The organism is Microcoleus sp. B7-D4, assembly GCF_036705125.1.
Classification (GTDB): domain Bacteria; phylum Cyanobacteriota; class Cyanobacteriia; order Cyanobacteriales; family Microcoleaceae; genus Microcoleus.
Genome location: NZ_JAUBTT010000064.1, coordinates 1 through 51,509, shown reverse-complemented (window position 1 = coordinate 51,509; position 51,509 = coordinate 1). Strand labels below are relative to the sequence as shown.

31 protein-coding genes and 1 pseudogene are annotated in these 51,509 nt (G+C 46.6%); 14 read left to right on the top strand and 18 right to left on the bottom strand.

Translation table 11 applies throughout. The features are described 5' to 3' along the window. Nucleotides 1-425: 425 nt before the first annotated feature. Together QUB12_RS24125 and QUB12_RS24120 are read right to left on the bottom strand one after the other, a co-directional pair. Nucleotides 426-956, bottom strand: coding sequence for a peptidoglycan-binding protein (locus QUB12_RS24125; protein ID WP_333308674.1), 531 nt, complete (start codon nt 954-956; stop codon nt 426-428). A gap of 406 nt (nt 957-1,362) precedes the next feature. After that, nucleotides 1,363-3,015: an NAD(P)H-hydrate dehydratase gene (locus QUB12_RS24120; RefSeq protein ID WP_333308672.1), complete on the bottom strand. Its 1,653-nt coding sequence runs from the start codon at nt 3,013-3,015 to the stop codon at nt 1,363-1,365. Nucleotides 3,016-3,130: 115 nt separating this feature from the next. Here QUB12_RS24120 and mnmA point away from each other — a divergent pair, with 115 nt between their 5' ends. Together mnmA and QUB12_RS24110 are read left to right on the top strand one after the other, a co-directional pair. Next, on the top strand, nt 3,131-4,222 hold the full coding sequence (gene mnmA / locus QUB12_RS24115) for a tRNA 2-thiouridine(34) synthase MnmA (protein WP_333308670.1): 1,092 nt from the start codon (nt 3,131-3,133) through the stop codon (nt 4,220-4,222). A gap of 72 nt (nt 4,223-4,294) precedes the next feature. Next, nucleotides 4,295-4,579: a hypothetical protein gene (locus QUB12_RS24110; protein WP_333308668.1), complete on the top strand. Its 285-nt coding sequence runs from the start codon at nt 4,295-4,297 to the stop codon at nt 4,577-4,579. Nucleotides 4,580-4,667: 88 nt separating this feature from the next. Here the strand turns inward: QUB12_RS24110 and QUB12_RS24105 are convergent, their stop codons facing one another. Next, nucleotides 4,668-5,252: a hypothetical protein gene (locus QUB12_RS24105; protein ID WP_333308666.1), complete on the bottom strand. Its 585-nt coding sequence runs from the start codon at nt 5,250-5,252 to the stop codon at nt 4,668-4,670. A 535-nt stretch (nt 5,253-5,787) separates the two neighbouring features. Here QUB12_RS24105 and QUB12_RS24100 point away from each other — a divergent pair. The 4 genes from QUB12_RS24100 (at nt 5,788) to QUB12_RS24085 (ending at nt 10,657) form a co-directional block, all read left to right on the top strand. Continuing rightward, nucleotides 5,788-7,761 (top strand): SpoIIE family protein phosphatase, encoded by a 1,974-nt coding sequence (locus QUB12_RS24100; RefSeq protein ID WP_333308664.1) that lies wholly within the window; start codon nt 5,788-5,790, stop codon nt 7,759-7,761. Nucleotides 7,762-7,838: 77 nt separating this feature from the next. Beyond that, on the top strand, nt 7,839-8,417 hold the full coding sequence (locus QUB12_RS24095) for a DUF6272 family protein (RefSeq protein ID WP_333143001.1): 579 nt from the start codon (nt 7,839-7,841) through the stop codon (nt 8,415-8,417). 349 nt (nt 8,418-8,766) lie between these two features. After that, nucleotides 8,767-9,111, top strand: coding sequence for a slr1659 superfamily regulator (locus QUB12_RS24090; protein WP_333308680.1), 345 nt, complete (start codon nt 8,767-8,769; stop codon nt 9,109-9,111). A 70-nt stretch (nt 9,112-9,181) separates the two neighbouring features. Beyond that, on the top strand, nt 9,182-10,657 hold the full coding sequence (locus QUB12_RS24085; protein WP_333308662.1) for an adenylate/guanylate cyclase domain-containing protein: 1,476 nt from the start codon (nt 9,182-9,184) through the stop codon (nt 10,655-10,657). Nucleotides 10,658-11,021: 364 nt separating this feature from the next. Here the strand turns inward: QUB12_RS24085 and QUB12_RS24080 are convergent, their stop codons facing one another. Then, nucleotides 11,022-11,192 carry a hypothetical protein gene (locus tag QUB12_RS24080; protein ID WP_333291488.1) on the bottom strand — a complete coding sequence of 57 codons (171 nt, stop codon included), beginning with the start codon at nt 11,190-11,192 and terminating at the stop codon, nt 11,022-11,024. Between the two features lie 61 nt (nt 11,193-11,253). Here QUB12_RS24080 and QUB12_RS24075 point away from each other — a divergent pair, with 61 nt between their 5' ends. The 4 genes from QUB12_RS24075 (at nt 11,254) to QUB12_RS24060 (ending at nt 20,315) form a co-directional block, all read left to right on the top strand. Continuing rightward, nucleotides 11,254-12,465 carry an RNA-guided endonuclease TnpB family protein gene (locus QUB12_RS24075; RefSeq protein WP_333308660.1) on the top strand — a complete coding sequence of 404 codons (1,212 nt, stop codon included), beginning with the start codon at nt 11,254-11,256 and terminating at the stop codon, nt 12,463-12,465. Nucleotides 12,466-12,703: 238 nt separating this feature from the next. Next, on the top strand, nt 12,704-17,536 hold the full coding sequence (locus QUB12_RS24070; protein ID WP_333308658.1) for a PAS domain S-box protein: 4,833 nt from the start codon (nt 12,704-12,706) through the stop codon (nt 17,534-17,536). Nucleotides 17,537-17,844: 308 nt separating this feature from the next. Beyond that, nucleotides 17,845-19,494: an ABC transporter substrate-binding protein gene (locus QUB12_RS24065; RefSeq protein WP_333142997.1), complete on the top strand. Its 1,650-nt coding sequence runs from the start codon at nt 17,845-17,847 to the stop codon at nt 19,492-19,494. Nucleotides 19,495-19,655: 161 nt separating this feature from the next. Further along, nucleotides 19,656-20,315, top strand: coding sequence for a pentapeptide repeat-containing protein (locus QUB12_RS24060; RefSeq protein ID WP_333142996.1), 660 nt, complete (start codon nt 19,656-19,658; stop codon nt 20,313-20,315). A gap of 413 nt (nt 20,316-20,728) precedes the next feature. Here QUB12_RS24060 and QUB12_RS24055 read toward each other — a convergent pair whose 3' ends face one another. From QUB12_RS24055 to acnB, 4 genes are all read right to left on the bottom strand, one after another. Then, the gene (locus QUB12_RS24055) at nt 20,729-21,109 is read right to left on the bottom strand and encodes a cupin domain-containing protein (protein ID WP_445251431.1); all 381 of its coding nucleotides are present in this window, start codon (nt 21,107-21,109) and stop codon (nt 20,729-20,731) included. A gap of 85 nt (nt 21,110-21,194) precedes the next feature. Then, a complete protein-coding gene (locus QUB12_RS24050; RefSeq protein WP_333142995.1) occupies nt 21,195-21,650 on the bottom strand; it encodes a nucleic acid-binding protein in 456 nt (151 codons plus the stop codon). Continuing rightward, nucleotides 21,647-22,060 (bottom strand): hypothetical protein, encoded by a 414-nt coding sequence (locus QUB12_RS24045; RefSeq protein WP_333142994.1) that lies wholly within the window; start codon nt 22,058-22,060, stop codon nt 21,647-21,649. The genes QUB12_RS24050 and QUB12_RS24045 overlap by 4 nt, the downstream gene beginning before the upstream one ends. A 70-nt stretch (nt 22,061-22,130) precedes the next feature. Then, nucleotides 22,131-24,746: a bifunctional aconitate hydratase 2/2-methylisocitrate dehydratase gene (gene acnB, locus QUB12_RS24040; protein ID WP_333142993.1), complete on the bottom strand. Its 2,616-nt coding sequence runs from the start codon at nt 24,744-24,746 to the stop codon at nt 22,131-22,133. Between the two features lie 464 nt (nt 24,747-25,210). Between acnB and QUB12_RS24035 the strand changes: the two genes are divergently transcribed. Next, complete coding sequence (locus QUB12_RS24035; RefSeq protein ID WP_333142992.1) at nt 25,211-29,323, top strand: EAL domain-containing protein; 4,113 nt, start codon at nt 25,211-25,213, stop codon at nt 29,321-29,323. Between the two features lie 50 nt (nt 29,324-29,373). Here the strand turns inward: QUB12_RS24035 and QUB12_RS24030 are convergent, their stop codons facing one another. The 10 genes from QUB12_RS24030 to QUB12_RS23985 form a co-directional block, all read right to left on the bottom strand. Next, the gene (locus tag QUB12_RS24030) at nt 29,374-29,721 is read right to left on the bottom strand and encodes a DUF5615 family PIN-like protein (protein ID WP_333142991.1); all 348 of its coding nucleotides are present in this window, start codon (nt 29,719-29,721) and stop codon (nt 29,374-29,376) included. Then, a complete protein-coding gene (locus QUB12_RS24025) occupies nt 29,718-29,999 on the bottom strand; it encodes a DUF433 domain-containing protein (protein WP_333133610.1) in 282 nt (93 codons plus the stop codon). Before QUB12_RS24025 ends, QUB12_RS24030 begins: the two co-directional genes overlap by 4 nt. A gap of 181 nt (nt 30,000-30,180) precedes the next feature. Further along, entirely contained in the window at nt 30,181-34,740 is a 4,560-nt protein-coding gene (locus QUB12_RS24020; RefSeq protein WP_333308656.1) for a PAS domain S-box protein, read from the bottom strand. A gap of 1,527 nt (nt 34,741-36,267) precedes the next feature. After that, entirely contained in the window at nt 36,268-37,221 is a 954-nt protein-coding gene (gene mdh, locus QUB12_RS24015) for a malate dehydrogenase (RefSeq protein WP_333142988.1), read from the bottom strand. Between the two features lie 123 nt (nt 37,222-37,344). Further along, a complete protein-coding gene (locus tag QUB12_RS24010; protein ID WP_015178120.1) occupies nt 37,345-37,560 on the bottom strand; it encodes an NAD(P)H-quinone oxidoreductase subunit O in 216 nt (71 codons plus the stop codon). A gap of 187 nt (nt 37,561-37,747) precedes the next feature. Further along, nucleotides 37,748-38,710, bottom strand: coding sequence for a DNA-formamidopyrimidine glycosylase (locus QUB12_RS24005; protein WP_333288534.1), 963 nt, complete (start codon nt 38,708-38,710; stop codon nt 37,748-37,750). A gap of 2 nt (nt 38,711-38,712) precedes the next feature. Then, nucleotides 38,713-39,096 (bottom strand): photosystem I reaction center subunit IV, encoded by a 384-nt coding sequence (locus tag QUB12_RS24000; protein WP_333308654.1) that lies wholly within the window; start codon nt 39,094-39,096, stop codon nt 38,713-38,715. Nucleotides 39,097-39,523: 427 nt separating this feature from the next. Then, a complete protein-coding gene (locus QUB12_RS23995) occupies nt 39,524-45,223 on the bottom strand; it encodes a DEAD/DEAH box helicase (RefSeq protein WP_333308652.1) in 5,700 nt (1,899 codons plus the stop codon). 11 nt (nt 45,224-45,234) lie between these two features. Continuing rightward, nucleotides 45,235-46,236, bottom strand: coding sequence for a hypothetical protein (locus QUB12_RS23990; RefSeq protein ID WP_333308650.1), 1,002 nt, complete (start codon nt 46,234-46,236; stop codon nt 45,235-45,237). After that, nucleotides 46,229-48,256, bottom strand: coding sequence for a hypothetical protein (locus tag QUB12_RS23985; protein WP_333308648.1), 2,028 nt, complete (start codon nt 48,254-48,256; stop codon nt 46,229-46,231). The genes QUB12_RS23990 and QUB12_RS23985 overlap by 8 nt, the downstream gene beginning before the upstream one ends. Nucleotides 48,257-48,474: 218 nt before the next feature. Here QUB12_RS23985 and QUB12_RS23980 point away from each other — a divergent pair. The 3 genes and pseudogenes from QUB12_RS23980 to QUB12_RS23970 form a co-directional block, all read left to right on the top strand. Beyond that, nucleotides 48,475-48,813 (top strand): annotated as a pseudogene (locus QUB12_RS23980) (RibD family protein); the annotation flags it as partial. Beyond that, on the top strand, nt 48,793-49,653 hold the full coding sequence (locus QUB12_RS23975) for a dihydrofolate reductase family protein (RefSeq protein WP_333308676.1): 861 nt from the start codon (nt 48,793-48,795) through the stop codon (nt 49,651-49,653). The pseudogene QUB12_RS23980 and the gene QUB12_RS23975, both read left to right, overlap by 21 nt. A gap of 279 nt (nt 49,654-49,932) precedes the next feature. Continuing rightward, on the top strand, nt 49,933-51,129 hold the full coding sequence (locus QUB12_RS23970) for a GNAT family N-acetyltransferase (RefSeq protein ID WP_333308646.1): 1,197 nt from the start codon (nt 49,933-49,935) through the stop codon (nt 51,127-51,129). Nucleotides 51,130-51,509: the final 380 nt, after the last annotated feature.

The following is a 51,509-nucleotide window of genomic DNA, read 5'->3' as shown; positions in this document are numbered from 1 at the left end:
CGTCCAAAAAGGACGGGCGGGACGCCCATCCCACAATAACAATTAAAATTGTAAGTTATTTAATTCGCGATCCTAAGATATAGTAACAAATAAACACGGAAAAGTTGAGAAGATTTTTCATCGCCGAGAACGGTAACAGAATTTGCGTGAAGCGAAGCTATCCCGCAGGGAATTGCCCTTCCCGCGCGCTGCCTTCCCCTTAACGATAATTAGGGACTTAGGCAAAGCCTAAATCCCTAATTGAGCTACCGATTTTTGGCGATGACTGAAAGTGGTATCGTTTCCGGTTGCATCCGAATAATAAAATCGAGTAAACAGTCAACACTCAACCATTCAGTTTTTCAACACCCAGTCAACAGTCAACAGTCAACAGTCAACAATCATTTCGCTCGTACAACCGGAATAAATATTAATCCAACCCGTCATTAGTGCGGTAACTTGCTGAGGGCGTGCCAAGTTCTGTAGCCGACAATTCCATCTTGCGGTAAAGCCTTGCTCAGTTGCAATTGTCGCACGGCTACATCTGTCATCGGCCCGAAGAATCCGTCAATGAAGCCGAAATAGTATCCATTGATTTTCAAGACATTCTGAACAATTTTAACAGCATTACCAGAACTGCCCTTCATGACGATCGGCATATTCACAGGTGCACCAGAGTATAGTGCTTCCCAAGTGATAGGGCCGACAATCCCATCTTCTTTTAAAAAGACGCGGTGTTGATAGCCTTTGACGGCGTTTTGAACTTGGACGCCGAAGATACCGTCAATGGCGCCAAAATAATATGCCCAATGATATAGAAGCTGTTGTAGTTCCTTGACAGCTTGACCTGTTGAACCCATTTGTAAAGTGGGTTTGTTTACTCCAGTGGTTGCAGCAAATGCAAGACTTGATTGAGCAGTAGTATCGGCGACGAGAGCCATAGTTTCATTGTTCAAGCTTCTTTCTTCGGTGTACATAATGTGGTTCCTCTCAACATTTAAGTTTTTGTCTTTGATATTTCAGGTATAACTGGTGGGATTTGTGGATGCACAGTCACTTTTTAGAGTGTCACTCATGTGAGTGTCACTCGTTTGAGTTACCCGTTGGTTTGTCGTAACTGAGATCTTGCAGCATTCTCAATTAGCCGTAGGGGCGGGTTCGCCAACAGCCTTAAAGCTTGCAAATAGGTTCTATAAACCCGCCCGACCCCACGAAAAATCCTCTTATTGATATTGCTCCAAGATGTCAGTCGTAAGGAATGCAAGTTGTAATATCTTTATGAGGACTTCCGTTGTCAATACAAACCAAGGGCTAAGGTGCGCGGTGCACACCTACCCAATACAAAGATGCGGGGTACGCACTCTACCAACTCATGTTGATTGTTTACTCAGCAAATTCTCGCAAAGCTGGAATTAAATACTGTGTCAAAGTAAAGGCATCTACTCCTAATTCCGTCCGATCTTTGGCAGCCATGATTCCGGCTTGAGCGTGCCACCAAGCTGCTGTTGCAGCAACTGATTTGGGGGGGGATTTGCGGGCGATCGCACTTGCTAATAGTCCCCCTAACAAGCCTGTGAGAACGTCGCCGCTGCCGCCTCTGGCGAGGGCAGGGGTGCTTTCGGGATTGAGGTAGGTGATGGTACGTGAAACGTAGCTATCCCGTAGGGAATCGCCCTCATCCTTCCAACTTATGCAAACTTTGGCTCCTTTGAGCAATATCGTTGCGCCGCAAAGCTGAGCCGCTGCTTGAGTTGCGGCAATTCGATCATCGCCGGTTTGCTCGCCTAATTCGGGAAATAAACGCTTGAATTCGCCCGGATGAGGCGTGATAATTGTCAGTGCACAGCGTTCGGACAAAATCGGGACTGTGCCGAGTTGAGCGAGGATATTTAAACCGTCAGCATCTAAAACCAGAGGTCGATCGCTCTCCAGTACAGATTCTACAGCTATTGCCGCTTCCAATGTCAGACCTGGCCCTGCGGCGATCGCATCATAGGTGTCCAAATCAATTGCTATTGGCAATTGGCTAATTGCACCGCTTTGGGTTTCGGGACATCCTATAACTAATGCCTCTGGTAACTGGCTGCTCAACATCGATTTAATCGACTCAGGAACAGCAATTGACAGCATTCCGATGCCGCTAGCTCTTGCTCCCAATGCTGCCAAAATTGCGGCTCCGCTGTAGCGGCGGGAACCTGCAATAATTAGTAAGTGACCATTGGTGTATTTGTGCGAAATTGGCGATCGGGGTAACGGCAAATTCTGAGTTGCCGATGCTTTTGTAATGCGTTGTATTGCTGGCGTTTCGCCCAATATTGCTGCAATATCTGGTGCGGGAATATCAAAATCAATTAATTCGGAACTTCCGATATATTCTAACGCTCTATCTTGCAGAAATGCCCTTTTCCACAAACCCAAACATAATGTATGTTTTGCCCTAATTGCCGTTCCCAAAACTTCTCCGGTATCAGTATGAATTCCCGATGGAATGTCTATACTTAAAAGGGGGATATTTAAATTATTTATTTCGTCAATAGCGGCGGCTGTGGAATTAGTAATTTCTCGTTCTAATCCAAATCCAAATAAACCATCTACGAGCAAGTCGCAGTTTGTCAGCAGTTCAATTTTATCAACAAATGGAATATTTAAAGAACGCGCATAATCAGCGTGACTTTTCGTGAGTTCTTTAAGTTTGGAAAACGGGCAGTAAATAACTACTTGGAACCCTTGAAAGTGCAATTCGCGGGCAACAACCAAAGCATCGCCGCCGTTGTGTCCGGGCCCAACCAATACGCCGATAACGGGCAATTGAGAATTAACAATATTTTTCCCTTCTTCCCTTTTCCTTCTATCCGTTAAATCCCGTACACTGCTAGTTGCCGAACTTCCTTCCGCTTTCAAAAGCTCCTGAATGCGTCTAGCAATCAGTCCCGCGACTTTTTCCATTAAAGCTGCGACTGGCATTCCCGCAGCAAAGATTCTCGTTTCTATTTGCCGCATTTGGTCGGCGGTGACAACAAATTTTTGAATGGTCATATTAATGCTAAAATTTCAGCTAACAGCAGCAGTGGCAAGTTGTAGTATACTTGTGGTATAATAAATTAGCTCGATCGAACTAACTCACAGTAAAATAGCAATTTCTCTCAGAATCATGAACAAGATTGTTGTAGGCCTCTCCGGCGGGGTCGATAGTTCCGCAGCAGCCGCAATTTTACACCATCAGGGATATGAAGTGGTGGGTTTAACGCTGTGGTTGATGAAGGGCAAAGGTCAGTGCTGCTCTGAGGGAATGGTCGATGCAGCTAAAATTTGCGAAGATTTGGGCGTTCCCCACCACATTGTTGACAGCCGCGAGGTCTTTCAGGCAAGTATTGTCGATTATTTGGTGGAGGGTTACAGTGCAGGAATTACGCCTCTGCCTTGTTCGCAGTGCAATAAAACTGTGAAGTTCGGGCCAATGCTTAAGTATGCTCGCGAAGAACTCGGAATTGAAAAAATCGCTACAGGGCACTACGCTCGGATTACTTACGATGCTGCTACGGGTCGCTATCAGTTGCTGCGGGCGATCGACCCTGCGAAAGATCAGTCTTATTTCCTGTACGATCTAACACAGGATTTGTTGGCGGGTACGGAATTTCCTTTGGGGGAAATTACCAAGACAGAAACTCGCAAAATTGCGGCGGAATTTGGCTTGACAACTGCTGATAAGCCGGAAAGTCAGGATTTGTGCTTGGTGGAAAGTAACGGTTCGATGCGGGCTTTTCTGGATAAGTACATTGCGCCACAAAAGGGTGACATCGTGGACAAGTCAGGGCGGGTACTCGGACAGCATGACGGCGTGCACCACTACACCATCGGCCAACGGAAGGGACTCGGAATTGCTGCGCCCGAACCGCTGTATGTGATTGAACTTGATGCTGCTGGTAATCGGGTAGTTGTGGGCGATCGCCAGTTGGCAGTAGAATCTGAATGTACAGTCCAGAAAGTGAATTGGGTTTCTGTGGCTGCGCCGACGGCTCCGATTCGGGCTCAGGTACAGATTCGATATCGATCGCAACCCGTCCCGGCTACAATTATTCCTGTAGAATCCTCCCAACCAGAGGAAAAAGTCGGCGGTACAAGAGTTAAGTTGATTTTTGACGAACCGCAGTTGAGTATTACCCCCGGACAAGCGGCTGTCTGGTATGACGGCGATGTGCTATTGGGCGGCGGCATCATAGAAAGAAACCAACTCCCAAATTAAAGCAAGGGGCGGGCTAGCAGCAACGGCCCACAAGAAACCACCCACAAAAAAACTCTTTGTGGAACAGGCATCTTGCCTGTTCCCAGAAGCCGACAAGAAGCCTCCCACAAGAAAATTCACTCTTTGTGGAACAGGCCGGAAAGCCTGTTCCCAGAAGCCGACAAGAAACCTCCCACAAAAAAACTCACTCTTTGTGGAACAGGCCGGAAAGCCTGTTCCCAGAAGCCGACAAGAAACCTCCCACAAGAAAATTCACTCTGTGTGGAACAGGCCGGAAAGCCTGTTCCCAGAAGCCCACCAGAAACCACCCACAAAAAAACTCACTCTTTGTGGAACAGGCATCTTGCCTGTTTGTGAGCCCCACCCACAAAAAAATTCACTCTTTGTGGAACAGGCATCTTGCCTGTTCCAAAAGGAAACTTATATTTCATTTCACAGGGTACATTTACCTAGCTAACTTTTTTTCCAAACGCAAGATATTTCCCCTAGCATTAGTACGGTACACCCAAGTTTGCCTACCATCAGAAACCACAACCCGCCAACCTTCAACAATCATTTGACCGCAAATTTCATCCGCTTTCGAGAGTCCTAAACAAGTATTCGGCCAACTTTGTTCGCTCGATTCAGTTACTTTCAACTTGTCAGCAGCAATGCCAGTGGAGTCCGACAACTCTCGGCGAACTGCTGCTGCTACGGTTGCGGGCAATTTGTTCGGGGGATTTGGGGGAGTCGTCTCCGCCAAATTTCCCGGTTCGGAAATTAGAGTATTGAGTGCCAATACCGAATAGCTGATTTTTTGGGGCACCGCTGCTGAGGAAAATTGCTGCGCGGTTTGCGGCGGTTGCCTTTCCAACTGAGCAAGGGAATCTTTGAGAGCGCCCGCGTTAGCTGCTGCGGTGTGTCTTAGCGCCGGATACATTTCCCATACCAGAATTCCTGTCAGCACCAAAGCCAAGATTACAGGATTGGGCTGCTTTTGGTCTCGGTTTTTATTTATTTGAAATTTATTTGTGGAGATTCTTTTCATCATACGCCCTCTGCCTCACTTTACACAATGCGCGATCGCTCCTGAACACTCAACTGCAGATACTGATTTAGACACTATTGCTGGTGCTATTGGTTCCTTTGTGCAGAACCGACTTGACTGCTGGTGCGTGCGGCGCAAGTATTTCCTACTCGCTGCCGGCTGTTGTGTTTCAGGAAACTTGCACTACCCAGTTATTACTTAATTTTTACTTTTTGTCTCCGGGTATTAAGAAAAATTTATGCTTAAGTAAATATTCTTAAAAGCCTCTCATCTTGCGCCCGCATCTCAGTACAAATTACTATTCTGCGTCCCAAAACTGCTAAACGTGTTTTAGACTGGGGGAAGCGAGCTGAGCCAAGGATATCACAGGGATGCCTCAAATTGGGTTGCAACAGGACGAAAACGCATTAGAAATTAAATCAGCTATCGCTGATTAATTATATTAGCGTTGTGGTTTTCTAGAGCGATCGTCCCCGAAACTACTAAAAAAGTAGCGATCGCTACTTTTTTAGTAGAATATTGTTGAAATCTATCGATTATGAACAGAAAATCTCTGGGAATCCATTTAATGAATCGGCTGAGCTATCCTCAAAAATTTACCTTAATCGGTTTTCTATTTGCAATACCGTTAACCTTGGTCATGTACCTGCTGATTTCCGAAATTAACAGCAGGGTTGATTTTTCCCAAAAAGAAATCTACGGTAATCAATACCTGCGCCCACTGCGCCAGTTGAGGGAATACCTACCTAAACTTCAACTCTTAAATTATCAGCCTTTAAATACAAACTTCAGCCTACCAGATACGAGAGCCGATTTAGAAGCTAAGATGGACGCAAACTTTCAATTCCTGGCTAATACAGATCGCCAGCTTGGAAACATATTAATGTCCAGTGAAAAATTTTATACTATTTATCAAGATTGGCAAAACTTCAAACTTCGCCGCAGCCAGTGGAGTTTAGAAACTTACGATTTGGTATATCAACGTTTAGCTGCCGACATTAATAGACTGAGCGCTCACGTCGGCGATACTTCTAATCTAATTTTAGACCCCGATCTAGATACCTATTATCTGATGGATGCTACCTTACTGAAGATTCCAGAAATCCAAAAAATCTTGTCAGAGATTAGGCTTATTTCTCAAAAAAACAGCTTGCGTTCCTATGCCACACCTAAAGAAAGAGCGAAACTGATTACTTGGGCAGGCAAGTTGAGAGAACTTAATCAGGATTTAGCAATCAATATGGAGGTAGGAGCTAGCAATAATCCTCACGGGAATCTGCGACAGAAATTAAGCGAGGATGTGACCAAATTCAACTCCGTAGTAGAGCAGCTAACTGGGCAAATAGATAAACTGATTTATCCCACAGCCTTAGTGGAATATTATGCCTATCTCGATGGCAGCGATAGAGTTATGAATTCGAGTTTTGAACTGTGGGACGAAACTATCAAGGAATTAGACTTTCTCCTGCAAAAACGCATTGATAGTTTTGTTGCTAAGAAACGCATAATTTCTATTGTTGTGTTAATAACCTTAGCCATAGTTATTTATTTATTTGTAAGTTTTTACAGAAGCGTTATGCAAACTGTATTTGTCCTTGACGAAGCTGCAAAAAAGATGGCAAACGGCAATCTTGACCACAAAATTATTTTGGATAACAGAGATGAACTCGGGCAAGTTGTGGGTGCGTTTAACAAGATTGCCGATGCCTTAGTTGGTGCAAATCAAAAAATTACTGTTCTCAACGATCGCCTAAAAGCTGAAAATATGCGAATGAGCGCCGAACTAGACGTTACTCGCAAGATTCAGCAGATGCTGCTGCCCAAAGACCGAGAGCTCAACGAAGTTATCGGCTTAGATATTGCGGGATTTATGGAAGCTGCTGAGGAAGTAGGCGGCGACTATTACGACGTACTCCAGCACAAAGGTAGAGTAAAAATCGGCATTGGGGATGTGACGGGACACGGATTGGAGAGCGGGGTTTTAATGATTATGGTTCAAACGGCAGTGCGAACCTTGCTCGCCTACAATGAACCAGACCCAGTAAGATTTTTAAGTGCTATTAACAGTGTAATTTACGATAATGTGCAGCGCATGAAATCCGATAAAAACGCCAGCCTTGCTTTGCTAGACTATGAGGAGGGGATGCTGAAATTGAGTGGCCAGCATGAAGAAATGATTGTTGTGCGGTGTAACGGTTCTGTCGAGCGGTTTGATACGATCGATTTGGGTTTCCCGATCGGGCTGGATGTAGATATTGCTGAATTTGTTGCTGAGAAAATTGTGCATTTGCGTTCAGGAGATGTGGTTGTGCTGTACACTGACGGGATTACGGAAGCTAAAAATATGGATAAAGTGCTTTATGGTTTAGATAGGCTAATTGAGGTAATAGAGATTAATTGGCAGCGTTCGGCTGCGGAAATCAGGCACGCTGTAATTAAGGACGTGCGATCGCACATCGGCGAACAAAAAGTTTTTGATGACATCACATTGCTGGTACTCAAACAAAAATAACTACTTGCATATCCCTTCTAAAGTTTAAAATATATTCAGTGATGCCCCTCATCTCAAACTTTAGCTCTCACCTCGGTATGACTCAGATTTTCGGCGATTTCATCGAGCAGCCCGCTAGCCAAGAATACTTAATAATTGGATTTTCTCCGAGTTCGGTTCCTCTGAAGCAGCGGTGGCGGAACAACGGTTTGTCGGCGGATTTTCTGGCTGACTACCTGACGACTTTTTTTCCGGGCAACCAAGATGAACCCTCGACAATTGAAAGACAAGCTGAAATAAAAAGCGCTGTTAGCTACATTGCCAACGAGTTATTGGAAAATGCCATGAAGTTTAATGATGAAACCTCAGAGTACCCGATCGATATTAAACTGCAATTAGAGAGCGACGGAGTGATTGTCTCAGTGGCTAACAGCATCTCTCCGCAAGCTGTGGACAAGTTTCAGGCTTATATTCAGGAGTTGCTGGCCTCGGAGCCAAGCGAACTTTACCTTCAGCGGTTGGAAAAAAATGCTGCTGACGACAACTGTACCAATTCTGGATTGGGTTTGTTGACCATGCTCACCGATTATACCGCCAAACTTGGCTGGAAATTCCAGACCGTGCACCAAGACCCGGAATTAATTGCGGTGACAACGATGGTGCAATTAACAGTTTGACATACCTCCTCGTCCTCAAGGAGCGAGGATTCCTTAACGCTTCACAGCAACGCGCTACCAAAGTAGTCTTACCGTCGCTCCACGTCCGTTTAGAGTCTCCCAATGCCCGCTAGGCGACTATGTTTCGTTTTACTCAAGCAAAAAGCTTGGTGTCTTCAGGGTTGCAGTTAAGCATTGCCCCTCCGAACTGTCTAGGTGCGCTCTCATCGTAGCTATTTCAACGCGTCTTGAGCCTGTAGACTTCTCTATTCTAGCTCAAAGCCCTCGTAGAACGACGGGGTTTTAGACCCATTTCTTTGATAAGCAACGCTAGCGATCGATAATATTTAAGGGACTTTTTTTTGTGGCTATGGAAATTAATACAGAAGATTACCAGATCTGTTACGATCCAGCAACGGCAACCGTGAGTTTGATTGGATCTCTAAGACTGAGCGGGCCTGCAGAGTACGCGCCGATAGCGCAGTTGCTGGCCCAGGTTGCCGACTTGGAACCGACGAAAATTATCCTCAATTTGCAGCAGTTAGAATTTTTGAACAGTTCTGGCATCAATATGCTATCGAAGTTTATTATCGAGATCCGCAAAACAGCCAGGGTGCAAATGGCGGTACAAGGCTCTCACAGCATAGCTTGGCACAGTAGATCTTTGAGGAATTTCCAGCGCCTGATGCCTGGTTTAGAGTTGGAATTTCTATAGAAACACGCTTACTTTTTGGGTGCGAGCTATTGAGCAATTTTTTGTTAGTCGAGGCGCAAATTCTAGAGTTATGCTGGAAGAACAACCATCTAGAGAACAGCTACTTTTAGAGATAGAAAGACTGCGCCAGCAAGTGGAAGACTTGAAGGAGGAAAAAGCGGATCTAGAAATCTTGCTGGAAACTACTGCTGAACATTCCGATACGGTTGAAACTGAGTTGCGCTCTCGCGCATTCGAGGCGGTGCGCGAAGGCGAAATCAAGCTGGCTCAATTTCTCGAAGCGATTCCGGTAGGCGTGGTAGTGCTCGATTCTCAAGGCAAACCTTACTACGTAAATCACGCGGGACACCAGTTGCTCGGTCAAGGAGTTTTGCCCTTAAATTCAGTTGAGGATTTGTCAGAAAGTTATCAAATTTATATGGCGGGAACTGAGACTATTTACCCTTTCGAGAATTTGCCTATCGTCCGAGCTTTGAGGGGCGAAAACGCGACGGCTGAGGATCTGGAAATTCATCGAGCCGACAAGAAAGTTCCCCTAGAGATTTGGGGAACGCCAATTTTCGACGAGGGTGGCAAAGTTGCTTTTGCGATCGCAGTTTTTCAAGATGTCACGGAACGCAAAGAAGCTGAAGCAGATCGCCAGTTATTTATTAAGAAACTATTTGACCTCAACCAAAATTTAGAAAAATCCCTGGATGCCGAATCAGACTTAACTGATGCCTACGGTAGATTTGTGCCGCACCAATTTCTAAATTTGTTGGGATATGAAAGTATTATAGATGTCCATTTAGGCGACCAAGTGCAGCAGGAAATGTCGGTGCTATTTTCGGATATTCGCGATTTCACGACGCTTTCCGAAACTATGACTCCCCAAGAAAATTTTAAATTTATCAATGCTTACCTTTCGCGGATGGAGCCTGCCATTACTAGCAATAACGGGTTTATTGACAAATACATCGGCGATGCAATTATGGCTTTGTTTAGTGACTTTGCAGATGATGCAGTGAAAGCGGGTATTGCAATGCTAAATACCCTCAAAAATTACAACGAATACCGTCTAGAGGTCGGCTACGTCCCGATCCGAATTGGCATTGGCATCAATTCGGGTTCTTTGATGCTGGGGACAGTCGGGGGGAAAAGCCGAATGGACAGCACTGTGATTAGCGATGCTGTTAATTTAGCATCTCGCATTGAAGGATTGACCAAAGATTACGGCGTACCTCTGTTAATTTCTCAGCAGACTTTAGAACGGTTGCGAAATCCGAACGATTATGCTATTAGGATTGTGGATAAAGTACAGGTTAAAGGAAAATCTCAATATGTCGTAGTCTATGAGGTATTTGATGCAGATATGCCGGAAATTATGTCGGCAAAGCTAGCAAATTTGCCTGTATATAATGAAGCTATGTTACTGTGCGATCGCAAGGAATTCCGAGAAGCGGGAAAATTATTTGAAGAGTGTTTGCGAACAAATCCCAGCGATCAGGTAGCTCGCATTTACCTGAAACGCTGTCGGGATTGGCGATCGCTCCTCAAAGGAATTTAAAGCAACTTAGTCTATTTTAGATTTAAGATTGACTTCATATAGACATCCTCGCATCATTTGTGAATTTCTTACTTTCTCAGAGCGGGTTCGGGGAAGGTTGGGGTGGGGTAAAAAATTTACGACTCCTGTAAGGATGGCTATATATCTTGAGAGAGATGACTGACCCCTAGCATCTGTCAAAGGTGTAAAATATAAATAGCTTTATACCTGTTACTTCTGAGGCTTCTCAAAATAGAACGGCTTAGGGCTCCAAAACCAGCGATCGGTAATTTGGTGCGAGAACGGCCGCAAGGGCTGAAGCTGTATCAGAAAAAGTTGGCGGATGAATTAGGGTTTAAAGCTGTAACGTGATTCTTGGACAAAGTTACCCATTGATGGAATTGTTGGGTAACTCTCTAGCAAGTCTCTCGATAACGTCACTAAGACTGCTTGCGGTAAGCTGAACTCGTTTTTCCTCTAGCCACTTAGTAGCAGTCTCGGTTAGGCTGAGGTTGACCTTACGCTTAGGCTCGCTGTAAATCTTTTTTCTAGGCATTTTCTTGTTCCGTATTAATTCCGCATACAATAAGAGTAAGGCAGAAATGAGGTAAAAGCAAATGTTACTTAGTTTCAAGACGGAATTAAAACCTAATAACAAACAGGTGACTAGATTTCGGCAGCATTGCGGAGTAGCAAGACACGCTTACAACTGGGCAAATTCAATCATCCTTGAAACATTGACACTCAGGAAGACGGATAAAACTATTAAGATCCCTTCTGCAATTGATCTACACAAGCGTTTAGTGGCAGAAGTCAAACATGAGCATCCCTGGTATTACGAATCTTCCAAAGCAAGCCCACAACAGGCTCTAACTGAATTGATAACAGCTTGGGATAGATGCTTCAAAAAGGTATCTAAACAACCTAGATTCAAAAAGAAAGGTGTATCGGGGGACTCCTTCTACCTAGAACAAGGAACCAAAGCAAAGCCAGGAATTAATAACGACGGCAAGCGTGTCAAGTTACCTAAGATTGGCTGGGTTAGGCTGCACGAACCATTACCAATTACGGCAGTTCACAACTGCGTAATCAGTCGAAAAGCTGACAGATGGTTCATTGCTTTTAAATACGAAATTGAGCAGCCCGCAACTCTACGTGACCGTCCTACTGTCGGAGTTGATATCGGCATCAAGCAGCTAGCTGTTTGTTCTAACGGCGAAGTCTTTGCCAACCCTAAAGCCTATCGTCGGATGAACCGTAAAATGAAACGTCTGCAACGGCGTGTCTGTGCGCGAGTCAAAGGGTCTAACAACCGCAAAAAGGCAATCGCTAAACAAGCCTTGCTGCACCTAAAAGTGTCAAACATCCGAAAAGATGCTATTCATAAGCTAACAACTTACCTCGCCAAAAACCACAGTGAGGTGAAGATTGAAGATTTGAATGTTAAGGCCTTTTTGAAGAACCACAAGTTAGCTGGTGCAATCGCCGACTGCGCCATGTACGAATTCAAGCGTCAACTTGAATATAAAACCGAAAAGTTTAACTCAAAATTGACGCTCATAGATCGATTCTTTCCTAGCAGTCAAATCTGTTCAAATTGCTGTAATCATCGGCATAAAATGCCATTAAGAGTCCGAGCCTTTGAATGTCCCAGTTGTGGAAATATTCAAGACCGTGACTTGAATGCGTCGAAAAATATAGAACGTTGGTTTGAAGGAATATTTATTCCAGAACGTTCAGAATTGGCGGTGAGTTCCACTCCCGTCAGCCTGCGGAGTAGACAAACCCGACAGCAGTCATGTTGTCGCTACTGTGAAACAGGAAGTTAACACCACAAGCACTCATGTCTAGCTATGTCAAGATTTGGGTAGCTATGGGTAAGTTTTTTAGAACGGATGACCTTTGCCACGATTAATCGTTGGGAAAATGGACAGGCTACGCCTTCTGGGTTGGCAGTCAAGCAAATTTAGATATTGCTGGATGAGTTGATAATTCGCCAGATGCAACGCTTCGCGAATGCAGTAAGGCGCTGCGAGCAAGATATTTTTCGGATAAGGAGTACAAACGGTGAGTTTAGAGGGAATCAACAGCATTTTCAGAGATATTCGACTACTTCCCTATGGTGTGGCGACCCTCTCCGTGGCTGTGGCACTGGCGCTAACCCGATCGCTTTTACCGTGGCTTTACCCAACCACGACGCCCCTGTTTTTCATCGCGGTGATAGTGAGTTCCTGGTATGGCAGTTTCGGGGCTGGGTTACTGGCAACAATTTTATCCACGCTGGCAATCAACTATTTTTTTATTGAGCCGTTCTATTCCTTACAGATAGTTAATGTAGAGACAATTGTTCGGCTGGGTATGTTTTCGATCGCGGCAGGATTCATCGCTGCACTCAATCTATCGTGGCGCACTGCTCTAAAAAACGCGAAAGCAGCCTTGCAAACTTTACAGGAGGCAATGGAACTAGAACAAAAGGCGCAGGGCGAAACCGCAGAAACTGCTGCGACTGCGGCAAAAGAACAGCTAGAAAGGGTACTTTCTACCATCAACGATGGGTTTTACATCCTCGATCGCGATTGGCGCTACACCTATGCCAACGATCGCTACTGTGAAATGGTTGGAATGTCGCGGTCAGCGATTCTGGGTGAGAACGTTTGGGAGTTATTTCCGGCAGCCGTTGACACCGAGGCTTACGTGCAGTTTCATCGGGCAATGCACGAACAAACGCCACTCCAGTTTGATTATCTCTACTCACCTTGGAACGGTTGGCATGACCATCGAATTTACCCTTCGCCCAGTGGACTGACCGTTTTGCTTGCCGACATTACCGATCGCAAGCAGGGGGAACTCCTCCTAATCGAGCAGAAACGACTGTTGGAGTCGATCGCATTCGGGCAGCCACTAGACGACTGTCTGGCAGCCGTGTGTGACTCAGTATCCAGGCTGAATCCGGGTACCCGCGCCTGCTTCCTGCTAGCCGATGCTCAGCGGCTGATGTTTAAGAGATCCATTACTCCAGACTTTTCACCGTCTTTTGGTGAAGGACTCAAGGATGCTCCGATTAACGATTTGTGCATTGGAACCTGCGGCGAAGCAGTGTATAGCGGTCAGCCCGTGACCTGCGCCGACATTGCCAACGACGATCGCTGGTCGCAAGCATGGCGAAATTTATGCGTGGCTCATGGCATTCTAGCCTGTCATTCTCAGCCCGTGTTCAGGCAGGACAATGTACCTATGGGGTCGCTGATGCTGTGCTTTAGCGAGGCGCGGATGCCCACTGATTGGCAACATAAACTCGCCGAGTTCGGCACCCAACTTGCCAGCATCGCCTTCGAGCGCGATCGATCGTTCCAGGCGTTGCGCGAGAGCGAAGAACAGCTCCGACTGGCTTCCGAAGGCGGCAATTTGGGTTTGTGGTATTGGGATATGGAAACTGACACGCTGAGTTTGACGGACATAGCCAAAGCGATGTTTGGTTTACCCGTCAATACCGCAATGTCCATGAAGGTGTTTTTAGAAGCGGTGCATCACGACGATCGCCCATTCGTTCACAGCGTCCTCACTGAGCTAAAAGCGAATCAACCGCATACTGAAATTGAGTATCGGACGCTGTGGGCAGATGGCACCGTTCGTTGGATTTTGGCAAAGGGCGATTGCGCCTACAACGCTGATGGCGTCAGAATTTCGATGCGCGGCGTATTAATCGACATCAGCGATCGCAAACAAGTCGAAGAAGCGTTGCGTCAAAGCGAAGAGCAGAGTCGCAACATTCTAGAAAGTATTGATGATGGATTCTTTTCCCTTGATGAGAATTGGCGTTTCACTTACGTGAATCGGTCAGCGGAAATTCTGCTAGACCGCACTCCGGGCGCTCTGATTGGGAAGAATTTGTGGGAAGAATTCCCAGGACTCAATGGCACCGAGTTTGAGCGGGTTCATCGGCGCGTGGCAAACGAGCGCGTGGCTTTTTCAGTCACGGCGTTTTATCCCGATCACGATCGGTGGTATGACGTTCGCACCTACCCTGCCGCGAACGGGATTACCATTTATTTCCGAAATGTTACCGATCGAAAACTGGCCGAGGAGGTATTGCAACAACGAGAAGCAGAACTTCGTTTAGTGACCAATGCCGTGCCTGCCTTGATTTCCTTTGTAGACTCAGACCAACGCTATCGCTTAAACAATCGAGCATATGAAGAATGGTTTGGACATCCGGCAGCGCAAATCTATGGCAAGCACCTTCAAGAGGTTTTAGGCGAAACTGCCTATGAAGGAATTCGTCCTTATGTTGAGCAAGTCTTGGCAGGAAAGGAAGTGACTTTTGAAACCCAAGTTACCTACAAAGATGGTGGAACCCGTTATATCAATGCGACCTATGTTCCCCGCTTCAATAGCCTGGGAAAAGTTGAAGGGTTTGTAACACTGGTCAACGATATCACCGATGGCAAACAAGCCGAAGCCACACTACGGGAGAGTGAGGCACGGTTCCGGCTGATGGCAGATGCCGCCCCGGTGCTGATTTGGATGTCGGGCACCGATAAACTCTGTTATTACTTCAACCTCCCGTGGCTAAACTTTACGGGACGGACGATCGAGCAAGAAAGGGGCAATGGTTGGACAGAAGGAGTCCACCCCGACGACTTCGATCGCTGTTTAGACACCTATGTGACTGCCTTTGATGCCCGTCAACCGTTCAAGATGGACTATCGCTTGAAACGCTGTGATGGCATATACCGTTGGATTATGGATGAAGCTGTTCCTCGCTACGGATTGGAAGGTGAGTTCTTGGGCTACATCGGCTCCTGTGTTGATATTGAAGACCACAAACAAGCTGAGGAAGCCCTACGCGAGAGTGAATCCCGCCTCCGTCTGATCATTGAAAGCGCCAAAGATTATGCCATCTTCACCCTCGACCTTAACGGCATCATTGCCAGTTGGAACTCAGGGGCAGAAAGGTTGTTGGGCTATACCGAGACAGAAGCAATTGGTTGCTCGAGTCGGATGATCTTCACACCCGAAGATAACGAACAAGGACAAGCCGAGTACCAGAGGCAAACGGCTCTACTGCAAGGACGGGCCGAAGACGAACGCTGGCACGTCCGCAAAGATGGGAATCGCTTTTGGGCCAGTGGATTGATGATGCCCCTGCTTAATGAAGCGGATTGTCTGCAGGGATTTGTCAAAATCATGCAGGACAAGACTGCACAACGGCAAGCAAGTGAGCGACTGCAATTGCTGTATGAAACTACCCGCGATCTGATGCAGACAGAACAGCCTCTGGCTTTGATGGACACGCTATTCCGCAAACTTGCAGTGCAACTCGATCTGCACTCTTACTACAACTTCATGGTGGAAGAAAAAGACAACCGCCGGATGCTGCATTTGACAAACTATGATGGCATCTCTGAAGAAAGGGCGCAGGCGATCGCATGGATCGATTTAGGGGAATATCTCTGTGGACTGGTTGCCCAAACGCAGCAGCAACTTGTCTTGAATCAAGCCGAACTCTCCACTCATCCGAATGGTAAAGCCGCCTATGAACTGGGCATCACGGCTTACGTGGGTCAACCGTTAATCGCTCAAGGACGGTTATTAGGAACGCTCTCCTTTGCCAGTCTGACTCGGACGGACTTCACGCCTGCTGAAATCGAGCTGCTGGGATCGACCTGTGACCAGATCGCGATCGCTCTGGAACGGGCAAATCTGAACGATTCACTGCAGCAGCAAGCGGAACAGCTAAAACAGGCAAATCGGATCAAGGATGAGTTTTTAGCGGTACTATCCCATGAGTTGCGATCGCCCCTCAATCCCATCCTGGGCTGGTCAAAGCTGCTGCAAACTGGCAAGCTGGATGCGGCCAAAACTGCACAGGCGTTAGCGACGATCGAACGCAATGCCAAGCTGCAAACTGAATTGATTGAAGATTTGCTTGATGTCTCGAAAATTCTCCAAGGCAAGCTCAGTCTGAATATTCGTCCAGTCGATTTAGCTTTAACTGTGGAATCGGCGATCGAAACTGTCAATTTGGCTGCTGTTGCCAAATCCATTGATATTCGGACTGTGTTAGATCCTCAGATCGGACAAATTTTGGGGGATTCGGGCCGTTTGCAGCAGATTGTCTGGAATCTTGTTTCCAATGCGGTCAAATTCACCTCCGCCGGGGGGCGCGTTGAGGTGAATTTGACTCGTGTTGGCAATCAGGCTCAAATTACGGTGGCGGATACAGGGATTGGCATCGCACCGGAGTTTTTACCCTACGTGTTTGACTACTTCCGCCAAAAAGATGGCGCTACAACCCGCAAGTTTGGTGGCTTGGGGTTGGGGCTGGCGATCGTGCGGCATCTAGTGGAACTGCACGGTGGCACCGTTGGGGCCCAGAGCCAGGGTGAAGGGTTAGGAGCTACCTTTACTGTAAGACTGCCCCTATCAGGGAAGGTAAGACAAGAAAACTCTCTTGCAGGACTTTCGGAACGATCGACTGCGGAGGAACCGTTATCCGGGATGCGGGTACTTGTGGTAGATGATGAGCCGGATATGCGAGAGTTGATTTCCTTTTTGCTAGAAGATGCAGGTGCAGAGGTACTGACTGTTGCTGTCCCTCAAGAAGCCCTCACGGCGTTGACTAATTTCCAGCCAGATGTCCTGGTGAGCGACATTGGAATGCCGGGGATGGATGGCTATATGCTGTTGCGGCAAGTGCGAGCCCTGCAGCCAGAACAAGGCGGGCTGATTCCCGCGATCGCCCTGACTGCCTATGCGGGCGAGGTTAATCAACAGCAAGCTTTGCAAGCTGGATTTCACCGACATCTGGCAAAGCCGATCGAACCGGATAAATTAATTAAAACGATCGTCGCACTTCTTAGCAAGAATACTCATGAGCCAGCAAGCTCTAAAAATTGATCAGAAGGAGTTCAAACCGATCGAACCTCACCAAGCTTTTAAGTTGCTCTGGTTAGGCAGCGATATTTGTATTATCTTCTGTCCGGTCGATTCCCTCCGCTTCGCTTCGACCGAAATCAGGTAGGGGCAGGTTCAACAACAATATCTGCGAATAATTGACAATCTCAAAAACCCGCCCGGCCGGGATATTATGGTCAATCGCTCGGACGTGATATTACAGGAGAATCTATCAATAAATCCGGTTTCTAGTCTAACAGTGCGTAAGTCCTGATAATATAATCAGTAATTTGGAGTGTCAAAAAAAGACGATGAGAATCAACAAGCAGCAGCCTAGAATACATATAAAACCTTCAGTGATTAAAGCGATAGCTCTGTTCTTTCTGTGCTGCTTGTTAACTGCAAGTTGTGGACAAAGAACACGTCCATCGGTCACTGCGAGCGGCGAAAATGCTAATAACCGCGTTACTATTGGCACAACTTTGAAATTGCGGACGATCGACCCTGCGGACGGTTACGAAACCTTATCTGGACAATTGCTACGCAATTTGGGCGACACTCTCTACGCCTACAAGTCGGGAACTACAGAGTTAATCCCCCACTTAGCGACAGCGATGCCAAAAGTTAGCCAAGACGGATTGACATATACAATCCCCTTGCGTCAAGGCGTTATTTTTCACGACGACACACCGTTTAACGCCGCCGCAATGGAATTTTCCTTGCAACGGTTTATCCAAAATGGCGGCAGTCCGGCTTTGTTGTTGAGCGATGCAGTAGAATCGGTGAAAGCGACGGGCGAATACGAATTAACTTTTCAACTCAAAAAGCCTTTTGCTGCTTTTCCTTCCCTGTTGACATTTTCGGGTATGTGTGCAGTTTCTCCGAAAGCTTACGAGATTGGGCCCGGTAAATTTAAACCCGATACCTTTGTGGGAACTGGACGTTACAAGCTGGCGAAGTACGGCAGCGATTCTCTCAAGTTTGACGTGTTTGACAAGTATTGGGGGGAAAAGCCGGTTAATCAAGGAATTGACATTTTGCTGCTTTCTAGTTCGTCAAATTTGTTCAATACTTTTCAGACTGGTGCTGTTGATGTGGCTTATTTGTCTCTGGATGCAGACCAAGTTCGCAGCTTGGATGAGGGAGCAAAAAAAGGGAAATGGCAGGAAATCGCGGGGGAAAGCAGTACGGTTAATTACATGACGCTGAATATGCAGTCTAAACCGCTGGACAAGTTAGAAGTGAGACAGGCCATCGCAGCAGTGATGGATCGCCCGCTGATTAACGAGCGCGTACTGCTGGGACAAGCACAACCGCTTTACAGTCTGATTCCTACAACCTTGGACGTTCAAAAACCGGTTTTCAAAGAACTGTACGGCGACGCCAACACGGCCAAAGCCAAGGAACTTTTAACGAAAGCGGGATACTCGGCCACAAATCCTTTTGTTCTGCAAATTTGGCATGCTTCGGCTTCAAGAAAAAGAGCTTTAGTCGCCAGTACGATCGAGGCGCAAACTAAACTCAAAATGGACGGGATAATGCAGGTAGAAATTAACAGCGTTGAATCTCCGACTTTGTTTCAAAACATAGAGAAGGGCATTTATCCAGCGGTTTTAGTGGATTGGTCCGCCGACTTTTTTGACGCTGACAATTACATTCAGCCGTTTTTAGATTGTGCCACAGGTTCGGAGGCTGGGGGCTGCTCCAAGGGTGCAAGTCAAAGTCAGGGATCGTTTTATTATAACGATCGGGTAAATCAACTGATCGACAAGCAGCGCAAAGAAACAAACCCTGAAACCCGCAAAGCCCTATTTGCCGAAATTCAAGACATACTGGGTAAAGATGTACCTTTCATCCCTCTTTGGCAGGATAAGGACTATACGTTTGCTCAGAACAGCATTACCGGCGTCCGTCTCGAACCGACGCAATCTTTTCCTTTTTGGTTCCTGAAAAAGCAATAATTCGTTACAATAATTTGGGGGAGTTGAAACGTCAATAATTATTGCATATTTTGTGCACAACAGGGTGATGATTGTCACAGTTTATCAAAGAGACTGATCACCCGACCCTCTTTAATAATGTGGGATATTATTAAGAGAGAGATATTGCTGAGGGTGGGTATATGAAACTTGGAATTTTAACAACAACAGGGCTGCTGATTGCGATCGGTTGTGCCTCGGGAGTAAAGGCAGAAAACGTATCACACGTCAAACAATTATTAGAAACTAAAAAATGTACCCAATGTGACTTGACAGGAGCGGAGCTTGCTGGTATTGATTTGACGGGCGCAGATTTGAGCGGTGCGAATCTGAGCGGTGCAAATTTGAACGGTGCAAATTTGAACGAAGCCAAACTGAATGAAGCAAATCTGAAACAAGCTAAATTGCAAGGTGCGAGTTTAATTGCGGCTAAAATGCACGGGGCTAATTTGGAGGGTGCTGATTTGAGCCGCGCTAATCTGAGTTTGGCTGGTTTAGTGATTGCGAGTTTGAAAAATAGCAACCTCACCAGCGCTAATTTAATCGGCGCTAATTTAGAAAGCGCCAATTTGGCAGGTGCAAACTTGAGAAATGCTCGCCAGTCTTTAGCGAATTTATCTAATGTCAGCCTCAGAGGTGGCAGTTTGTCGGGAATAGACGTACAGGGAGTCAACTTGCGGGATGCAAATTTGACCAATGCAAATTTGAACGGTGCAAATTTGAACGGTTCGGACTTGACAGGTGCTAATTTAAAGAATGCCAATATGGCAAATGTAGATTTGAAAAACGCTTCTTTGCCGTAGGACGATCGCCAATTGCTATATCAAATTCTGGTGCTTAACAAAGTTAATATAATAAGGTAGGGGCAATTCTGAAATTGCCCCTACAGTTTTAATGGTAGGATTTATATCATGTCCGGTCGATTACCCTTCATCAGGTAGGGGCGGGTTCACTAACAATATCTGCCAATAATTGACAATCTCAAAAACCCGCCCGGCCGGGATATTATGGTCAATCGAGCGGACATGATATTATCTGGTTTCCTGTCGCTGCGTAGGTCAATCGATTTTAGATTTTAGATTTTAGATTTTAGATTAAAGCATTGACTTGCGCGAGATGAATCCGGGGGCTTGTATCCTGGATGCTTTCGGTCATTGTTCGGTGTGCGAAGCTTTTCCCCGGTGTCTGCGATTGCTTCATATTTGGGGTTCTAGGATCAATCTTGCTCGTGAGCATCTTGGGCGAAGCGGATAATGTCATCATCGCCGAGGTATTCACCATTTTGGATTTCAATCATCACCAAGGGAATAACGCCTGGATTTTCTACGCGGTGAGCAGTATTCATGGGAACGTAGGTTGACTGTTTCTGCATGAGAATCGTCTCTTTGTCGTCGCAGATAACTTTAGCGGTACCGGAGACGACAACCCAGTGCTCGCTGCGGTGATAGTGCATTTGGGTGCTGATGTGATGCCCCGGCTTGACTTCAATGCGATTGATCTTATAACGATCGCCCGCGTCTATGACTGTAACTTGACCCCAGTAGCGGGTTTGTGTACGATCGTCAATTTTTTCGATTGTGTCCACTGTTTCCACCATCCTGTTTATCTCGCCAACGGTGTCTGTAAAAATATCTGTAGTTAAAAGTATAGCAGGGACAGGGTCAGGGCGATCGATTTAAAGATTACTGAATTAGTCGCCACTCGCGAGCATCAACAAATTGCGACAAATGCCCCACATTTGTTGTAGCAATTACCACATCATTGCCTTCACTTGCCTCCAATATTGCTTGAGCCGCCAAAATCACATCCCCGTCAAGTGCATTAGGTTCGGCTGTTGGTCTTCCTCTCCTTCTCGCGTCAGCCCACAACTGAGTGGCTAAAAGCATTACCTCTGTAGTCAAAGGACGGTATGTAAGTTGTAATTTCAATTCATCAAGCCGTTGAATACCTGCTAATTTACCTGCGCGGATCAACTCCCGTCGCACTTCGTAGTCAGCAATTTCAGGCAGAATTATTATTTCGCCCCTCCGCATTAAAGAGTTTAGCCAAACTTTGCACTCTTGAATTTCAGCAGAGGATGCTTTAGGGTTTGTTACCATTCCTAATGGGCCAGAGTCGAGAATTATTACTCTACTCATGGGAATAATGGCCGATTAGAAAGGCGGTCTTCATCTAAAGCTTTACGGAGATATTCAGCGGTTTCTGTTTGTTCTTGTTCATCTCCCTCCTCAATCCATGAATTGATTAATTCAATTGCACCTTTATTTCTTTGTATCCGTTCCTCCAGCGACAGTTTAGTAATGTCTATTTTCTCAGATGTCTGGGGAGGCTCGGACAATACGGGCTTTACTGTCACCGTTTCCAGAAATAAGCGCATCATCTGAAGTAAGTTTGGCCAATATTCTCTGGGAGTTTGCTGAATTACGCGGAGGAATTCCGCGATCGGCTGGCTTAATGGGCGATCGCTTTCTTTGTCTTCAACCGTAGGAGTTTCGGGCGCTGATTCTACTGTCCCTTGGCTTTCGCTGCTTAAAACTTGTTCGGACATAATTACTTTTTTCCTTTCTCTCATTTACTCATATTATAAACAAAGGGCGGGCAATTGCCCGCCCCACTTTTTACTTGCTCAACACACCATCGGGAATCCCCAAAATATCCTCAATTCGAGGCATATCTTCCAAAGCAATCACTCGTCCTTCATCCTCAAAACCAGCAATTTGATCGAAATTCAAATACCGATACAAATCACCAGCAAAAGGATCGATTCTCTTCGACACAATGTCATTGTATTCTTGGACTGTGGGAATGCGACCTAACAGCGAACAAACGGCCGCCAATTCCGCTGAACCCAGATAAACTTGTGCATCTTTGCCCATGCGGTTGTTAAAGTTACGAGTAGAAGTTGAAAACACCGTTGTCGCATCTTTAACCCGCGCTTGATTGCCCATACAAAGACTGCATCCGGGCATTTCTGTACGCGCTCCAGCAGATCCAAAAATGCTGTAATAACCTTCTTCTTTGAGTTGCTGTTCGTCCATCCGAGTTGGCGGACAAATCCACAGGCGAGTTTTCACTTCCCCTGCACCTTCCAACACCTTCGCTGTGGCGCGGTAGTGACCGATATTTGTCATGCAGGAACCGACAAATACTTCGTCAACCCGATCGCCCGCAACCTCACTCAACAACTTAACATTATCCGGGTCATTGGGAGCAGCCACAATTGGCTCTGTAATCTCGTTCAGATCGATTTCGATGATTTCAACGTATTCCGCATCAGCATCCGCCTCCATCAGCACCGGATTTGCCAGCCATTCCTCCATCTTAGCCACCCGGCGCATCATCGTCCGCGCATCTTGATAGCCCCGCGCCACCATGTTTTTCAGCAGCGCGACATTGGAACGAATGTACTCAGAAACAGTCTCCACGCTCAATTTAATCGTGCATCCAGCGCAAGAACGCTCGGCCGTCGCATCGGTCAATTCAAAAGCCTGCTCGACCTTCAAATCGGGCAAACCTTCAATCTCCATAATCCGTCCAGAAAAGATGTTTTTCTTGTTCTGTTTCTCGACGGTTAGCAAACCTTTTTGAATGGCCACATAGGGAATTGCATTCACAACATCCCGCAGCGTTACTCCGGGCTGCAATTCACCTTTAAACCGTACTAAAACCGATTCTGGCATATCCAAAGGCATGACGCCCAAGGCTGCAGCAAATGCGACCAATCCCGAACCCGCAGGAAAGGAAATTCCCAAAGGAAAACGAGTGTGAGAATCGCCGCCCGTTCCCACTGTATCTGGCAATAACATCCGGTTCAGCCAAGAGTGAATAATGCCGTCTCCGGGGCGCAAAGCTATGCCGGCGCGCTCTGCCATGAAATCGGGCAATTCGTGGTGAGTTTTGACATCAACTGGTTTTGGATAAGCGGCGGTGTGGCAGAAACTTTGAATCACCAAATCGGCGCTAAATCCCAAACAAGCAAGTTCTTTCAATTCGTCGCGAGTCATTGGCCCGGTGGTATCTTGCGATCCGACTGTTGTCATGACTGGTTCGCAAGATGTACCGGGACGAACGCCGGACAAACCGCAAGCTTTGCCTACCATTTTTTGTGCTAAAGTGAAGCCTTTGCCCGTATCTACTGGGATTGTAGGGCGGGTAAAAATAGTGCTTGGTTTTAGTCCTAAAGCTGCGCGGGTTTTGTCGGTTAAAGTTCGTCCAATTAATAGCGGAATTCGGCCACCGGCGCGAACTTCGTCTAGAATTGTGTCGGGTTTGAGGGTGAAGGTGGAGATGATTTCTCCGGCTTCGTTGGTGATTTCGCCTTTGTAGGGATGGATGGTAATTACCATTCCTGTTTCCATTTGGGAGACATCACATTCGATCGGCAAAGCGCCGGAATCTTCAGCGGTATTGAAGAATATCGGGGCGATCGCACTTCCTAAAATATAACCGCCACTGCGCTTGTTCGGCACAAACGGAATATCATTGCCAATATGCCAGAGCACGGAATTAATCGCCGATTTCCGCGACGAACCGGTACCGACAACATCACCAACATAAGCTACGGGATAACCTTTTTGCTTCAAGTCTGCAATGGTTTGCAAAGCCCCAGGCATCTTACTTTCGAGCATCGCCAAAGCGTGTAGGGGAATGTCCGGCCGCGTGGTAGCATGAGGTGCTGGCGACAAGTCGTCAGTATTGGTTTCTCCAGGAACTTTGAAGACTGTAACGGTAATCGCTTCTGGCAGTTGGGGGCGGCTGGTAAACCACTCGGCATCCGCCCAAGAATCGACTACCTGCTTGGCGTAGGGATTGGTATCGGATAAAGTCAGAATATCGTGGAAAGCGTCGAATACTAACAACGTTTTGCTCAGTGCCCGGGCTGCGGTGGCGGGAATGGCAATTTCCGCAGTAGGATTGAGCAAATCGATTAAAGATTGGACGTTGTAACCGCCCATCATTGTCCCCAGCAGGTAAACTGCCCATTTGGGAGCAATTAGGGGGCTGTGGATTTCGCCTTTAGCAATGCCAGTTAGAAAACCAGCTTTGACGTAGGCGGCGCTGTCTACGCCTGGGGGGACGCGATCGCGCAATAATTCTATTAAGGTTTCTTCTTCTTGTGCCGGCGGATTTTTCAGCAGTTCACACAGTTCCGACGTTTGCTGGGCATCTAGCGGCAGGGGTGGAATTCCCTCATGGGCCCGTTCGGCAGCGGTACGGCGGTAAGATTCAAGCATTTCTCCTCTCTCCTCGGATAGTATTCGGTGGTTGGCAAGTAGGTGACTTTACTTTTTAGATTAGGAGCTTCCGCTGCACATTGGGTAAAGTACCTCGCCATACATCAAAACTTAACGCAACTTTAAAAACAGTAGATTGTCATACCAAAGACAGATGTGGTCTTTGACGGGAAAGCAGCATATCAAACTTCAGCCGAGCAGTTTAGGGGCGTTCCGTTGCATAGTTCTGGTTAAGATTAATGTGTTGTCGGCTACTGTAGATCCTCCTCTGCATCTGAAATCGTCATTTACCAATAGTCTGGACTGTTTTTAGTTCGTAGTTTGAAACCCTTGATTTTCCGTTGGTAGCTCGATTGGCGAATCGACTTGAAACTTTATATTCTACGAATGCTAATTAAAAACCGTCCGCAGTATTGATTGACCACAAGTTTAAAAAAGTTGTCTGCTAATGGATCGATTAAACAATGGAAAGTTTTATCCCTGAAAACTCTGAAGACTGTCACGGCTGGGCCTCCAAGCCCGACTTGTACAAAGAGCTGCAAGGAACCAAAGAATTATTGCTGACGATCGCCAACTCGATGCCAATACCCCTGATCGTCAGCAGTCTGGCGGATGGCACAATTCTTTATAGTAACGATTTATGTCGTCAGGCTTTCGGGTTCACAGGATTCAAGTCGATCGACCGCCAAAAAGCCGAAACGCTCTACCACAAACCTGCAGAGCGCCAGGAATTGCTGTTACGGCTCGCCCGCAACGGACTGGTCCGCGAGGCAGAAATCCGGCTTAAAAAAGCTGACGGCACGCTGTTTTGGGCAAGTGTATCGATGCGGTATCTGACATTGGTGTCGGGGAAAGCTGTTCTGTCGGTGTTCAGCGACATTACGGATCGGAAACGAGTGGCCGCCAAGGAGCAGGAATTGCTCACGTCAATCCACTCGCGGGCCCGCCAGCAAGCGGCCGTCGCTTACTTGGGGCAGCAGGCCCTGGCCGAAACAGATTTGTCCGCACTGATGGACAAAGCTGCGGTTTTAATTGCTCAAACCCTGGACGTTGATTATTGCCAGGTGTTAGAACTGTTGCCCTCTGGTCATGCTTTTATGCTGCGAGCGGGGGTTGGCTGGCAGCCGGGCCTCGTCGGCAGTGCTACTGTTGCCGCTTCTGCCCGATCGCAAGCAGGTTACACATTGCTAGTGGGCGAACCGACAATCGTCGAAGATTTGCGGGTGGAAACGCGCTTTAGCGAGTTGCCGCTGCTGCACAACCACCGGGCTGTCAGCGGCGTTACTGTAATTATTCCCGGCAATCGGGGACTGGGGAGCAACTGGGGACAAGCAGAACCAGCCAACAGTTCCTCCTCGCAGGCCTGGGGCATTTTGGGGGTTCATACCTGCCAAGGGCGGGTTTTCACTCAAGATGACGTTTATTTTGTAGAAGCGATCGCCAACGTGTTAGCTGCGGCGATCGAGCGGATTCGATCGCAAGAGCGTTTGCAAATGATGGAACGGGCGATCGAAAGTTGCAGTAACGGCATTGCAATCACCGACGCGACTGTTGCAGATAATCCGATTATTTATGTCAATCCGAGTTTTGAGCGGATTACTGGTTATAGCAGAGACGAGTTAATGGGCAAAAATTGCCGATTTTTGCAGGGCACAGACACTGACGGCCCCGCTGCCCAACAATTGCGAATTGCGATTGAAGAAGGCAGAGAATCTCAAGTTATATTACGCAACTTTCGGAAAGACGGCACGCCTTTTTGGCACGAACTGTCGATCGCTCCGGTTTACAACTCGCGGCGACACTTAACCCACTTTATTGGAGTACAAACAGACATTACCGACCGCCAGCGATCGGAAGAAGAATTATTTTTAAATTCTCAAGCTTTAGCAGCTTTTAGCGCTAATCTCAAACACTTGCACCGGATTACAACTTATCATTATCAAAACTTTGAAGAACTGGTTGACGATTATCTAACAGCAGGCTGTTTGATGTTTGGACTTTCTATGGGCATCATGGCTGAAGTTGACAACGAGACTTTTATTGTCAGAGCCGCGAAAAGCGATTTAGAATACTTCGTGCGAGGCTTAGAATTGAACCTCAGCGATACTTACTGCGCGGCAGTCATTAAACTTAACAAAACAGTTGCGTATTCTCATATAGGAGCCGATATTGAGATGCGCGAACATCCAGCTTATCAAAGCTGCAAATCAGAATCTTACATCGGAACCCCGATATTTGTTAACAATAAAACCTACGGAACTTTAAGTTTTAGTTCGCCGGAAATAAAGAAAAGAAAATTCAAGTACGAGGAAATAGAAATTATAGAATTGATGGCTCAAAGTATTGGCAAAATTCTGGCGGTTCACCAAATGGAAGTCGAACGCCAGCAGGCTGAAAAAGAGCGATGCGAGTTGATAGTATCTCTCAAAGAAAGTGAAGAACGCTATCGCCGTTTAGTAGAACTATCTCCCGAAGCGATCGCCGTTCACAGTCAAGGGAAAATCGCCTACATCAATGCTGCCGGCGCTAAACTCCTCGGTGCGAACTCTCCCGAAGCGCTCATCGGCTTTCCCGTATTGCATTTCGTCCATCCAAACTATGTGGAAACAGCCAGAGAGCGCATCCGGCTAGTCGAGACAGAAAATCAGCCGCTCGACCTTGCCGAACAAAAACTGATTCGGTTCGATGGACAAATAATAGACGTTGAAGTTGCCGGCATCCCCGCTACTTATCAAGGCTCAACCGCCGCCCAGATTATTATCCGAGATGTCACCGAGCGCAAGCGAGTAGAACGGGAACTGCTGCACGGCGCTTTTCACGATGCGCTGACAGGTTTGCCCAACCGCGTTTTGTTCCTAGACAGGCTAGGACAAGCCATCCGCCGATCCAATCAGTCCCCCGATTACAAATTTGGTTTACTTTTCCTAGATTTAGACCGCTTCAAAGTAGTTAATGATTCTTTAGGACACGTTTTAGGAGACAAACTGCTAATTGCCCTGGCGCAGCGACTGCAAACCTGCGTCCGGGTTTCTGATACCGTCGCCCGACTGGGGGGAGACGAATTCACCATCCTGCTAGACCACATTCAGAGCCTCAGCGACGCCACCCTCGCAGCTAAAAAGATACAAACAGAACTGACGAAGCCGTTTCATCTCGAAGGACACGAAGTATTTACCACCGCTAGCATTGGCATTGTTTTCAGTCGAGGCGAAGCCACCGACAGTGGCGAATCGAATTCGTACACTCACCCGGAAGAATTCCTACGCGATGCTGACATCGCTATGTACCGCGCTAAAGCTTTGGGTAAGGCCCGCCACGAAGTGTTTAATTTGGCGATGCACGACCAAACAATGTCGCTGTTGCAGTTAGAAACTGACCTGCGGTTGGCTATTTTGGGCAAGGAGGAATTAGGAGAGAGCAAGGATCAACGTTCGCACTTTATTGTGCACTACCAACCGATTGTTTCGCTCGCCAGCGGTGCGCTCGAAGGTTTTGAGGCCTTGGTGCGCTGGCACCACCCAGTTCGGGGTTTAGTTCCGCCGTCTACTTTTATCCCTGTAGCTGAAGAAACAGGTTTGATCGTGCCTCTGGGAGCCTGGGTGTTGCGGGAAGCTTGTCAGCAATTGCGGATTTGGCAAGAAATGTTAACCGAGGAACAGGGAAGAAGTCCAATGGAAGTCGGAACCAGGCCCTTCGACTCCCTTCGGCTGCACTCAGGGCAAGTCGCTCAGGGTAACAAGAAGCAAGAAGGCGCTTCGACTTCGCTCAGGGTAACAACAGGGAAGATGGCAACGGGCAATGTAGGGGATTTAACTGATGTAACAGATACAGGGAATGAGGAACACGCAACTTTTACTGAGCGTAGCCCCAGTATTGGTCACAGGGAAGAAATAATCGGTAAAAAATTACCAATTCCCAGTTACCAATTCCCGATTAGCGATTTCCACTCATCTATTACCAATTCCCAATTCCCAATTACCAATAGTTCGGCTACGTTAAGTACAACTTCCCAGGTACCCATTCCGAATTTTAAATTACCAATTATTGCTCCTTCGCAATTAACAATGAGCGTCAATCTTTCTCCTAAACAGTTAGGTTTCCCGCATTTAATCGAGGAAATTGATGAAATTTTAGCAGAAACGGGCTGCAATCCGAGCTGTTTAAAATTGGAGATTACTGAAAGCGCGATCGTAGAAAATGTCAAGAAAGCCAATATTGTGCTAGCCGAATTAAAAGGTAGAAATATTCGATTGTCGATCGACGATTTCGGTACTGGCTATTCGTCTTTAAGTTACTTGCACCGTTTTCCGCTGGATACACTGAAGATCGATCGATCTTTTGTAAGTCGCTTGGGGGCTGTGGAAAATGGTGACGACGGGGGTCAGCCTTTGCAGATTGTGCGGGCGATCGTAACTTTGGCTCACAATTTGGGATTGAATGCGATCGCCGAAGGTGTAGAGACAGCCGAACAATTATCACAGCTTCGAGAACTCGACTGCGAATTAGCTCAGGGATATTGGTTTTCTAAACCTTTGGATAGTGATGCTATCACTGAAATGCTTACAAAAATCGATTGATTTATAAAAGTTTCATATTTTTTGAAGTTCCTCTGCGGGGGAACTTCAGTTTAAATGTAAAGAATTTGGTTTTCCATTTCGTCGGCTGTTGTGGTATTGAGGATTGAAACCAGCCTACCCACGATTTTCCCATACGGATGCCGGACTGCAATGATAATTCCGTAATGTTTTCCCTCCCGACTGAAATATTCTTGAGCAAGCGCTTCAAAATCATTTCGATTGTGGGTGAGAATAGCTGCTTTTTGGCTAATAGCATACTCCAACTGCTCGACATCTGTTTTTCCGAGTTGCCCTGCTTGTTTGGCAGTTGTTGCCTCAAAACCGCGAGAATGTAGCAAGCTAGCTACAAGCACATCGACATCTTCATCTAAATAGACATGAATAAAAATTTCACTCATCGATCTTTGACTCGCGGATCGATTAACTCATCGGGAATGCGGTTAAGTTCAATATACTTGTTAATTTCTGCTTGGCAATCTAGATAGTAGCTCAAGGCATCAAATACTTGCGCTAGGGTGAGGTGTGGCAAACGGTGAGGAATCTCTTCTGGCGAAACTCCAATGCGCCACATCTCCACGATCGCCCGCACCGGAGTTCGAGTACCCTTGATAATCGGTTCACCACTCAGAATTTCATCATTCCTGACAATGTGACAGTGTTCTGTTGATTGAAGCATATTAGTTTGATTTCTCTATTTTGGAGAATCCATAAATATTTTAGCTCAATTAGTTCGCGATCGCACGCTTCTACCTCAAAAACCAGGTTTCTGGCGATCGTCCTCAACCTAAAATGACGCAATTACGTTAATAAACCGGGTTTTTGCGTCCCATGCCCCATGCCCCATGCCCCATGCCCCATTAACAGCTAGCTTTGAGGGGAATCTCGATCGCCAATTCTGTACCCTGTCCGGGCGAAGAAGTGCATTTCAGCGACCCGTTGTGTCTGTCTGTAACAATTTGATAGCTAATTGACAAGCCCATCCCAGTGCCTTTACCCACAGGTTTAGTGGTAAAAAACGGGTCAAAAAGACGAGTGCCGACAGTCTCCGGTATTCCCGGCCCGTTGTCAGCAATCCGAATGATTACTTTGCCCGCTGGCGATATTTCAGTGCGGATGCGGATGTTGCTAGGGTGTTTCCGCATTTCCTCAGCAGAACGGCGCAGATCCCGTTCTTCCAAAGCATCCAAAGCATTGCTCAAGATGTTCATAAATACTTGATTTAACTGTCCGGCATAACATTCTACTAAGGGCAGTTGAGCGTATTCTTTAATTACCTCAATTTCTGGATGGTTGTGTTTAGCTTTGAGCCGGTGCTGCAAAATCATCAGGGTGCTATCTATGCCCTCGTGGATGTTGACTGCTTTCATTTCCGCTTCGTCCATGCGGGAAAATGTGCGGAGAGAAGCAACAATTTGTTGAATTCTGTCTGCACCGACTTTCATTGAAGAAAGCAACTTTGGCAAGTCTTCCATCAGAAAGTCTAGTTCAATATGGTCTACTTCTTCTTGAATTTCCGGGACTGGATCGGGATAGTGATTTTGGTAAAGTTCGATCAGGTGTAGCAAGTCTTGGGTATAGTCGTTGGCGTGGGTGAGGTTGCCGTAAATAAAGTTAACTGGGTTGTTGATTTCGTGGGCGACTCCTGCCACAAGTTGACCGAGACTTGACATTTTTTCATTTTGAATTAACTGCGATTGAGTGCTGGTTAATTTCTGTAATGTTTGTTCTAATTCGAGAGCTTTATTGCGAGTTTGGGCGTAAAGATCGGCTTGGTTGAGGGCGATCGCCAATTGAACTGTAATCGCTTGCAACAATTCTACTTCGCCCTCACTCCAGGGTCGCACAGCAGCGGAGTGGGCGCAGGTAACAACGCTCACTACTCCCGAAAGTGCCTGCATCGGAATTGCCAATATAGATTGGTAGCCCAGAGAGTTAAGAGACCTTCTCCAAACAGGGTCTGCGATTGCTTCGACATCATCGACTTGCAGCGTTTCTAGACGCAATACCGGTTCTCCTAAAGGGCCGAAGTCAGAAGCTTTATAGCGACCTATTAAATCGGGAAGTTCTCTTGTGCGAGATTCTTGAATAACTTCCCAGTAAGGTTCCTCTCCGTCGCAGCGATACCAGGCAAATTGGCAACGATCGATCTGCAGGAAAGCGCGAATTTCCTTAACTGCGACTGTAACGATGCTGTCGAAGTCGAGGGAATTGCGGATTTGAGTAGTGAGGTTGTTGAGCAATTTTTCTCGTTCGGCCTGCTGTCTGAGTCGGGCTTCCGATTGCTTCAAAGCAATTTCTCCCCGCTTGCGCTCAGTAATGTCTTCAGTAACTGCTAATAAATATTGGGGATTGCCTTCTCGATCGAGAATTGCGGTTTTCTTGGTATGAAATATGCGATTCTCGCCTTCTTTTGTTTGAATCACTTCTTCGGGAATGTCTAAAATTTGCCCGCTGGCGAGCACTTCCCGGTCTTTGGTGGTGAAAAAGTCGGCTTGTTCTCTGGGGAAAAAGTCGTAATCATTTTTGCCCATAACTTCAGCAGCGGGGAAACCCATTACTTCTTCGGCGACTGGATTCCACAGTACAAATCGCAACTCTTCTGCTTCTTTGCCAAATACTGCGACGGGTATGGTTTTGAGTACGGATTCCATAAAATTTTGAGCGTGTTGCAGTTCTGCTTCTGCCTGTTTGCGATCGCTAATATCTCGGACGTTGGCAATGACGCTGAGATTCCCGTTGAGATGAATTCTGGACAGGGCAATTTCTGCATCAAAGGTTGAACCGTCGTTGGGACGCCTCGCTTTCCATTCCACGCGACCTGTTTCGCCTGCTAATACTCTTTCCCAAAGTTCTTCCATTTGTTCAATGGGATTGTCGCCAATTGAATAGTCGTTTTTAAATGATAATTTTGTTGCTTGTTCCTGGCTCACTCCGTACATTTCTAACATCCGATTATTGACATCGAGAATGTTGCCTTCTAAGTCGTGAATGAAGATAGCATCGTAGACATTGTTAAAGATTGTCCGCAGGTTTTGCTCGGAAACTTGCAGGGCTGCTTCTGCAAGTTTTCGATCGCCAATTTCTTGTTCTAATTGCGTGACTGCTTCGGACAGTTCGGCCGTGCGATCGCTCACTCGGTCTTCTAACTCGGCGGCTGCTTGTCGCAGGGCTGCTTCGGCGGCTTTGCGATCGGTAATGTCGAGCGCCGTACCGAACATTTTTACCACCTTGCCACTGGCATCGGTTTCGGCACGACCCAAAGCGTTGAGATGCCGCAGCGTGCCGTCGGGACGGTAAAGGCGCAAGTCAAAATCGAAGGGGATGCCCGCTTCGAGTCCCCGCTGCACTTGAGTCTGCCACAATTCCAAATCTTCTGGATGGATCAGAGCGATTTGTTCGGCTAGGTTGGGCGCGCTTTCTGTCGGTTCGAGTCCGAAGATGCGAAAGAGTTCTTCCGACCAAGTGACGGTTTTGGTAGCTGCGTCGAGTTCCCAATTGCCGACGTGGGCGAGTCTCTGGGCTTCTTTGAGCTGCCGCTGGCTCTCGCGGATGGCGGTTTCGGCAACTTTGCGATCGGTAATGTCGAGCGCGACGCCGGAAAATACGATTTCGCCGTTCTCGTTGCGGGTGGGCATGGAGTCGCCCTGCCACCAGCGAATCTCACCGTCGGGCTTGACTAACCGCCCTTCGTAGTGCCAGGGAGAGAGATTTTCTACCGCTTCGTTGACGGAAGCGATGTAGCTTTCCAAGTCTTCGGGGTGGACGCGGGAAATGAATGTATTCATGTCTCGCATCATTTCTGCTGCTGTGATGCCGCTGATATCGAAGATGCGATCGCTCATGTAGTCAACTCTCCACACTCCCTGCCTGCTGCAAAATTGGAACAGAGATCCGGGGATGGTGGCTGCGATCGTCCGAAACTTGGTTTCGCTGGCACTGAGGGCGGCAAAAGTCTGTCGTAGTTCTGCCGTGCGTGCTTCTACTCTGCGCTCTAGTTCTGCGTTGGCGTGTTGTAAGGCTGCTTCTGCTCGCTTGCGATCGGTAATGTCGGTGGCTGTACCGGTGGTGCCGAGGCAGTTTCCGGTTTCGTCGTACAGGGCGATCGCGTTAAACATCAAATGTTTCATGCTGCCGTCTTTGGCGATTTGGGTGCTTTCGTACTGGAAAATTGATTCTCCTGCCAACAGGCGGGCGAAAACTTCTAAATCTTTCTGGCTTTGTTCTGGTGTCACAAAGTCGGAGAACGGCCTACCGATCATTTCTTCTGGTTCGTAACCGTAGATGTACTTAACTGCTGGGTTGACGAAGGTGTAGCGTCCTGAAGCATCGACCGACCAAATCATGTCTTGGGAGGTTTCTACCAGGCTGCGGTATTTGCTTTCGCTGGCTTTGACGGCTTCTTCTGTTTTTTTGCGTTCCGTCATGTCGCGGGAGACGCCGACAGTCATGACGATTTGGCCGTCTGCGTTGCGGATCGGTGTTTTGACGGTGCTGAACAGTCGCACTTCTGAGTCGTGCCGCGTCACCGGTTCTTCAGAAATTTGCAGAGTGTGCCCGGTGTCAAATACGAAGCCGTCATCTCTGACGTACTGGAGAGTATTGTCGGGATCGGCGAAAGGCGCGTCTACGATGTCTTGAAGTTCCTCTTGAGTCATGCCGTAATAATCGCGGAATGCTTGATTTGCCCAGACGATTTTCGATTGGGGGCCTTTGACTAATACCATATCGGCGATCGAATCGAGAATTTGGTGATATTTTTGCTCGCTGTCGCGGAGTTTCTGCTGGGCGGATTCGATTTCTGCTATTTGCCTCTGGGTTTGCAAGTGCAGTTCGGCTTGGTAGATGGCAACTGCTAAATGGTCGCCTACTTGTCTGGCAAATTCGATTTCGTCTTCTTGCCACTGGCGGGGTTGACCGCAGGAGTGAATGCACAGCAATCCCCACAAATGTTTCCCTTGCAGCAGCGGTACGACTAAGTTGGCTCGGATTTGAAACCGCTTAAGGATTTTGAGGTGACAAGGGCTCAAGCGGGCTTTGTAGATGTCCGTGACTGCTTGAACGTATCCTTTGGTGTATTTGGCTGCAAATTGTTCGCCGAAGCAGTAGTCGCGGATTTTGGTTCCCAAAGATGGGCTGTATTGGGGCAGTACGTCTTCGGACACTACTTCGCCCTCGTTCAATTGGGATTCGGGAAAGAAGCGGTAGACGGCGACTCGATCGGCATTTAGGAGTTGCCGAACTTCGGTGGCTGTGATTTTGAATATTGTTTCTAAGTCTAGGGATTCACGAATTTTGCTAATAACTCCCATCAGCGCTTGCAGCTTTTTGAACCAGGTTTGAGACTGCGTTTCTCTTTCTAGGTGAGCTAGTTTCTCGCGCAGGTTGATTACTTCGTGATACAGGTATTCCTGAAACATAATGCTTTTTCTTTAGTTATTTTGCGGTTTGTTATCGAGGTTGATGGCATCTCAATAGCGCTCTGCAAGTTGAGCCTGGTAACTCAAAAAGGCAAAGAACATAAGCTGTTGGGCATTTAAAAGAGGATAGTAGGGTGCGGAGCGTACATAAGTATTTCCCATATCCCGCCACTGTTCTAGCTGACGCACCCTACCTCTATCGTTATTGGTTTAAATGTGTAACAGCTTATTCTCCTCCTTCTGCTAGCACTTAGCAGCTACTTACGCTGCATTTCCGTATTTTTTCGAGATTTGGAGGTCAATCGACCATTTTAGCTCCCGTATATTTACTGAAAAATTGGCAGAATTTGCTACTTCTTTTATTCTCAATTATTGAGAATAATGCTAACAAAACTTACACATAAACCGGGTTTATTAACGTAATTAGGTCAGGGAATGTCGGAAAGTGGGAACAAGAAACCCGGTTCCATTGCGAGATCGGGATGAGCGTCTCTGACTAATTTTGACATTTTTTGGGCTCGCCTTCGGTTGCAATTGTCACCTTTTTATTATTACCCCAAACTCCCTCAATGGTTTCCTTGTTTTGGCGATCGCATATCCTGTTGGGATCGCATCTATTAAAATTTGTTTAAATTGAGGCGATCGCCTTTTCTAGAGTTTTAAGTAATGCTCGATTTATCTCTCCTAAATTAGATTTTTTACAATCTTTAGGGTCAGCCGAAATTTTAGATATTTTTCCTTGCCTTCTCGTTATTTCATGCGAGGGATTGAATCTTTTCAACTGATTAAAATTCCCCGAATCAGAGGTTAGTTTTCGGTCAAACAGTTGAGGTAGTTGCAGGCTATGGTTAAATGGACTCAACTCAAGGGCTATTGCCTACCCTTCACCGAAGGCACGCGCGTTCGAGATAGCTTCGCACGCGCGGAGAATTTTTGCCCGATTTTTGCCATTTTTGAGAAGTGTAAAAGTTTTAGATAATACAAATATTTAGGGTATCACATTTTTGGCGAAAGTAAAGGTATTTCAAGCTGGATCAATAGAAATGGCGATCGCGAGGATTAAAGTTTGGGCGAAGTAATGATAAATTCCGTAGAAACTCGCATTTCACTTCCTACCTTTAAAGTGCCACCTTGTTGTTGGGCAATCCGATCGCGAGTGAGAGATAATCCAAAACCGACTGCTTATGCGGTTGGTATAGTAGTAAAAAGAAGATGGCAGATTTTGGCTTTAATTTCTAGAGAAACTCTGATGGTATTGTCGCGCAAACCAAGTTCAACTACTTTTGCCAGTTTTTGCGTTTTTAGCAAGTTTTTGAGAGTAAATTTTATGTTTATATATCGGTTTCTTGCTACCAATTTTTCGGCGTTTGAAATACAGCATAACAACCACGATCAATGATATTTATCAAAGCGCGGTTGAAACCAGATAAGCCAACTTCCGAAAGAGCTATCCCACTGTCACACTCAATATAAATTATTATATTGAAGTGGCGAGCAGGCTGCTGTGCTCAACCAACAGCTACAAGCTTAAGAAGCCGTTTTCAATATTGCCCTGGCTTCCTCAATATTTTGGGCAACCAATTTGCCCGACTTGATAAAGGCTGATCTTTCGGTATCGCTGAGTTCAAGTTCCACTATTTGTTCCACTCCCTGATATCCCAAGCGGCAGGGAGCTCCTAAAAAGATATCTTGCACGCCGTATTCGCCGTGCAAATAAACGCAGCAAGGCAAGAGTCGCGACTGATTAAATAAAATAGATTCTACCATCAAACAGACAGCAGATGCGGGTGCAAAATAAGCACTACCAGTCTTCATCAATTCTACAATTTCTGCGCCGCCGTGGCGAGTCCGCTGTACGAGTCGATCGATCGCCCCAGCATCCATAAGTTGATTGATGGGAATACCGTTGACAGTAGAATAGCGGGGCAAAGGAACCATCAAATCGCCATGAGAACCGATGACAGTGGCATTGACTTGAGCATTTGAAACGCCCAATTCCATTGCAATAAAAGTTTGAAAGCGGGCGGAGTCGAGAACTCCCCCCATCCCCATGACTCGGTGTTTGGGCAAATCTGCAGCTTCCCACGCTAAATAAGTCATGATATCTAGGGGATTTGTGACTGTGATTAAGATTGCTTCTGGAGAATGCTCGATCGCCTGTTTTGTGGCTTCGGTGACAATTCCAGCATTGATTTTAATTAAATCTTCCCGATTGATACCGGGTTTGCGGGGCACTCCGGCGGCAATTACTATGATATTTGAGTTTGCCGTATCTGTATAATCATTTGTACCGACAATTTGGCGATCGTGGTGTTCGACTCCCCTAGCTTCCATCAAATCCAAAGCAACGCCCTGCGGCCAACCCTCCACAATATCTAGCAATACTACATCTGCCAGATTTTTCTCGGCAATTCGCTGGGCTAACGTACTGCCGACTTTGCCTGCACCGATAATTGATACGCGGGTTGATGGAGAATTCATTTGATTTTAGATGTTAGATTTTAGATTTTAGATTTTAGATTTTAGCAATCAGCTTAATTGGGGAAAGGCGCGCGTCGCGCACCCTTCGCTACATTAAGAACAGTGAAGTTTAGTTTTGGTGAGTTACTTAAAATCTTCGAGTTGGTCTACCCGCAGCCAAATATTCGGGGTGGGTACTTTGCCAAATTTGACGAAGGCATAGTCGCCGCGAACATCCATCACTTCGCCCTTTGTTTCAAATATATAGGAGGAAAAGCGCTGGTCGCTGGCTTTGGCTTCTAGACTGTTTTCCAATTTTTCGCGTACAGCGCGAACTATACTGCCTTTCTTGATTGCCATAACTTGCTTTGTTTAGTTTAAAAAACTATACAAATTTTAATCTAGATTTGGCTTGAAAGTCACTCGGCGATTGAAATCGCTACTAAACAAACGAAGTCCGCCTACGCGGACTAAGGAATAAAGGGGTGCGATTCGTGGGGTAAATCTAAAATCTAAAATCTAAAGCCTAAAATCCATTGACTGCTTTTTATGTCTGACAAATGGGGCAAAAATGAGTCGATCGCCCTGCTAATTTTATACGTTCGATGGTTGCCGAGCAAGTGCGGCAGGGTTGACCGGCGCGATTGTACACCCAAGCGACGCCGCCGTAGTTGCCGTTGACACCTTGGACGTTGAGAAAATTGCTAAAAGTGGTGCCACCGGATGCGATCGCCTTCTGTAAAACTTGAATAATAGCTGTATGGATGCGCCCAATTTGCTCTGCGGTCAAATCCGCGCACAGAGTTGTGGGCATCACTCCCGACAAAAACAAAGTTTCGTCTGCGTAAATATTGCCCAAACCAGCTATCAGTGCCTGGTCTAGCAAAGCTGTTTTTATGGGTCGCGCCCGCCGTTGCAGCTTGCGGGCCAAATATTCTGTTGTAAATTCCTCTGAAAACGGTTCTGGCCCTAAAAGTTTCAAACCGATGACTGTGCCCGAAACCTCGGTTTCTGCGGGCACGTACCACATTTGCCCGAAGGTGCGCTGGTCTACAAACCGCAATTCTTGGTTTCCTTCAAAAAACAGCCGTACTCGCGCGTGTTTTTGCAGGGGTTCGGATCGGTTCACCCACAGCAGTTGTCCCGTCATCCGCAAGTGAACGCCCAACCAGCCTGCTTTTGAAGGCAAAAGGGAGGGGGAGAAAGAAGGCGTTCGGGAAGAGTTTGGAGTTTGGGCAAGAAATTCTCCCACTCTCCCCCTCTCCCCCTCTCCCTCTCTCCCCCTTTCCCTTTCTCCTTCTGGGAATTGAGATAGTTCTGCCAGTAGATATTTGCCGCGTCTGTACCAGCGGGCGATCGACTTTCCTTTGAGTTGTGTCAAAAAATCGGTCGCAGAGATTGAGCGGGCGATCGTGCTGTTTAACAACACGTCCCCGCCCAACATTTCTCGATCGAGGGTTGCTTGATTCAAACCCCGGCAAATAGTTTCAACTTCTGGCAGTTCTGGCACAATTAGCGTTGTTCTGTTCCTTGACCTTGAGGCGAACCTTGGACCGTGCCCGGCGTTTCAGAGCCCGCTTTGCTGTCCGCGGTAGTTTTCGGCTGCTGCGAGGGGCTACCCTGGCCGGTTTGCCGAGTTTTCTCGTCCAGCGTGGTTTGTTTGCCGCCGGAAGCTACTGGAGTCCCTGTTTTCGCTTTTGCTTTGGGTGCTGACACTTCCACTAATTCGCTTTGGGCGAAGTTGTTGGTGTTGACGCCTGCATAATTTACGCTGTTAAAGCGAACGATAACTGGGTATTTAATGCCGCTTTGGTCTACCGTAGCAACGGTGCCCACTTCTTGATACCAGTAGGATTCTTTGCGGAGAATCCGAACTGTAGAACCGCGTTGAACCATGAGCTTTGTTTCCTTTGCGATGAATAAACGGATAAAGCCATTTTTTTTACTCTAGTCGATCGCGCGGCGCATTTAAAGTCTGCAACGAAATTTTTACCTGTCGCGCCGTTTTTTGAGCTGCTGTTTGTAAAGAAAAGTAAATACTTTGCTAGGGCGATCGCTGGGGTTGCAAAATAAATAAACAGACATTATCCGTTAAATACAAGCTGTGCGATCGGATCTATAAAAAACTTTACAAATAGGAGAGCGGGCCGGAGCGCCTACATAGTGCATTAATAGGATTTAGGCAGAGCCGTGGCAATCCCCCAGCAGGCCGCGTTGCCCCAAGCGCTCTGGGAATTGCCACGGCTCTGCACGAGAAGGTTGCGTAAATCCTCATTCAGTCAAGTGATCCACCATCTAGTGTGTTAATGTTTGAATCCTGCATCTAATCATCTAGCGATTGATAGCACCAACTCGGACGGCGCAGGAGATTGAAGGTATCTAGGTATCGAACTCGATCGGGCGCTTCTACTGTAGCAATCGCTTCATGCAATAAGCCTTGAGGGTTATCTACGTCCCACAAAGGATGAACGATAATAACGCTTTTATCTCCCACTGCAAAACCCGGTAAAGCGCCGAACTGTTCCCCGGAACAACTAAACGAAGCACAAAATATATCGCGCAAAGCAGTTGCATTCAGCAGCCAATTTTCTAAGTCAGGAGTAGAAAAATCCCCATCGAGTCCGCATTGAAAATTGCTGCTAGCCAATGCCCTCAGCAAGGAAAGCCCCAAACGCCAATCCAGCAGACCGTGATAGTTCATATTGCGGTACTGCTGCAAGCAATCGTAACAAGAAGAGTCGCATTTTTGGCGGTGTTGTGGTGACATAATTGCCTCAGCAAAGCTATTTTGAGAATTCAGAATTTTGTCTGTAAGGATATCTTCCCAGTGATTAGCTAGCCAATAGGTGAAGCCAGAACCGTTAGCAAGGCGATCGCTAATTACAATTTCTCCTACTTTTTTATCCTCTAATTCAACCTGTCGCAAACCGCTGATGTCTAATTCTTCCGGATCGATGTCTAACTCCTGTGCCGCTACAGCACGAACCGTGAAAGCGGCTGAGTAGAAAGCAGCTTTGACAGCAGAACCGGGTGCAATAGGATCGAGGCACAATCCATCAGGTACAGTAACGGGCTTAATTCGCAGTACGCCAGTAGTTTTTGGGGCAATTATAGCGATCGCCTCTGACTCGCCCTGGGGTTTAAACCTCACCCCGTCAGGCTTATTCTGGAATCGCTCATCAATCCACTGATCGGGTAATAGTTTGTCACCGCGTCCAAATGTGGCAGTTCCTATTGCTCCCTTAAATAGCTGTCCTCTATTGTCATTGACGCGGAAAACGCGGCCGGACTTAGAGAAAGCTATCTGAGTATTCGTGTTATTTACTAAGTTAAAATCTTGAGGTTGGGCCTCGGCGACGCTGCCTGCACCTGTAATTAACGCATCGTATTCCTCTTTAGCGTCAGCTCCAGGATTGATGCTGGTACGGAAAGCTAAAGGGACAGCCCACTGAAAAACTCGAAATCCCTGTTCCTCAGTTGCCTCGCATTTCGGACAGATTGTATCTTCAAATATTGTATTAGAGGTTGCCGTATGTTGGCAGCGCTGACACCTCAACATCCATTTGCGATCGCTCAGAGGTTCGCCCGCAGGAACTAACCCGTGTTTACCGTCTGAAATTAACGGTGCTGTAAACCCGATCGCGGTATAAATTCGCTTGTCTTTAGTTTTTTCGGAACCTGGTGCAAATTCCGCGACTGCTAAATCTAAATCTCGATCGATAGTAGAAACTTTCTGTTTTCTAGACGGTTCGTGATGGTACAAATCGCGCACTCTTGAAGGCATCCCGTACATCGGCAAAATCCCGCCCTCAGCGAGGCGTTCTGCCAATCCATCACCAGTCAATTCTAAGTTATTGGCGCACTCATTAATTTTCTCAAACAACTGCTGACGTGCATAGTTTTCTAAGTTATCGCGATCGATACCTTCAACGCCGACTAGCAGAGAATTTATTACCTCAGTTACTTCACAAGAAGTTCCCAACCAGCGCCGAACTTGTTCGCGCCGTTCTGCCGTTTCCTTCCAATTTTGAACTGTGCCAAATTCACCGTGACTGTCCGGCTTTTTTTCCACATCCCAGCAGTTGACACCAGCAGCAATAAATGCTATTCTCAAACATTCTTTGGTGAGGAGGCGCTGGGCCATCTCAACCTGTGACATAGCAAGAAAAGGAACCGGCGGCGGATCGCCCGTAATTTTTTCAGGATGCCGGTAATAAAACTCATCGTGCGATCGACCCCGACAGAGAGTAAGTACAATAGCAAAAGCCTGACCCCGGCGCCCTCCGCGACCCGCACGCTGCTGGTAATTAAAGCGCATCGGCGGCATATTTGCCATCACAACAGCCATTAAACTGCCAATATCAATTCCCACTTCCATTGTGGTTGTGACGCTCAAGATATCGATGGTATCTACTACTGGGATAAAATCTCTGTCTTGTTCGCCAAAATTCACGATGATGTTGCGGAAATGCCGTTGCCTTTCGGCTTGATCGTCGGTTTGCCCGGTCAACTCTTCGCAGTGCAACCGCAACGGTTGACGCTTATTTACAGCTTGGGTGGCGAAATAATTGCGATCGTACAAATCCCCGCATTTTCTATTAGGTTTCGCTGGTAAATGTGCCAAACAATTAGTACAAACACCTCCGGCGCGGTGCAGGTGATGGCGCTGGCAAGACTCGCACTGCCACACGGGGTCATCGGACACAGCAACTCGTACAGATAAATGCCGGGGATTAAGTTTAAAGTGGTGGTGTTGACCGTATTCGCAAATAGCAGATTTCAATGCAGGCTTCAATTCCTGTTCTGAAATTCCGCAAGCTTTTGCACACTCTTTAATATAATTCCGCAAGTTGGAGCGCGCATCACCCCAGTCTTTCCAGTCATCCAGCGGATAATCTTGAGGTTTTCTTGGATATCTGTAAAATTCACCTAAAATTCGCAATACGCCATCGCAAATACTCTCAAATACTGAGCTTGAAACTCCGCATTGAATGGCTAGCTGTTCTAATTGATTTTGGAGTAAATTCAGGCGAATATAACCCAATCCAGATGCTTCAATCCCAAAGTATAGGCGACTGAAAAGAGTGTCACAAACCTCGGATTTAACTTTTTCTCGAAGTGTGCTGTCTCGCCTTGTTTCTGCTTCAGGAGGCAAGTCTAGTTTCCACCCGGCGGTTGCAAAGTCAAATATTTTTGTCCAATGATGGTACTTTCCATCATAGGAAAATTCTTGGTAAAGAACATCGTTACCTGCAGGGTTAACGCCTAAGTTTACTAATCGCTGGATCAGGAGTCCCGGATCTTGGGAATTCTCAATGCCTTCAAATAGTGCTCTGAGAGGAACTGTGCGGGTATTGCCTCTTTGCTGAATTTCGTTGAGTAGCTTCTGAGCATTATCTCGATCTTTCTGCAAAATTTTTACTGCTACAGGAGAAAGTTCTGGTTGCCAGGTCAAGTTAGCTGATTCAAGCTTTTCCTGTAACTCGCTGACAATATTGGGGTTGCGTTGAGCAAATAACTGGGCTTCAGGACGAGTAGGCTGACCATATTGTTGAATATCTTCTAATAAACGTAATTCGCCTACAGCCAACTGTCCGAGTTCATCAAAAAGTGCTTCTCGTACCAAGTCGTCGTAGTGCGATCGCTCAATGCCGTTGGATATTGAAGCGGCATCTTCGCGGCTGTCAGAAAACACAACTAATTTGCGGGATTCTGCATCTTCCGGTAACTGATAAAACAGTTCTTTGGAAAGTAATTGACTCACCTTAGAAAAACCTGTGCGGAACCAACGAACAGGCGATTTATTTTTTTTCTTAGGATGGCTGTAGTTAGCAGCACAGCAGGGACAAATGGAGGGTAATGCTCCAATAAATTCTTGCTTCTCTACAGAGAGCGATCGCAAGTGAAACAGATAGCCTTTCACCCACTGTTCGTCCGGGGAATCTGGATCTCCTAGAATAACACGACCGCTGCGGGTATCTAACGATGCTTTATCCCAGGAGGCTTTCTCGCCGCCTTCACCTTGTCTCGATGGCTGTTTCCAACCTTTGCAAACATCTTCATTAATATTTCTAAAAGGCCAAAACACGGCAAATTCAGAATACTTGCGGCGATCCAAAGCTATGGCTGTCTTGCGGTCGGGTATGCCTTCAATATCTGGTTCTGTCGGCAAAAGTTCCCATCCGTCTCCGTCATTATCCTGTCTTGTCAGCCTGTTTCCCCCAAGAAATACAGTTCTGCACTGTTCGCAATAAAGCAGTTCTAAAACTCGGTATTCGTCGTAAAGTATGGGAGGATTTTCGACAAATAGTTTGCCAACCAATCGATTTTTACTAATTTCATTTTCCTCGCACCCGTGATTCGGTTTAGTGCAAGCCCACAGCCCCTCAATATTCCTGAAAAACCAGTGCAGCCGGAAAGATGGCAAAGATTTTTTGTTCGATAAACCGCGAGTCGCTAGAAGTCCTGTTACTGCGAGTTCGAGGTTTTCATTGGGTAAGTCATTGCCGAAAATCTGTTTAGCAAAATTAGCGATCGCTACGGCGCGAATTTTGCCGTCAACTTTACAAGCATTGACCATTCTAGCACCAACTTGCGCGGTTTCAGATTCCACAATTTGACGGCAAGCACTGTATGCAGCCGTTGACTGCAACGTTTCTGCATTGTTGATTTCTGGTGCTGCTGCCAAAGCGATAAACGGTTCGCTCTCCAGAAACTCTTGACCTTCAATTGGTGGAATTTCTTCTAAATGACCCGGTATAATCTGTTGGGAATTCCATTGAGAACCAAAGAATTGATTCAGAAATTCTAAGCTTTTTGGATCGTCTGGTTCTAAAGATGCACTAGAAGCAAGAACCCGCAATTTTGGATGACCGGGATGCAGCCCCAAACGTTGCAGCAAAAGTCGCAGCAAATAAGCAACTTCTGTCCCAGAAGTACCGCGATATAAGTGCAATTCGTCAACAATTAAATGAAAAACGCTGCCATCTTTGTTTAACCATTCCTTTGTTTTCTCAAAAATATCTCGTTCGAGATCGCGCATCAGCATGATACTGAGCATAGAATAGTTGGTGATTAAGATATCTGGCGGGGCGTCTTTCATATCCCAGCGGCAGCGCATTTCTGCCCCATCTAAGCGCGGGAAAAAGAACCTCACATCTCGATCGCCAGTGCGATCGGCGTGTTCGCTAGCGCGCTCGGCTGATAACTGCATCTGCTGCATTGCTTCCAGAAGTTCTTCTATTTTTTTTCCATTAGGTTTACGATTTTCTTTGTATTCATGCCCCGGTACGGGAGTAACGCCGTTGTACCTGCCAAAATAGACTCGATTGCCTTTTCTATTATCTTGAAACCAATCTCGCGCTGCTTGAGAATCTAAAGCGCGGCGCAGCCTGGTAAGCTGGTCTTCAACTAAAGCATTCATGGGATATAAAATCAAGGCGCGAACTGCTGCATCCCGCTGTTCGTGACTTCTCTGAGGAACCCGATAAGATTTCTTAAAGCTGCGTTTTTTATTTACTAACGGATTGCATTGGTTCTGCCATTCTTCATTTTTCCACCAATCGTTAAGGTGTTCTGGTTCGGCTTTAGGCGGCTTCCAATTTCTTGATTCTTGCGCGAGGTAAGCAAACAAAGGTAACAGAAAAGATTCGGTTTTCCCCGAACCTGTACCGGCCGTTACTACAGCATTGTTGCCTGCTAATGCTTGCCGTAGCATTTCGATTTGGTGCTCGTAGAGTTCGTAATTGCCTACAAGTTCGCACTCGGCAAGTTGTTTAAAGTCTTGAAGGGCAGTTTCATCTAATCCCGGTACATTTGAAATATCTAAATCATTGATGGTTTTACCTGATTTTTGATAGCTTGGCATCGGTTCAATCCAGGGTTCTTGATGGAATGCACCGGGTTGGCGCAGCAGTCTTTCCCGTTCTCGTTCAATTTCGGGAAATTGAGTTCCGAAAGCGGTTTTTACATAAAGTAGAAAGTTGTCGCGAATTGTGTTAAATGCGTTAATTGGATTGTGCATAAGTTACCTCACTATGTTATATCTAAAGATTGCTGCAACAGTGTCTGCCCTAATTTAGCGGCGGTCATTTTTGCTATTTGAGGAGGAATAGCGGAGAATAAATTGAATCCCTGAATTTGCGGCAGAACACGCGGCATTTTTTCATATTTTGCTGCATAACCAGAACAAAGAGTTAAGGATCTTTCTAGAAGTCGTGGCAGCTTAACGCTGGCGGGTACTGCCATATGGAATGTGCGTTTGTCGTAGATAAGAACATTCCGCCGCAGTGCTTTTAGAATAGCGTACCTCCCCCAATCGAGGTCTATTTCCGCACACATTCCATCTTGCCACAGATAGTAAACTTTGGTGTTTCGGGATGGGTGAGTGTATTCACTAAGGCGAATGACGCCATCGGTTTGTTGTATGGATTGAAATTGTAAATAAATCGGGTCAAAGGTTTTGCTTTGCCAGTTTAGTTCTGGTTCTTTAGACCATTCGAGGGTAGCTAAGTAATCGTAAATACAGGCGGCAAAGTGCAGCAAAGACCAGGCTGAAGGCGTTTCGATAAAAGGTATTTTAAGCAAATTGCCGATCGCCCTCAATTCTCCTACATCCTCCGCTTGCACGGCGACTCGCTTCGGTATCAACCCTAATTCATTGGATTGTTCTGTGACTTCCAGGTTAATGTGATGTCCCACCGACTGACAAGCCTCTGATAATTGTGCGATCGTAGCAGGCGATCGTGCTCCTGCTAAAATTGCTTGAGGAAAGCCAGCACAAGGCAACCGCACCAATACAGGGGGAGCAGCATAAACCTTACTCTTGCTGCGATCGCCACTAAAATTAAAGTCACAGTGACCCAGGGAATTGAGGGCGCGAATTGTTTGAAGTCTTTTATTCTTAATTCCGGTATTTTCCTCCATCACACCCGTCTCAAGATTATACAAATAATCAAAGGTTTCCTTAAAGGATAGCCAAGCAACTTCCTTTTTTGCAGAAATAACGTAGAGCAGTTTTTCGCTAGTTTCAGACACGTTCTGCCTCCTTCTGAAACTGTTTCCACAATGGTTTCAAGTTGGATCGATCTGGCGGGGAAATTATCTTGCGATCGTGCCACAATATTTCTTTCCAAGCGCGCATCTTCTTGCGGTTTTTGCACTTTGACATCGACGGTTGTGACTCTGCCAAATTGGTGCCACAAAACATTGCTTGACCGCGATGGCGACCTTTGGAAATCGCCCAAACAGGCTCCCAATCTGTAGGTAGTGATTCCGCTGGGCAGATTGCTATTTGCCCTGGTTCTTTACCTACATAGAAAATCCGCTGCTTTCCTTGTATTGGTAAAAAAGTGTTGAAGTTAAAGTCTGGGAAATCAACGCCCCGTACCAATGCGCCAGCAACGCTTGCGCTCCCATTGTCCTCGGTCAGGAGATTCCCGAAGCGATCGAACTGTTGCGGGTTGCTTTGGGATGGCAAAGAATAGTTTTCTACCAATAACAGAGAACAGCGCCTGATAATATCATCTCCACTGCGTGCTTCAATTAGCAACTTTGTTTCTGCTGGAGTATCGGCTGGCAGTTCATAAATATCTGCTGCTTCCGTGGAATCTAATAGGCGATCGTTGCAATATACTTTTATTGATTCGCTGCCACCTTGCAGCACCAATTTTGGCGGTGCAAATTTAAAGAATTTATTACCTTTTTCCAGGCGGATTCCCCCAGCTAACTCTAGCCGTAAATTGGTCGGGAAAGCTAAGATTGGGTATTCTCGTTTAACAAGCTCGTCACTGTAAGCCCCCTTCGCTTTGAAGAAGTGCCACCCACTGGGCAAACCATTTATGATTTGCAAATTTTCAAAGTCTTGACAGCTAGAGTGTCCCCATCTTGTCAGCAATTCCAAACACTCTTGATGAGCTGCTAAATAAAATGGCTTTTGAATGGGCAACTGTCGCACTTCTACAAATCCGGGTAATGCCTGACTACCTCCATCAACGAATACTCGAATCCGCGATGCTGGCAGCCTAAAACACCATTTAGAGTCAGCCGAGCGCACTTGCAAACCTTTCAACCAATCAAATTCAGAGGCAACCAGCGGTTTTCCATCTGACTCAGATATCAGAGGTGAAGACCAACTCCCACTATCTTCGTAACAAGAAAAGGATTGAGAATTGTCTTCTAAAAATAACAGCAAACCATCTTCAGGAAATTCTTGTTTAGTATTGCAACGCAGGCTTAGGGTAGCGCGTTTGGCAGTTGAATCGTGCTTGCAGCACAATCTCAACAGTCCGTAAATCTGCGTTTTACCTGAGTCTTCAGCAGTTCCATCCCAATCGCGCAATTCATCAATAATCCATTCGAGCAATGCTTGGCGAAGTTCTTTGCTGTCGCTGGTTTCTTCTAATAAGTCTAGCGTCCGTTTTCGGAGTTGTTTGCACCCGTGTTTTGCTAACAAAAGTGCGATCGCTTCCTCAGCAGGATGTGAAGTAGAATCTAAGTCAGCAGCGGCAAAAATAGCCGGGAGTGCGCGCCGTTCTTCCTCAGTCAGAAGAGTTTGTGCAAGCGGCAGTCCAATGTGATTTCTCTTGCCAATGCTGGTGCTGTTGAAGATACCCAATTCGCCAGATTTATCTTGATTAGACCATTTTTCTAAATCTTCCCAGAGTTCAGACATCCGGTTAAATGAAGGATACTGCCCTGTGGTAGGTTCTTCGCCTAGTAATGTTCGCAAGCGCGGATAGTAAGAATGGGCGGCAAAAGTTCCTTCAATACCGGCTGCTAAGACAAAGAGCGCTAAATAAGCGATATAAGGCGGATAGTCTAATTGTCGCTGCTGCCAATTATCCCGGCTTTGTAAGGCTTTCACGCACAAACCCTGCCTTGTCACCCCAAAATGCCCCGTTTTGATAGCTGCAATAAAATCTGAGAAATCAACACCCCTTTCTTGACCAATATCCGTTATTAGTTTCTCTGTGACATACAGGTGAACGGTACTGCCCGCCATTTCCGGTTTAAAGAAATGAGATGCGATTGAATTATTCCAGGTTAAATAATCCATTCTTATGTTTTATATAATTTGACGGAAATTGGTAATTTTAAGTATTATAACTCTAGTTGCTAAGCAGGTGAGTATAGAGAAACTTAATTATGTCGAAATCGCCAGCCGATATCGATTATAATATTTGGCAAGGGCGTCCGTATAGCGAACAATAATAGGGTTTATATCCGTGAAGTTACTTAGTTAAATATGATGTCGTGCGAAAATTTAATAAATTAATGACAGATAAGATCGATCGACCATTAGCAACAGTAATACTCGCGATCAGTGCTGACGGTAAAATTGCCGATGCAGTGCGCTCGCCCGCGAGATTCGGTTCTGCCAACGACAAAGCCCACCTCGAACAGCAAGTAGCAGCAAGCGACGCGGTTTTGTTCGGCAACGGCACTTTACAGGCCTATGGGACGACGATGAGAGTGATTTCGCCGGAATTGCTCAAACAGAGGGAACTGCAAGGGAAGCCCCCACAACCGGTGCAAATTGTGTGTTCGCGATCGTCCCAATTTGACCCAAATTTGCGATTTTTCCAGCAACCTGTGCCTCGCTGGCTGCTGACGGGGCAAGACGGTAGGGAAACGCCATTGCCGTCTCCGTTCGATCGCACATCTGGCACCATTCTCAAGAACGGGCAAGATGCCCGTTCCACAAGAGATGAATTTTCTAGTGGAACAGGCATCTTGCCTGTTGATCAAAGGCTTATTGACAATGGTGCCATTCTCAAGAACGGGCAAGATGCCCGTTCCACAAGAGATGCCCGTTCCACAAGAGATGAACTTTCTTGTGGAACAGGCATCTTGCCTGTTCAGAAAAAGCTTATTGAGAATGGTGCAACATCTCTCAAGAACGGGCAAGATGCCCGTTCCACAAGAGATGCCCGTTCCACAAGAGATGAATTTTCTAGTGGAACAGGCATCTTGCCTGTTCAGAAAAGGCTTATTGAGAATGGTGCAACATCTCTCAAGAACGGGCAAGATGCCCGTTCCACAAGAGATGCCCGTTCCACAAGAGATGAATTTTCTAGTGGAACAGGCATCTTGCCTGTTCAGAAAAAGCTTATTGAGAATGGTGCAACATCTCAATTCGATCGAATTATCTATGCGAAAACCGCAGGTGGAGAGATTGATTGGATTGATGCGTTTCAACAGCTAGAAAGCTTCGGTATCAAACGCTTGGCGATTCTGGGCGGGGGAAAACTGGTAGCGTCTGTGCTGGCTGCAGGCTTGGTAGACGAACTTTGGCTGACGGTGTGCCCGTTAATTTTGGGTGGGGCGGATGCACCGACACCTGTGGAGGGAGAGGGTTTTTTGGCAGATTTAGCTCCGAAATTGGAGCTTTTGGCGGTTAAACAGGTGGGACAAGAGGTATTTTTGCATTATCGGGTCGATCGAACTAACTAAAGCTCAAACGTACTCCGAGACTAGGGTTTGACGATTAAGCCCTCCGATCCCCCCTAGCCAAGGGCGGGCACTCTTGGCACCGCCCCTACGAAGGGGGGAACCGGAAGCACTCAAAGTCCCCCTTCTTAAGGGGGATTTAGGGGGATCGGGTCTCGGACAAAAGCGAGATTTGTCAGGTTTCAACATTCAGTTGACACCAGTTGCCATTGAGCTTTCCCAGCGATCGAATAATTGTATTAACTTAAATGAAGTTCGATCGCTCTACGCTCAAATCTCCCTATGCTGAAACAGCCAAAACCTCAATATTCTGTAGCCTGGATTAGCAAAATAGGCGAAATCCCGCAAGCGTCGTGGGATGCCCTGGCGATGCCACTAAAAACTCCATTTCTGGAATGGGATTGGCTTAACAATCTCGAAGTCTCCGGCAGTGCAACAGGTAAAACCGGTTGGCTGCCGCATCACTTGACTGTGTGGCGAGACAAACAGTTGATTGCTTGCGCGCCACTTTATGTCAAAAGCCACAGCTACGGCGAATTTGTGTTCGACAATCAGTGGGCCGATTTAGCTCAACGTTTGGGCGTTAAATATTATCCGAAATTGATGGGAATGACGCCGTTTACTCCGGCTGAAGGCTATCGGTTTTTGATTGCCGAGGGGGAAGATGAAGACGAGTTAACCGGAGTAATGGTAAGCGCGATCGACCATTTTTGCGATCGCCACAATATCTCCGGCTGCAATTTCCTTTATGTCGATCCCGAATGGCGCGAAAGAATGGAACGCCACGGTTTCAGCAGTTGGCTGCACCACAGCTATATTTGGCAAAATCAAGGCTATCAAAATTTTGACAATTATTTAGGCGCATTTAATGCCAACCAGCGCCGCAATATCAAGCGCGAACGCAAAGCAGTTGACCAAGCTGGTTTGTTGGTAAAAACGCTGACGGGCGATGAAATTCCCCAAGCCATGTTTGGTCAAATGTATGCTTTTTATGAGAATACTTGCGACAAATTTGGTTGGTGGGGAAGCAAGTATCTGACTAAGCGATTTTTTGAACAGTTGCACCACAATTATCGCGATCGAGTTTTATTTGTAGCCGCCTACGACAAGGAAGATGACAGACAGCCGATGGGTATGTCTTTTTGTTTGTATAAGGGCGATCGACTGTACGGGCGTTATTGGGGCAGTTTGCAGGAAATAGACTGCTTGCACTTCGATGCTTGTTACTATACGCCGATCGAATGGGCGATCGATCGGGGCATTCAAAGCTTCGATCCCGGTGCCGGCGGGCGGCACAAAAAACGGCGCGGCTTTCCAGCTACGCCAAATTATAGTTTGCACCGATTTTATAACAACCGTCTTGCCCAAATTCTCAAGTCTTATATCGGTCAAATCAACGAAAGAGAACAGGAAGAAATTGATGCAATCAACGAGGATTTACCTTTTACTAAATTACCTCCGTTGTTACTCGGCGAGTGACGGTTGACTGGGAATTGGGAATTGTAAATTAGTAACAGCCCATCGGTGTCAACCTAATACTAAAACCCTGTGTCTATCTCGTTTGTATCGAAGTTTCGAGTCCCCTAAATCCCCCTTAAGAAGGGGAGTCGGGGTTGAATTTGAATGCTCTTTCCCCTTTATTAAGGGGAGTTAGAGGGGGCGTAACAATAGTCTTGTCACCCCTTATTAAGAGGGGTTAGGGGGACTCGAAACTCAACTATAAACGATATTTATTATGGATTTTAGTCTTAAGTTGACACGAATGGTAACAGTCAACAGTCAACAGTCAACAGTCAACAGTCAACAGTCAACAGTCAACAGTCAACAGTCAACAGTCAACAGTCAACAGTCAACAGTCA

Bases quoted from the DNA above. Each gene is read 5' to 3' on its own strand.
- QUB12_RS24075 (WP_333308660.1), top strand. From the start codon at position 11,254: ATGTTACTTAGTTTCAAGACGGAATTAAAACCTAATAACAAACAGGTG.
- QUB12_RS24105 (WP_333308666.1), bottom strand. From the start codon at position 5,252: ATGATGAAAAGAATCTCCACAAATAAATTTCAAATAAATAAAAACCGA.
- QUB12_RS24120 (WP_333308672.1), bottom strand. From the start codon at position 3,015: ATGACCATTCAAAAATTTGTTGTCACCGCCGACCAAATGCGGCAAATA.
- QUB12_RS24030 (WP_333142991.1), bottom strand. From the start codon at position 29,721: ATGAGTGAAATTTTTATTCATGTCTATTTAGATGAAGATGTCGATGTG.
- QUB12_RS24025 (WP_333133610.1), bottom strand. From the start codon at position 29,999: ATGCTTCAATCAACAGAACACTGTCACATTGTCAGGAATGATGAAATT.
- QUB12_RS24000 (WP_333308654.1), bottom strand. From the start codon at position 39,096: ATGGTTCAACGCGGTTCTACAGTTCGGATTCTCCGCAAAGAATCCTAC.
- mdh (WP_333142988.1), bottom strand. From the start codon at position 37,221: ATGAATTCTCCATCAACCCGCGTATCAATTATCGGTGCAGGCAAAGTC.
- QUB12_RS23995 (WP_333308652.1), bottom strand. From the start codon at position 45,223: ATGCACAATCCAATTAACGCATTTAACACAATTCGCGACAACTTTCTA.
- QUB12_RS24050 (WP_333142995.1), bottom strand. From the start codon at position 21,650: ATGAGTAGAGTAATAATTCTCGACTCTGGCCCATTAGGAATGGTAACA.
- mnmA (WP_333308670.1), top strand. From the start codon at position 3,131: ATGAACAAGATTGTTGTAGGCCTCTCCGGCGGGGTCGATAGTTCCGCA.
- QUB12_RS24090 (WP_333308680.1), top strand. From the start codon at position 8,767: ATGGAAATTAATACAGAAGATTACCAGATCTGTTACGATCCAGCAACG.
- QUB12_RS24095 (WP_333143001.1), top strand. From the start codon at position 7,839: ATGACTCAGATTTTCGGCGATTTCATCGAGCAGCCCGCTAGCCAAGAA.
- QUB12_RS24100 (WP_333308664.1), top strand. From the start codon at position 5,788: ATGAACAGAAAATCTCTGGGAATCCATTTAATGAATCGGCTGAGCTAT.
- QUB12_RS24010 (WP_015178120.1), bottom strand. From the start codon at position 37,560: ATGGCAATCAAGAAAGGCAGTATAGTTCGCGCTGTACGCGAAAAATTG.
- QUB12_RS24045 (WP_333142994.1), bottom strand. From the start codon at position 22,060: ATGTCCGAACAAGTTTTAAGCAGCGAAAGCCAAGGGACAGTAGAATCA.
- QUB12_RS24085 (WP_333308662.1), top strand. From the start codon at position 9,182: ATGCTGGAAGAACAACCATCTAGAGAACAGCTACTTTTAGAGATAGAA.
- QUB12_RS24055 (WP_445251431.1), bottom strand. From the start codon at position 21,109: ATGGTGGAAACAGTGGACACAATCGAAAAAATTGACGATCGTACACAA.
- QUB12_RS24080 (WP_333291488.1), bottom strand. From the start codon at position 11,192: ATGCCTAGAAAAAAGATTTACAGCGAGCCTAAGCGTAAGGTCAACCTC.
- acnB (WP_333142993.1), bottom strand. From the start codon at position 24,746: ATGCTTGAATCTTACCGCCGTACCGCTGCCGAACGGGCCCATGAGGGA.
- QUB12_RS24020 (WP_333308656.1), bottom strand. From the start codon at position 34,740: ATGTTTCAGGAATACCTGTATCACGAAGTAATCAACCTGCGCGAGAAA.
- QUB12_RS23985 (WP_333308648.1), bottom strand. From the start codon at position 48,256: ATGGATTATTTAACCTGGAATAATTCAATCGCATCTCATTTCTTTAAA.
- QUB12_RS23970 (WP_333308646.1), top strand. From the start codon at position 49,933: ATGCTGAAACAGCCAAAACCTCAATATTCTGTAGCCTGGATTAGCAAA.
- QUB12_RS24060 (WP_333142996.1), top strand. From the start codon at position 19,656: ATGAAACTTGGAATTTTAACAACAACAGGGCTGCTGATTGCGATCGGT.
- QUB12_RS24125 (WP_333308674.1), bottom strand. From the start codon at position 956: ATGTACACCGAAGAAAGAAGCTTGAACAATGAAACTATGGCTCTCGTC.
- QUB12_RS24065 (WP_333142997.1), top strand. From the start codon at position 17,845: ATGAGAATCAACAAGCAGCAGCCTAGAATACATATAAAACCTTCAGTG.
- QUB12_RS24035 (WP_333142992.1), top strand. From the start codon at position 25,211: ATGGAAAGTTTTATCCCTGAAAACTCTGAAGACTGTCACGGCTGGGCC.